Origin of the sequence: Natroniella acetigena (genome assembly GCF_023227745.1) — a bacterium.
GTDB classification, from domain to species: Bacteria; Bacillota; Halanaerobiia; order Halobacteroidales; family Halobacteroidaceae; genus Natroniella; species Natroniella acetigena.
On sequence record NZ_JALKBX010000020.1, the window covers coordinates 1 to 42,324 of the forward strand.

A 42,324-nucleotide genomic window follows, 5' to 3' on the forward strand; every position below is an offset into this window, starting at 1 on the left:
CGTCCCTACAGGTCTTTGTCAAGACCTTTCGTGAAAACCATAGAAACCATATCAACTGTAAACTGTACATTGATATATAGTGGCAAAGTGCCACTATATATCAATATTATGTAAATTAATTGAAGTTTGGCTAATGGTTAATTATAATAGTTAAAGAAAGCAGGAAAATAAGGTTGTTGACTTGAAGTAAATAGAGGGTACAAATTTAAATGGAGGAAAGGGTTGATATTATAATGGAATTAGAGAAGCAATTAGTAATAGCAATTGACGGGCCAGCAGGAGCAGGTAAGAGTACGGTTGCCAAATTGGTAGCTAAACGTTTAGGATATATTTACATAGATACGGGAGCTATGTATCGGGCATTGACGCTTAAGGCATTAGAGGAAGGTATTGATTTAGAATCTGAAGCTGATTTAGCTGAGTTAGCTCAGAATACCGAAATTAAATTTATTAAAGCAGGAGCAGAAGATAGAGTAGTAATTGATGGACTAGATAAGACTGAAGAGATCAGGGCCAACAAGGTAAGCAATAATGTTTCAATAGTTGCTAAGGTGGCAGCAGTAAGAAAAGAGTTGGTGAGAATTCAGCGGGGATTAGCTCAAGCTGGTGGAGTTGTAATGGATGGGCGTGATATTGGAACGGTTGTCTTGCCTGAAGCTGCTCTTAAGATTTTCTTGAATGCTACTGTAGAGGAGAGAACGAAACGTCGTTATCAGGACTTGCAGCAAAAGGGAGAAAATGTTGATTTTGAACAGTTAAAAGAAGAGATTATTAGACGGGATGAGCTTGATCGTAATCGAGATGTTGCTCCATTAAAGAAAGCAGATGATGCTATCGAAATCGATACAACTGCTCTTGAAATTGAAGAAGTCGTGAATAGAATACTAGAATTTTGTAAATCATAAATTATTATTTTAATAGAGGAAGATGAAAATGAATGAAACAATTTTTGAACTTTTATTTATCTTGATTAAAGGTATGTCAGTAGTAGCAGTTTTTGCTTATTTGTTAGGAATGCAAACAGATCTTTTTAAGCGATTAATTTCTCGACGAGCAAAAATTAAAACTAAGTTGATTTTAGGAATCTTTTTTGGGTTGTTGTCATTAATAGGAACATATTTAGGTGTTCATATTTTAGATGCTTATGCTAATATTAGAGCTATTGGTGCTATTGTTGGAGGGGTGATAGGCGGGCCAACTGTTGGAATTGTAGCTGGCTTTATAGGCGGGTTGCATCGTTATTTATTAGGAGGTTTTACTGCTTTTGCTTGTGGATTAGCTACTTTTCTTTATGGAATTATTGGAGGGGTTATTTATTACTATCGTCCACTAAATAAAATTACTTTAAAGGAAAGTTTTATATTAGGAATTTTAGTAATAATTTTTGAAATGATTTTAGTTTTATTATTTAGCCGTCCTTATTCTTTAGCTTATGAATTGGTAACAATCATCACTATTCCAATGGCTTTGAGTAATGCTTTAGGAATTGTTTTGTTTGTTAGTATTTTGCATAATAGTATAAAAAAAGAAGAACAGTTAAAAGCAATTCAATCCTATAAAGCATTAAAAATAGCTAATAAGACGTTAACTTATTTACAGCATGGATTAGATTATGATTCAGCTCAAGAAACTGCTAAGATTATTTTAGCAGAAACAGAAGTAGCTGCAGTTTCCATTACAGATCAAGAGATGGTGTTGGCCCATTGTGGATTAAGTGAAGATCATCATCAAAGTGGTCAAAAAATTTTAACTACAGCTACTAAGGAAGCACTAATTAATAAAAAGTTGGTAATAGTAACTGAGCAAGATGAGATTGGTTGTCCAGTAGAAAGTTGTAGTTTACAATCAGCAGTGATTGCTCCTTTAAATAGAGGCGAAGAAGTGATTGGAGCCTTAAAGCTATATAAGGCAGCTCCAGAAAAAATCAGTAATTTAGATATTGAATTGGCTAGAGGGATTGCTGAGTTATTATCAAATCAGTTACACATCTCCTCTTTAGAAAAAGAAGCTCAATTGACTACTGAAGCTGAACTTAAAGCCTTACAAGCTCAAATTCACCCTCATTTTTTATTTAATACTTTGAATACAATTATTTCTTTTTGCCGGACAGATCCTGAGCAAGCAAAGGAGTTATTATTAAAGCTATCTAATTTTTTTCGGAAGACATTAAAGCAAAGTAGTAAATTAGTTACATTAAAACAAGAATTAGAAGATACATTGGATTATATTACGATTGAAAAGGCGAGATTTGGTTCTAGATTAAAGATATTAACCAATATTTCCGATGAACTTTTCTGCTATAAATTACCAAGTTTTACGTTGCAGCCAATTGTGGAAAACGCCTTAAAGCATGGTATTTCATCACAGGCTGGAATTGGTAAGATTAAGATTGAAGCACTAAAGGATAAAGAAGAATTGATAATTAAGGTTAGTGATAATGGAGTAGGAATTTCTGAAGCAAAGCTAGAGCAACTTCTGCAGATGAATCAACAGAATATTGATTCTGGAATTGGTTTAAATAATGTAAATCAGAGGTTGAAAAAGATCTATGGTTCAGAATATGGACTTGCTATTGAGAGTGAAGTAGATGAAGGAACTACTGTGAGTATTAAACTGCCGCTTTGTAAAGGAAAGGGGCTATTGAACGATGAAATTAAGAACAGTAATTGTTGAAGATGAATTTCCAGCACGAAATGAATTAGCTTATCTATTAGAGGGGATTAAAGAGGTTGAGTTAATAGGAGAGGCAATAGATGGAGAGGAAGCACTGAAGTTAATTAAAGGTAAAAAGCCTGATTTAGTCTTATTAGATATTCAATTACCGAGTAAAAGTGGTTTAGAAGTGGCTCAAGAGATTCAAAACTGGTCAATTAAGCCAATCATTATTTTTATAACCGCTTATGATCAGTATGCAATTGATGCTTTTAAAGTTAATGCAATTGATTATTTATTGAAGCCTTATGATCAAGAACGGTTATTAGAAACTATTAAACGGGCTAAAAATAATTATTTGACTTCTGATTATGAAGAAGTAGAAAATAAATTGGAAACATTTCTTACTAAATTAGAAATGGATGACCAATTTGACTTAGAACCTAAAATCAAGAAGTTACCAGTAGAAACTGGTCGAGAGAGAATTAAGTTAATTCCTTATCAGGAATTGATAGTTTTATATACTAAAGGTGGAGATGTTTATGCTAAGACTTATGATCGAGAGTATAAGGTTAGATTGAATTTGAGTCAACTGGAGGAAAAATTAAAAGATGATAACTTTTTGCGAATTCATCGTAGTTATCTAATTAACTTAGAAGAGATTAAAGAGATTATTCCTTGGTTTAAAGGAAAATATCAAGTGGTAATGTCTGATCAAGGAGCAATGAAGGTTCCAGTCAGTCGTTCTAAGGTTAAGATTTTAAAGAAAATATTTGATCTCTAGTAATTAAGAGTTTTTAATAAAAATGGCCTAACGGCCATTTTTTCTTTTGAATAAGTTTTAAATGAAGTTCAGACTTAAATAATGTAATTGGAGTTTTATTTTCTACAGTCTAGACTTAATATCTTACTTTTATGAGTCTCTAATATATAATTAAATTACAAAATAACAATGAGATTATAAGATTATAAAAGATGTTAATGATATTACAAATATTTTAAGGAGGCTGTAAAATGATATCTTTCTTTGGTTCTTTAATGGCATTAATTATCGGTTATATTATTTATGGTACGATTGTAGATCGAATATTTGGAGTAGATGAGGAGCAAGAAACTCCAGCTATTAGATTAGAAGATGGTGTAGATTATATTAAATTACCCTGGGGTCGGATTTTTTTGATTCAATTTTTAAATATTGCTGGATTAGGGCCAATCTTTGGTGCAATAGCAGGAGCTTTATGGGGGCCAGTAGCATTTTTGTGGATTGTGCTAGGTTCTATCTTTGCAGGAGGAGTTCATGATTATTTAGCAGGAATGTTATCTGTTCGTAATGATGGAGCCAGCATTTCTGAGATTGTCGGAGAATATTTAGGTGAAGGTGCTCGAAAATTCATGAGAGTATTCTCGATTGTCTTATTAGTATTGGTAGGAACAGTATTTATGACTGGTCCAGCTGCTTTATTGGTTGAAATGACTGGTTTAAGTCTTAATGTTTTAGTGATTATTATTTTAGCATATTACTTCTTAGCTACTATCTTACCAGTTGATAAGATTATTGCTAAATTTTATCCAGTATTGGGTGCTTCATTATTAATTATGGCTGCTGGAGTTGGTGGGGGACTAGTTTTTGGGGATTATCAGATTCCAGAAATAACTTTAACTAATTTACATCCAGAGTCAGCATCATTGTGGCCATTATTATTTGTAACAATAGCTTGTGGGGCAATTAGTGGATTTCATGCTACCCAATCACCATTGATGGCTCGTTGTTTAGGGAATGAGAAGCAAGGACGAAAGGTGTTCTATGGTTCCATGATTGCTGAAGGTGTAGTTGCTTTAATCTGGGCTGCAGCAGCAATGACCTTTTTTGGTGGTACTGGAGAGTTAAGTTCTGCTTTAGCAAATTTAGGAGGTCCAGCTGGAGTTGTAAAGGAGATCAGTGATAGTATGCTAGGAGTAACTGGTGGTATTTTGGCTATGTTAGGTGTTGTAGCGTTACCAATTAGTTCTGGTGATACTGCTTTTCGTAGTGCACGATTAATATTAGCAGATTCTTTAGAGTTAGAACAATCAGATGCTAAAAATAGATATAAGTTAGCTATTCCGCTATTTACAGTAGGTGCTGTCTTATCACAAATGGATTTTGCTATTATTTGGAGATATTTTGCGTGGTCAAATCAAACATTAGCAATGGTTGCATTATGGGCTGGAGCAGCATATTTGATTCAGCATGATCGTTTTCACTGGATAGCTACTATTCCAGCAACATTTATGACAGCTGTCTCTGTCTCATATATTTTAGTAGCTCCAGAAGGATTCAGTTTGTCTAGTTCTATTGGAACAATCGGTGGAGTTTTAGCAGCAATTATAGCGTTATTTGTATTCTTTACAAAACAAAATTCTAGTAATAGATTAGAAGCTGAAGTTAAAATTTAAGAAAATAGAAATTTTGTTTGAGAAAAAAGAGAACCCTAGGGTTCTCTTTTTAGTTATTTTTAGAAAGAAGAGACATAAATTTAATATTAAAGAGATAAATTAGCAAAGGTTTTATTAGGGGGGGAGCTAATGGTAAAAAGAAAGTTTATCTTATTAATAGTAGGTTTATTGTCTATTATATTATTAACAGGATGTATGAAGTTAAGGAGTAATGTTCTGCTTAATAAGGATGGCAGTGGGCAAATCGAATATATTTTGGGAGTGGAATCAAGCTTTTATGCACTTGGTGGTCAGGAAGTGAGTAACCTTTTTATTGAACTAGAAGATCTAGCTTTAGAGAAGGGGTATGGGGTGGACACCTTCGATGATGGAGAGTATATGGGGTTAATTGTTAGTAGAGAGGTAGCCGATTTAGCAAGTTATGAAAGAGAGTTAGGACTATTTGGTGAGATTGAAGAGAAATCTGAAGCAGGATTGATAGAGATAGATGATGTCTTATCACTAGTGGGTATTGAAGAAGAAAGTTCATTTCTAACAACTACTTATAAATATGATAAGCTACTTGATTTAGAAGAATTAGCATGGGAAGAAGATACACCGGTTAATCATTTTTTTAGTGCTGCTATGTTACAAGAGATGGATTTAGGTTTAGAATTGAATTTACCAGTGAAAGTGTCAAAGAGCAATGCAACGGAAATAAAAGAGGATGGAAAGAGATTAATTTGGGAATTAGTCTTAGGGGAAGAGAATCAGATTTATTTTGAGTTAAGAATCTTAAAGTTACATAGGTTAGTAATTGTTTTATTAGTGGTTGTTGGTGTTGGATTGATAGCAACTGTATTTAGGAAGAATCTAATTTCTTTAATCAGGGGTTAATTAATAGAGAAGGGGTTGATTATTTAGTTAAGTTAGGGAAGAGGTTATATTTAATAGGAGGGATTATAGTTAGAGAAAAAGAACATAAAGAGATTCCATTTCTGATCACTATTTCTTATTTGCTTTCATTTTTGGCGATCAGGGTGATGGTATTGATAGCAGGTTCGGCGGAAAGTGAATTTGCTGAGGTAGCAAAGCAGGGAGGAGTACCTGAAGTTGATTTTTATATTGGCCGTAATATAATCCTTTTTGGCCATCATATTCATCACTTTTATTTTGGTATTTTTTTAATTGCCTTTGCTGGTTGGGTATCTCTAGTAGGTTTTTCATTTTTAACTAGAAAACAGACAGCATTATTATATGGAACAGGTTTAGGATTATTTATGGATGAGATTGGTTTGTTATTGACTTGGGGGGATTATTACTCCAGCTTGACTTACTTATTGAGTCTCTTTTTGATCGGTGTCTTCTTAAATATTATCTTTTTTCCTTATTTTTGGAAAGAGGTTAGAAATAATATCTTGCAGTCTAATGCTCATTCACTTACTTGGAATACATTATTAAATTATACTAATTTTGTAAAGGTGGCTGATACTTTGAGTGAAAAAACTGGTAAGACTGAACGAGCCAGTTTGATTTTTACTGGGATTGTTTATTTATTTGTTGGAGGATTAATCTTATTATACCCTCAGTTTGTCTATTATTGGGTTGCTGCTGTTTTTTTCATCCAAGGGGTTTCATCATTAGTAGGAGCTTGGCAGAAAGATTAGTTCAGGTTTATTAAAGAAGTTGGTATGTTCTTAATTGGATATATCAATTTCTTTTTTTGTTCGAGTAAACTCGAAGTAGTTTTTCTTGACAAGAGATGTAATAAAATATATAATATATCTAACATAATGCTTACATGAGAGAGGAATAATATGATTTTTTTCGTGGGATAGGGGTGATGTTATGGAAAGGTTTGGATTAGGCTTGCAGATTAGCTTAACTGGGGTTTTAATTGTCAGTTTGGCTTTGGCCAGTATTCCTTTGCTTGTCAAGATAATAGAGTTTGTTGTAGTCAAGCTAGGATTAAATGGAAGGGCTGCAACAAAGCAAGTTAAGAAGTTAGAAAATGATCAAACCTGTTCAAATCATGAATTAACGGAAGGTGAGCTTGTCGCTATTTGTGCGGCAATCCATACTTATTTAAGTGATGAGGAGCAGGAATATGAGATCAGATCGATAACTGAAATATAATAATTAAGTTTAGGGCTAAGGTGAGGCTAAGTCAATTATTTATAATACAAGAACTTGGTTTCTGCTTAAACTCAAACTTAAACTTAGCTGGAGGTATCAGATGCGTAAATTCAAAGTTAAGGTTAATAATAAAGAATATTTGGTAGAGGTAGAAGAAGTTGATCGGAAAGAAGCTGAAACTTTTGGGGGAGAAGAAGTTAGAGGTGACGACCCGAAGAAGAGTAGTGGTCGAGCTGAAATAATAAGCCCCTTGGCTGGAGTGGTCAATCAGATCTTGCTGACTGAAGGTCAAGCAGTTGAGAGTAATCAGTTGATTATAATCTTAGAAGCGATGAAGATGGAGCATGAGATTAGGGTTGATAGTGCAGGAACTATTAGGGCTATTAATGTTGCAGAAGGTGAGACAGTAGAAGCAGGAGATACGTTAATGGTAGTTGAGTAGAGCAATTTCAGTTATAAGAAAATATGATGAGTGGTCAATTGAAATGAGGGGTGGATAGATTGAATTCTTTACTAGTTGATTTTTTGTTTTCAACAGGATATGTAGAGTTAGATTATCGTTATTTAATTATGATCGGGATTGCTTTGGTTTTGTTTTATTTAGCAATTGTAAAAGAGTATGAACCTTTATTATTAGTTCCAATGTCCTTTGGTTTGTTATTAGCTAATTTGCCAGTAGCAGGTCTAATGGAAGAAGGGGGACTGTTATATTACTTATATTATGGGATAAAATTAGGGGTTTATCCACCTTTGATATTTTTAGGAGTAGGAGCGTTGACTGATTTTGGCCCTTTAATTGCCAACCCTAAGACTGCATTATTGGGAGCGGCTGCTCAATTTGGGATCTTTGGTACAATGTTAGGGGCTATTGCGTTAGGGTTTTCAATGCCAGAGGCCAGCTCGATTGGAATTATTGGAGGGGCAGACGGGCCAACAGCTATCTTTATGGCGTCTAGGTTGGCCCCTCATTTGTTAGGTTCGATTGCTATTGCAGCTTATTCTTATATGGCATTGGTGCCGATTATTCAGCCGCCGATTATGAAGCTGTTGACTACTAAAGAGGAACGTCAGATTGAGATGAAGCAGTTAAGGGAGGTTTCTAAGGCTGAAAAGATATTATTTCCTATAGTGATTATTATAGTTATGGGATTATTATTACCTGCAGCTACTCCGCTATTAGGGATGTTGATGTTTGGTAATTTAATGAGAGAGTGTGGGGTTGTAGAGCGGCTCTTAAAGACGAGCCAAAATGAATTACTTAATATAGTGACTATTTTATTGGGGTTGACGGTAGGGGCGACAGCTAGTGCTGATCAATTTTTAACGGTTGATACGATTCAAATTATTCTGTTGGGATTAGTTGCGTTTGCAATTGGAACAGCAACTGGGACTTTATTTGGAAAGTTAATGGCTAAATTGACTGCTGGAGAGATCAATCCATTGATCGGTTCAGCTGGAGTGTCAGCGGTGCCCATGTCAGCTAGAGTTGTACAAGCTGTCGGCCAAGAAGAGAATCCTCAAAATTATCTGTTGATGCACGCCATGGGGCCAAATGTAGCGGGAGTGATTGGTTCGGCTGTTGCAGCAGGGGTTCTGTTAGCGTTGGTTTAAATAATGTGGCACTTTTGTGCCACATTATAGTTGATAGTTTACGGTTTACAGTTTACAGTTAAGATCAAAATTCAAAATTTTAAAACCCATGAAAAGACTTAGAATTATAGGTTTAAAGTGGTTTTGATTTTAAGGTTTTCCTTCGGGTTCTTTGAACCCTTCGTGATGAAAAAATCTGCTCTTAGATTTTTTCTATCTACTGTCAACCGTCCCTACAGGTCTTTGTCAAGACCTTTCGTGAAAACCATAGAAACCATATCAACTGTAAACTGTACACTGATATAAAGTGGCAAAGTGCCACTTTATATCAATTGAGTATTACTTTGATTTTAAGGAGTTGATCTTTAACTATTAATTATCAATTGTACATTGTCAATTGCTTTTAACAGGGGGTTATATAAATGTGTCGAGTTGATCTGAATAGTGATATTGGTGAAAGTTTTGGTAATTATAAGTTGGGTCTGGACGAAGAAGTAGCTAAGTATATCACCTCAGCTAATATTGCCTGTGGCTGGCATGCTGGTGACCCAGTGGTGATGGAGCAGACGGTCAAAATTGCTAAAGAAAATGGGGTGCAGATAGGAGCACACCCTGGTTTACCAGATTTGATTGGTTTTGGTAGACGAAAGATGGATCTTACTCCTACAGAAGCAAAGGCTTATATCAAGTATCAGTTGGGGGCATTGGTAGCATTTGCTCAAGGGAGAGATGTTAAGGTGGAACATCTTAAGCCACATGGCGCTCTGTATAATATGGCTGCTGGAGATAAGGAGTTGGCCGAGGCAATTGCAGAAGCAGTTTATGAGGTCGATCAAAACATTATTTTGGTGGGATTAGCTAATAGTCAATTAGTCGAGGCTGGTCTGGTTAAAGGGTTAAAGGTTGCTAATGAAGTTTTTGCTGATAGGGCTTATAATTGTGATGGAACTTTGGTCTCTCGGAGAAAGGAAGGAGCAGTTATCCATGATCCACAGTTAGCAGTTAAGAGAATAATCAAAATGGTTAAAGAGCAGAAAGTAACTACGATTACAGGAGAGGAAATAGAGATTAAAGCGGATACAATCTGTCTGCATGGTGATAATCCGCAAGCAGTTGAGTTGGCCCGTGAAATTAAAGAAGGATTGGAAGAAGAAGGTGTTGAAGTTACAGCAATGTCTCAATTTTTATAATCGAAGGAGGAGAATAGTTTGAAAGGATCAAACCAGTTGTTACCACAAGAGTTTCGAGAAGAGATTAGAAAGGGTAGTTTTAAAAAGCATACATCTGGATTCTGTTCTGGATTTGCTCAAGCTAACTTAGTGGTATTGCCTCACAAGCTAGCTTTTGATTTTATGTTGTTTGCCCAGCGGAATCCTAAGCCTTGTCCGATTTTAGATGTGACGGATGTAGGTGATTATGAACCACGATTGGTTGCCCCGGGAGCAGATATCAGATCTGATCTACCTAAGTATAAGGTCTATGAAGATGGAAAAGTGGTAACTGAGGTATCTAATATAGAAAGCTATTGGCGTGATGATTTTGTAGCTTTCTTATTAGGGTGTAGCTTTAGCTTTGAATCTGCATTATTAGAAGCTGATATTCCAATTAGGCATATTGAAGCGGGTACTAATGTTCCAATGTATATTACTAATTTGCAGTGTGAAGAAGCTGGAGCTTTCAGTGGACCAATGGTTGTCAGTATGCGTCCTATACCACGCCGGTTGATAGTTAAAGCAGTGCAGGTTACTTCAAGGTTTCCTGCTGTTCATGGTGCTCCAGTTCAAATAGGAAATCCAGTAGGGATTGGAATTAATGAGCTTGAGCAACCTGATTTTGGTGATCCACCTGAGATTAAAGAAGGAGATGTACCTGTTTTTTGGGCTTGTGGTGTTACTCCTCAAGTTGCGGCAAGGGAAGCTAAACCAGAAATTATGATTACACATTCGCCTGGATGTATGTTTATAACAGATGTTAAGGATGAAGAGTTAGCAGGTTTATAATAAATTTCAAAAATACTAGGAGGAATAAGATGAATTTAGTAGATAAGATCAAAAATATTGGACCTGGGGCATTGGTCGCAGCTGCGTTTATTGGTCCAGGGACTGTAACTACTGCAACAGTAACAGGTGCAGATTATGGTTATGTATTACTATGGGCTATGGTATTCTCTATTTTTTCCACTATAGTATTACAAGAGATGTCAATGCGATTAGGAGTTATTTCAAATGAAGGACTGGGTGAAGCCCTAAGAGGTGAGTTTGAAAATCCACTCATGAAAGGATTAAGTATCTTTTTAGTAGTAGCAGCTATCGGTATTGGTAGTGCTGCCTTTGAAACAGGTAATATCTTAGGTGGGGCAATGGGTTTAGAAACCATAACTAATATAAGTGCTAATATCTGGGGACCAATAATTGGTCTAGTAGCACTTGTTATCTTATGGTTAGGAAGTTACAAAGTAGTTGAGAGAATTTTAGTAGGGTTAGTAATTGTCATGAGTATCTCTTTTATAGCAACAGCTATTATTATAAGACCTAATATAGGGGCGATTATTACTGGAATGTTCATTCCGAGCATACCAGAAGATGGAGGATTGACTATGGCTGTAGCATTGATTGGTACTACAGTAGTCCCTTATAATCTATTCTTACATGCTTCATCAGTTCAGGAACGATGGGATAAACCTGAAGATTTAAAAGAAGCTAGATTTGATACTATCTTTTCGATCATCCTTGGTGGGGCTATTTCTATGTCAATTATTGTCACTGCTGCGGCTACCTTCCATAGTACAGGGGTTCAGATTCAGGATGCTGGGGAGATGGCATTACAGCTCGAACCATTATTTGGTACATGGGCTAGATGGTTCTTCTCAATTGGACTCTTTGCTGCTGGTTTTTCATCTGCAGTAACGGCTCCTTTGGCAGCAGCCTATGCAACATCAGGAGCTTTAGGTTGGGAAAAGGATATGGATTCTAAGAAGTTTAGAGCAATCTGGTTGTTAGTCTTATTAGTTGGAATAATCGGTTCTAGCCTTGGTACCTCACCGATTCAGGTAATTGTCTTTGCTCAGGCGGCTAATGGTATCTTATTGCCGATCTCAGCTATCTATTTAGTATGGGTGATGAATAATAAAGATAGGTTAGGAGAGTATGTTAATACAAAGTTTAATAATCTATTAGGAACTATTGTAATTCTAGTAGCAATAATGTTAGGTGCACGGTCTTTATTATCTGTGTTTGAGGCTTTACTAGGTTAGTGATTAAAAAATAAGTGCCCTCTTGAGGGCACTTATTTTTGTTGGGGAATCAAGGAAATTGATAATTTGATCTTTAATGGATTCACTTTGTACTTAATTATATCATAATTGACAATTGACAGAATGTACAATGGACAATTAAAGTTTTTTATGCCCTTGGTTTTAAGGATTTGAAGCCTTTAACTGTTTGAGTCTTCTCAGCTAAAAGAAAATATTAGAAGACAAAAAATTATTAGTAGGATACTTTGCAAATATTGATGGGTTTAGTGTTTTGAATGTGTGATTTTGAATTTCCTACGGGTCTTAAAAAAATAAGACCCTTTGTGAAAACCATATCCACTGTCAATTGTACATTGTAAATTGTATACTAAGACGGGGGTGTAGAGAAATTTAGTTATCTGCGAAGCATTGTATTAACAGGCTTTAATTTAGCTGAGAGCATTGTATGTTTGTTTAGGGGGAGGAGAATAATGTATAATCAAGTTAGATACTTAGATGCAGGAGATAGAGGATTGGTAGTTGAGCTAGGTAATCAAATTTCTGAAGAGATAAATAGAAAAATAAGAAATCTTACTTTAGCAATTGATACGAAGGAGATAGAAGGAGTTGAGGAGGTAATACCTACTTACAGGTCATTGTTGGTAAATTATGATCCTTTAACAATAAGGCGTGAGCTATTGATAGAAAAGTTAAAGAAGTTGGAAGAGAATATAGAAGAGGTTGAATTACCTCAACCGAAGTTAGTCAAGATTCCAACATTGTATGGTGGAGAAGAGGGAGCAGATTTAGAGCATGTAGCTCAAGTTAATAAATTGACAGAAGAAGAGGTAATTGAGCTTCATTCTAAACCGAAATATTTAATTTATATGTTAGGCTTTACGCCTGGCTTTGTCTATCTAGGAGGTTTAGCGAAGAAGATAGCTACTCCTCGCTTGCAAGAACCAAGAACTAAAATTCCAGCTGGAAGTGTGGGGATTGCTGATAATCAGACAGGGGTTTATCCGATTGAAAGCCCTGGTGGATGGCAGTTGATAGGTAGGACACCTGTCAAATTATTTGCTCCTTATCGTGAGCGACCGATCTTACAGGGGATAGAGAGTGGTAATTATATCAAGTTTGAACCGATAGATAAGCAAGAATATCAAAGGATAGTTATTGCAGTGGATAATGGTAATTATCAGGTTGAGATTGAGGAGATTAATGTTTAAGGGGGATTACAAAATAGTGTCAGTGTCTGTCGTGTCAGTAAAAAAACAAGTTCAAAGTCTTTATGATTTAAAGGGGTTAGCGGGTTTGAATTTTACTGACACAGACACGAACCACTGACACATAATATCAATAAAGTGTTAGATTAGGAGGTTGGAGTAAATGGGGAAGTTAAAGACTTTAGAGGCCGGGCCAATGACAACGATTCAGGATCTAGGAAGATTTGGCTATATGAAGTATGGAATGCCTATTGCAGGAGCTGTCGATCGGTATGCTTTCAGGATTGCTAATATATTAGTAGGTAATCCAGAAGATGAAGCAGCGATTGAAGCGACATTCTTAGGGCCAACAATTCAGTTTAAAGCGGAAGCAGTTATTGCGATTACTGGAGGAGAGATGAAGCCTGAGCTTGATGGTAAAGAGATTCCTATGTGGCAAGCAGTGAAGGTAAGTAAGGATAGTAGGTTATCCCTTAATAGAGTAGAAAAAGGTTTGAGAAGCTATATTGCAATTCGAGGTGGGATAGATCTTCCAGAGGTAATGGGCAGTAAGTCGACTTATTTGCGAGGAAAGTTGGGTGGTTTTAAAGGAAGGAAATTGCAGCAGGGAGATGAACTTAGCTTTCCTGAGGTTAAGGAAGGGGAGAATTTCTGTTTAAATAGAAAGATTCCAGAAGATTTATTGGAAGATTATCTAGATGATCGGGAAGTTAGGGTGATTGTTGGCCCGCAGGATGATTACTTTACTGAAGAGAGCTTAAAGACTTTTTTTGCTAGTGAATATCAACTGACCAATCAATCAGATCGGATGGGGTGTAGATTAGCTGGGCCAACTTTAGAACATACTACTGGAGCTGATATTATTTCAGACGGAATAGTATTAGGAGCGATTCAGGTGCCTGGTGATGGTCAGCCGATTATTATGTTGGCTGATCGCCAAACAACTGGAGGTTATGCTAAACTAGCAAATGTAATCAGTGTTGATCTACCTAAAGTGGCCCAAGCTAAACCAGGGGATAAACTGAACTTTAAGCAGATAGGAGTTGTAGAGGCTCAGCAGGAATTGAAGAAACAGGAAGAGAGAATAGCCCAGCTTAAAGAATGGCTTACTGGTACAGCTAACAAGAAGATTAAATACTTTAAGATTAGGGTTGATGGCAATTCATTTGAGGTAGAGGTGGAGGAGATATAAAAGAGCAGTGAATAATGAATAGTTGGAAAAGCATTGAATATTTTATTTAATAGTTAATATTGAATAATGTGAAAACCTAAAATCAAATGTACAATGTACAATTTACAATATACAGTTAAAAACCAGGGATAGAGAGTAATAAAAAAATCTAAGAGTGGATTTTTCCATCACGAGGGTTCGAAGAACCCGGAGGGAGAAGTAAAGAATAAATGTATAATGTAGAATGTAGAATTGACAATTTACAATTAAAGAATTAAGTGATTAAAGCGATAGAAAAACCGTTAATAGGAAATTGCAATTTTAAAGCAACAGTTATCAGTGGCTCACTCCGTAAGATAGTATTTTTAGTATTGGATAATTATAACAAGAAGGTAATCAAGATTTAATATTGAATATTTAATAGTGGATGACATAAAGGTAGTTGAGATGTAATAATTAATACTAAACAACTAAAAACCAGGAAATCAACTATTGAAAGGAGCAAATAATGATGAAAAAAGATTTTTTGATCTTGTTATTAGTAGGCTGTCTAATTACTTTTTCACAGACTGCATGGGCTTTAAGCGGGCCAACTGTAAGAGCAGAGCAAGGTTCAATGACTGCAATGTTAATCAGTGACAATGGTTTCAGTTTGGGTGGGGAGTATGGTTTGAACTCTGAGTTAGGATTGACAGCAAAGGTAGGAACATCCTTTGATCGGTTAGGAATTAAGTATCAGCTTGATAATAACCTTGCACTTTTAGCAGGTGTGGCTGGTAGTGATCCTTTCGTTGGAATTAATGGTCAGCGGGGGTTGAGTAATGAGGTGCTAGGAATTTATGAATTGAACCTAACTACACGACGGGGTGATTTATCAGTGCTCTATGATGTAGGAGTTAGCACCAGTTTAAATCACAATCTTGATTTACGGGCTGGTTTTATCGGTCGTTTAGATGAGCGCAGTTCGATTAATCTACAGTTAGGAGTGGGACACCGGTTTTAGTTCAATTAATATTGAATATTTAATAGTGAATAGTTAAAAACTAAAAATTAAAAGCTGGAACCACTAATCTACACTAATTAAAAAAAGTGTCAGTGTTTGTAATCTGTGTTAGTAAAAAATCTGACTTCAAAATCTATGCTAATGGGCTAAAGGTATTGATCTTAACAGGCACAGGCACAGGCACAGACTACTGACACTAAACAACATGTGTAAGTTGTTTCAAAGGGAGGTAGAGGAATGGAGACTAAAGAAGTATTACAAGATCTATCTGAAGCAACCGGTGTCTCAGGCTACGAAAAAGAGTTGGGCCAACAGGTAGCTCAGCTATTTGAATCTTATGTTGATCAGATTGAATTTGATAAATTAGGTAATCTGCTGGCTTATAAAGCAGGAGAGGGCCAACAGGAATACAAGGTGCTGTTAGCAGCTCATTTAGATGAGATAGGATTGATGGTTACTGAAGTTGAAGAAGGAGGTTTTTTACGTTTTACGACGGTTGGTGGGGTCGATCAAAGAACGTTAGTAGGCCAAGAGGTGACTGTTCATGGTCGAGAAGAGCTCCAAGGAATAATTGGAGCTAAACCACCTCATTTGCAAGATGAAGAGGAACAGAAAAAGTCTTTTGAGATAGAAAAGATGTATATTGATTTAGGTTTAACTGAAGCTGATGTTAAGGACAAGATTAGAGTCGGTGATATTATTTCGCTGCAACGGAATCTTTTAAGTTTAGAAAATGATCGAGTAGCAGGTAAGGCCTTGGATGATCGGGCAGGTGTCTTGCTTTTATTAGAGACAGTAAAAGAGTTAGATAAGATGACTCATCAAGTCGATCTTTATGCAGTGGCGACAGTCCAAGAAGAAGTAGGAGTCAGGGGAGCGACGACGAGTACCTATGGTGTTGTACCCGATATTGGGATTGCAGTTGATGTCTGTCATGGATTGATGCCTGGAGTTAATAAGGATGAAGCAGTTGAGTTGGGAGCAGGGCCAGCACTCAGTTTTGGCCCCCATATTCATCCCCAATTAGTCAAGAAGTTGAAGGAAGTAGCAGATGAAATAGAGCTTGATTATCAATTTGATGCTTCTCCATCACCACGAGGGACTGATGCTTATGCAATTCAAGTTACTCGAAGTGGGATTCCAACTGCTGTCTTATCTATTCCATTGCGGTATATGCATACTTCAGTAGAGACGATCAGCTTAAATGATATTAAGCGAGGAGCTAGATTGTTGGCCCAGTTGCTTAGAGAGCTAGAAGGAGAATTTGTGGAGGGATTAAGATGTTTTTAAAGCAGTTATCAGAGGCAGTTGGAGTTTCAGGGCGTGAAGCTGAAGTACGAGATTTAATTAGGGAAGAGATCAAGGATGATGTTGATCGGATTGAGACTGATGCTTTAGGGAACTTAATTGCCTTTAAAGAAGGTAAGCCAGAGCAACCAACGGTATTGTTAGCAGCTCATATGGATGAGATTGGGTTGATGATTACAGATATTACAGATGATGGTCTCTTAAAATTCAAGCCGATTGGTGGGATTGATAAAAGGATCTTAGTCTCGAAAGAGGTTGTTGTTGGCCCGGATCAGATTCCAGGGGTAATTGGAGCGAAAGCAATTCATTTACAAGAGTCTGATGAACGAAAGAAACCGCTTGATTATGGAGAGTTGTACATAGATATTGGAACTAAAGAAAAAGAGGAGTCTGAAAAGCTGGTTGAGTTAGGAATGATGGCTACTTTTGCTACAGAGTTTGAGCAATTGGGTACTGCTACGGTTAAAGGTAAGGCCTTTGATGATCGGGTTGGATGTGCAGCATTGATTGAACTCTTACAACAAGAGCACCAACTTTCCATTATAGCTGCTTTTACTGTTCAAGAGGAGATAGGTCTGCGGGGAGCAAGTGTAGTTGCTTATGATCTTGATCCGGATCTTGCCTTGGTAGTAGAGGGAACTTCAGCTTCTGATGTGCCTGATACTAAGGAAGCAGGTTATTCTACTCAATTAGGAGCTGGGCCAGCCCTGACAATTCAGGATAGTTCGTTGATTCCTAGTCAACCTGTAGTTAACAAACTGATTGAGGTAGCTGACCAGAATGATATTCCTTATCAATTTAGAAAGCTGACTAGAGCTGGAACTGATGCAGGTGCACTGCATTTAACTAAGGAAGGGATTCGGACAGCAGTTATTTCAATGCCCTGTCGTTATATTCACTCACCAGCTTCACTGCTCAATCTAAATGATTATCAAGCAACAGTTGAATTGCTGACTAAATTTTGTCAAGATATGGAAGAGGGAGGTCTGGCAGATGAAGGAGTTAATTAAGAGGTTAGTAGAGACTTTTGGCCCGTCAGGGGATGAGCTTGCAGTAAGAGAGTTAATTCGCGGGGAGATAGAAGATCAAGTAGATCAGATTGAGGTTGACACAATGGGTAATCTGATTGCTCTTAAAAAGGGACAAGATGATTCTAACAAGGTGATGTTAGCAGCTCATATGGATGAGATCGGATTGATTGCTACTCATATTGAGGAGGAGGGATTTATTCGTTTTTCTAATGTAGGAGGAGTCTCTCCGTATAATTTATTGGGAGAACGGGTACTGTTTAATGGAGAAACGATAGGCGTGATCGATAAAGAGGGTAAATTGGATGACATCAGTAAGTTAAAGCATGATAAGATGTATGTCGATATCGGAGCTACTACCCAGGAGGAAGCAGAAGAGAAGATCAAGATTGGTGATACTGCTACTTATTATCGCCAGCTCGATCTGGTAGGAAACAGACTTGTTGCTAAAGGATTGGATGATCGGGCAGGTTGTGCTGTCTTGATTGAGACGATCAAGCAATTAACAGAGCAGCCGACTTTTGATACTTACTTTGTCTTTACTGTCCAGGAAGAGGTCGGTACGCGAGGTGCCATCACTTCATCTTATGGAATCAATCCCGATGTAGGGATTGCAGTCGATCTGACCTTAACTGGTGATACTCCTGAAGCTAAGCGGATGGCAGTTTCATTGGGTGAAGGGCCAGCGATCAAGGTCAAGGATAGATCGGTGTTGGTCAATCCCCAACTGAAGAATTTAATGATTGATCTAGCTGAGGAGAATGAGATACCTTATCAGCTTGAGGTGTTAGATAGAGGTGGAACCGATACAGGTAGAATGCAGTTGTCTAGAGAAGGAGCAATTGCAGGAGCAATTTCAATACCTGGACGTTATGTCCATTCGCCATCGGAGATGATTGACTTAACAGATTTAGAAAATAGTATTAAGTTATTGAGTGAAATTTTACAATCTGATTATCAAGGATTATTCTAATTTGAGCTCAGGGCCAACGTTGGCCCTGGGTTTTTTGTATAATTAAGTTTAAGGTTAAGTCTCAGTTTAAGTAAGACCTACTTAAACTAAAATAAAGTTCTCAGCAAAGACTTTGTTTTACCGAGTATCAGATTACTCCTTAATGTAAATAATATTAAAAGCTTCTTTTAGAAAGGGGTTGTAGTTATGCCCATAATACTTAGAGCATTTCTTTTTTATATTGGTTCTGTATTAATACTTCGCTTATTAGGAAAAGGACTTATCTTTCAACAAAAGCCCTATGATTTGGTGGTAATGATGATTATGGGTTCTGCTTCAGGTGCATTGATAGTCAACCGTGAGGTTCCTATTTTGAATGGATTAATAGCTTTAGTAATCCTTGCCTTACTTCATACTTTAATCAGTGTCAGCACCTTGAGCAATTCTTTGAAGGGTATTGTGGGTGGACAGCCTGATCTATTGGTACGGAATGGTCGTATTGTTAAGGAGAACTTAATCAAAAATCAAGTTAATTTAAATCAATTACTGGCTGGATTGCGTAATCAAGGCTATCGACGGTTACATGATATTGAATTTGCAATCTTAGAACCAAATGGTCAATTATCTGTAATTCCTAAATCAAAAGCTCGACCTGTCACTCCGACTGATCTAGAGTTGAAGACTGATTATGAGGGAATTCCTGTACCACTGATTATTGATGGTGAAATTAATACAGGCAAGTTAGAAGCTGTAGGATTAGATATGGAGTGGTTGGAAACTGAAATTTCAAAAAGGGAGTTAGAGATAGGTGAGGTCTTATTAGCTTTACTCGATACCGACGGAAGCCTTTATATCTCTGAACAGCCACCAATTGATTACCTTAAAGCATTTTTCTTAGGTGAAGGAAGGGATCAAGCACAGGGTAAAAATGACTAAAGTTATTTAAGTTAAGGCTATCTAAAAGGGTGGTTTCAGTATAATTACTTACTATTAGATTTATAATTGACATTTCACGGGGCAAGCTTTTGTAGTTTTACGTATGAATTCTATAATTAAACTCCAGGAGGGGAAAAATGTTAATAGAAGAAGATAACCAAGAACTAGCAACTATAGGTCAAGAGGATATCAATTTTTTTTGGAAGCGAATTCTGGCTATAATAATTGATATTTTTATCTTAGGGTTAACTGGTTCAATAGTAGGTCAATTTTTTATAGAGCAATTTGTAAAATTAGGTTCTTGGGCACAAGGAATTGGATTTATGATGTCGTTGTTATACTTCGGAATTTTAAATAGTTATTTAGGTGGAGGGCAAACACTAGGTAAGAGATTGACTAAGATTAAAGTTGTTAATCACCAAGGAGAATACCTTACAGTTAACAAGTCTTGTTTGCGTTTTTCAATCTTTGGTTTAGCTTTTTTAGTTAATATTTTGCCAGAAATTAATTTTTTCTGGATAACTTTTAATTTGATCTTGTTTGGGATAGCAGGTGGAATAGTTTATTTTTATCTTTTTAATACTGATACACGACAGGCTTTACATGACATTATCTGTAATAGTTATGTAGTTCAATCTCAAGCAGTAGGAAAAGTTAGATTACCTAGGATTGCTAAGAGGCATTTTGTGATCTTTAGTGTGATATTTTTTGCAACACTTATTCTGGGAGGAAGTATCTTTCAGTTATTTAGTTCAGGTGTTATTCCTTCTGAATTAAAAGAAGTAAGAGAAGAGTTATATCAAGTAGATAATTATCTTACTGTTCAATTAAATATAGATAATAATTATCAAGAAGAATTAGATGAAATGATAAGAACAATTCAGGTCTTAGTCAATGTTAAAGAGCAAGTTAGAGATGAAGCTGCAGCAAAAGAGATAAAAGAAGATGTTATTGAAAAGATTATTAATGAGTATCATGAAGCTTCAGAGATGGATTATATCGAAGTAACAGTGGCAAGAGGATATGATCTCGGTATTTTTTCCGATTGGGAGAGATATAATCAAAAATTATCAACTCAAGAATGGTTGGTTCGTTTAGAGTGAGATTGATTCCATTAACTAATCTTAAAGATAGCTTTGTTCTGTGGTGTGATTATAGTAAAAAATAAATATAGTAAAAGAGATAGGAGTTCCGATTTGAATCTAGAATTAAATTAAAGTCGGATGATAGTGACAGTGATTAGAATAGAGGTAGAAATGGAGGCTTTGTAATGGAGAAGAAGATTTATGTTGGCCCGGGTGGAACGGGCAAGACTACTAAATTATTTGAGAAATACTGTGAACTGGGGCAGGAAGATAAGACGAGCAACTGCTTGGTGTTGCTTAAAAATGGTAGCAGTGTAACAGAGTGGCGTTCAGAAATTGAAGTTGATTATATCGATTCTTTAGAGATATTTACATACTTCGGATTTGTCAATCGGGAGGTTAGAGTCTATTGGGATTTGATTCAGCAGAAGTTAACTGGAAAAAAGAAAGTCATTGAACCAACCTTTATGACTATCGAACCTGCTCAATATATAATGGGCCAATTTGTAAATAAATTTCGTGAAAGAGGTTTTTTTGCTGCAGTCAATGCTACAGCTCAACAGATTGCTATTCAGCTACTTGATAACTTAAATCAAGCAGCTTTAAATAATCTTTCTTTAGCAGAGTTGCAGGATAGATTGAGTAGCTCCGCAGCTGGAGATGAAGATAAGGTTATTTCATATACAGAAAGTATTGAAGTAATTAAAGAGTTTAGGAAGCTTTGTTTACAACAGCGTTGTTTTGATTATTCCTTAGTGGTAGACTTATATAATGAATATCTACTACAGGATGAGAATTATCGGCAGCGATTGAGTGCAGAATATGATTACCTAATTGTAGATAACTTAGAGTTAATGGCGCCGGTAGGGCAAGATCTGATTTTAAAGTTGTTCGATCAGCTTACAGGATCATATCTGGCATTTGATCCCGAAGGAAGCTTTGGGAGCTTCTTTGGAGCTGCTCCTGGGTTGGTTATGGAAAAGCTCTTTCCTGAGTGTGAATTAGTCCAATTGGAGCAATCATATACATCAACGCCAGAGGCTCGTCAATTAGCTGAAGATATTTCAGAAAGGATTATCTCAGGTAAGCCTTTTGCTGAGCATGACTTCATCAGTGATCAGATTATCAAAGAGGACTTTCGAGGGACTATGTTGACTAAATTAACCCAGCAAGTGGAGCAATTAATTAGGGAGGGGGTCAATCCTGAAGAGATTGCCTTAATCTCACCTCAAATTGATGAGGTCTTAGAATTCACTTTGGATAGATACTTTGCTGAACAGGATTATGCTGTAGTTAATTTGACTCAGAATAAGAGATTGATTGATAATCGATTTGCTCAAGCCTTGCTGGTCTTAGCATTATTAGTCAATCCAACTTTAGGTGTCGAATTGAAGTTTTCTGCTTTGGTACAGACATTAGGGCTGTTGTTAGATTTTGATCCAGTAAGGAGCTCTTTTTTAGCAGAACAGATCATTGCTGATGATGAGCTTAAGCTGCCTGACTTAGAGGAGGAAGGCTTAATAGCTAAGATAGGCTTTAATAATTCAGAAAAGTATACTCTCTTACGGGAATGGATAGAAGAGAAACGAAGTATAATGGAAGAAAGAGAGCTTGAGTTGGATTATCTCTTTCAAACCGCTTTTGGAGAGTTATTATCTCCTCTATCATTGACCGAGGAAGATATCTTTGCTTGTCGGCAGATGATTGAATCGATCGTTAAATTTAGAAAGGTAATCAATAGTTTACAGGGTTTAGATCAAAAGAGTTTAGCTTATCATTTTATAAATATGGTCAATCGGGGTACTCTGGCTGCAGAAGTCTTATTTAAACCAGATGATTTTAGTGAGCAAGTAATCTTAGCGACCCCTTATACTTTTTTGACTGTTCCCCAAGTAAAGAAGGTCAAATATCTCTTCTTACTTGATATATCTAATGATTTCTGGTTGCAAAGTGGGAGTAAGGAGTTGAGTAATCCCCATATTTCATCCAAAGATCGTAACCAAGTCGAATGGAATGACAAAGCAGAAGAAGCGATTAAGAAAGAACAATTGACTGATTATCTAAAAAGCTTACTGAGTAAGGTTACCGATGGAGTCTTTTTAGCAGATAGTTATTTAAGTAGTAGAGGGTGGGAGCAGAGTGGTAGATTGGCTGAATGGTTAGAAGAGGATTATGCAGGGGTGATAAGTAATGATTAATTTAGCAGATGTTGATTTACGGGAGGGCCAAGATCGGGTAGCAGAATATGAAGAAGGACTGTTAGCGGTACCTGCCATTCCAGGTGCAGGTAAGACCTTTACTCTTGCCTATTTGACAGCTGAGTTGATCGCTAGGGATGATCTTGTGCTTCCAGGGAAGGTATTGATTGTCACCTATATGAACTCTGCTGTTTCAAACTTTAGATCTAGAATTGGAAGTTTTTTAAAACAGAAAGGCTTGCCCCAAAACAAAGGATATGAAGTCAAAACCCTTCATTCTTTAGCGATGAATATCTTAAAGGAAAGACCTGATCAATTATTGATTAATCAGGAATTTCAAGTACTTGATCAACGAAAAAAAGGAGAGCTGATTGAAGATTTAACCAATCAGTGGCTAGATAATAATAAGTCCCAACTAAGAAATTTGATCGAAATCAATCAACAACGAGGGCTTGATCATAATATAAGAGCTAATTTTTGTGGGTTTGTAAACCGAATGATTGCTCATCTGAAGATGAAGCGTGTTAGTACAGCTCAGATTTCTTCTTTAAAAGAAGAGTTAGATCATAACTCATATCTCAATCTAGCTTGTGATGTATTTATTGAATACTCTATGAGGTTACATGACAATGCCTGGCTTGACTTTAATGATTTAATTGTTAATGCTTTGACCTTATTAGAAGAAGATCAAGAACTTTTGGCTAGATTACGGAAGAAATGGACATATATCTTTGAAGATGAAGCTCAGGATTCAAATCCGATTCAAGAAGAGATTTTGACCTTGCTGACTGGAGATGGGGGTAATTTAATTAGGGTTGGTGATTCTAATCAAGCGATTATGGGTACCTTCACCTCAGCAGATCCCGATAACTTTAGAAGTTTTTGTCGGCGTCTGAAAGAGAGTGATTCCCAAAATGCTAGGAAGATAGATATTTTATCTGCCAGTAGAAGTACGGAGCAGATTATAGACTTAGCCAATAAATTGGTTGAATGGAGTTGTAAAGAGCATCCTCAAGTAGAATGTAAAACCGCTTTGGAAAGGCAGTTGATCAAGCCGGTTGCAGGAGAAAACCCTGAAACTGACCGTTATACGATAGCATCTCATGTTTTTAAAAGTTTTGAGGATGAAGCAAGAAGGATAGCAAAATTTGCTACGGAGCATGCTGACCAGAATCCGGACAATACAATTGCAATTATTGCCCCTACCAATAAGATCAAATCTAGCTTTGCTCAAGAGCTTGAAAAGTTAGGAGCAGCTTATGAAGAGGTAGGGCATATAAGTAATAGCCATAAGAATACTATCTCTGTATTGCAGAAAGTAGTCCGTTATTTAGTCAAACCTCATAAGTTAGAGCGATTGCAAAGATTAATGGAAGATGTTTTTTTGGTTGACTTTACTGCTTCAGAATTACAGGTGATCAAGCAGGTGTTTCAGGAAAAGTCTATAGGAGAATTAATCTATCCGCTGGGTGAAGAGTTATCAGTAATAGATTTTCCTGACGAGTTAATCGGTAATCCTAAGCTCTATACTGCTTTTACTCAAGCATTAGACCAGATTAAATTGTGGTTGGATGCTAGCTTAGAGTTTCCGCCTGATAAGTTGGTCTTATTTTTAGCAGAGCAGCTAGAGTTAGCAGAGGATAATCTGGCGTTGGCCCAAGGGATTGCTCTGATTATCAGGGAGCAGTTAACAGAAAATCCAGAGTGGAAGTTATCTGATGTTGCTGAGCAGATCTATAGTTTAGAGTCTTCTTTTGAAAATGTTGCTAGTAAATTAAGACAAGTTAATGGGTTTGAACCTAAGCCAGGAGTGATTACAGTCTTGACTGCCCATAAGTCTAAAGGGTTGGAGTGGGATACTGTTTATTTGACCTATCTTACCTCATCAAAGTTTCCAGCTACAGTAAATGATTGGTTCAGAAGTGATATGAATAAGCATTTACCGAAGGATAAACGTAATCTAGTAGCTGTTGGTAAGGCTGAATTAGAAATGTTAATCTCTTCAGAAAAAGAAGATGATATCTCTCCTTTGGAACAGGCTAGGATTGATTTAATCAGTGAGCGATTGCGATTATTATATGTAGCTATTACAAGGGCCAAGCAGAATTTATTCTTGAGTTGTAGTCAGAAAGGATACTTAAAACCGAGCAACTACTTTGAGATGTTGGCCCAATTTATTATAGAGGAGCGAAAGAATTATGAACAGAGCTAAGTTAAAGGAGTTATATTTCAGTAAATCAGCATTAGCTACCTATGAACAATGCCCGTTGAGGTTTAGACGTCGTTATCTTGATGGGCTCTATTGGGGTAGGGATTGGGGCATGGAGCAAGAAGAGAGGACAGTTATTGAACAAGGAATCTTATTCCATGACTTAGCTAATAGGTATTATCGGCAGGGCAAGATGCTTGTTGATAAAGAGTTGCTGACAGATCAAATGGTAGAGTGGTTAGAAAGTTTGATTAATTACAGACCTTATTTGGAGGGGGGAACTTTTCTACCTGAGCAAGAATTTAGAATTAATCAAGCAGGTTTAAGGATCCTGGCAAAATTTGATCTATTATATATTACTCCGGAAGGGAAAGCAATCATTTATGAATGGAAGACTTCGCCCAAGCCCACTAAGCAGCTCTATAGGCGAAAGGCAATCCAGACTAAAGTCTATCGGTATGTATTATGTAAAGCAGGTGGTAGTTATTCTCCAACAGGTTGTTGGAAGCCAGAGGATATTCAGATGATTTATTGGAACCCTCGCTTTAAAAAGGAGCAAGTGATCTCTTATACTGAGGAGCAGTTTAAGGATGATCAAGAGCTTTTAATTAGCAAGATCAAACAGATAGAAGAGACTAAAGAATTTATTGCGACCAGCGATCAAGAGATCTGTGCTCGTTGTGAATATTCCCCAGTCTGTCATGGAGAACCAGCAATTGAATTAGAGGTTGAAGAAGAGGATTTAGATCTTGATTTTGATTGGGAGAGTATTGATCAGTTTCAATTTTAGATAATAAGTTGGATGGTGGTGGAATCGAATGAAGATTACAGTTGATTATAAATCTGAACAGAATATTGAAGTACCTCAATTTTTAGTGGATAGGTTTAATGGTGATCAATTATTGGCTAGAATCTTTTATAATCGAGGATTGACTACACCCCAGAAATCAAAGGAGTTTTTGGATCCTCAATTTTATACGCCGACAGAGCCTGAGCAGTTTCCTAAGATTGAACAAGCTGTAACTATGATTTTAGAGGCTGTTGAAACTGGGCAAAAGATCTCTGTCTATGGTGATTATGATGTTGATGGAGTAACAGCTACTACTATCTTAGTCAGTATGTTGACTGAATTAGAGGCACAGGTTAGCTATCATATTCCTGATCGCTTTACGGAAGGGTATGGGATCAATCAAAGTGTAATCAAAGATTTGGCTGATCGAGGTATTGATCTAATCATTACCTGTGACTGTGGAATTTCTAATCAGCAAGAGATAGCGTTAGCAAAGCAATTGGGGATGCAGGTGATTGTAACTGATCATCATCAATTGCCAGAAGAGTTACCAGCTGCTGATCTGATCTTATCTCCTAAGTTATTACCAGCAGATCATCAAGCGTATTATCTGCCTGGGGCAGGGATGGCTTATTTTTTAGCCTGGGCCGTCTTTGCTGAAGTAGGGCAAGAGGATCAAGCAGAAAGGTTGCTTGATTTAGCTGCCTTGGCTATAGTAGCAGATGTAGTTCCCTTACAGGATGAAAATCGTTACTTGTTACAACAGGGACTTAATTCAGTGGCTACTACTGACTGGGTAGGGATAGAAGAGCTGTGTCAGTTATGTAATTTAGAGCCTTTTAATTTATCGGCAGAGGATATTGGATTTCAAATTGCTCCTAGAATCAATGCTACTGGTAGGATTCGGAATGCTAGAGAGGCAGTTGAGTTATTTTTGAGCTCTGAACCTGAAAGGGCCAAGCAACTGGCTGCTAAGTTGGATCAAATTAATGAGCAACGCAAAGAGATAAGTGCTGAGATGGAAGAGGAAGCCTTAAGTCTATTACCAGCAGAAGAAGCTTTAGAACCGATCATTTTATATCAAGAGGATTGGCATCAGGGAATATTAGGGATAGTAGCAGGTAGATTATCTGAAAAGTTTGGGGTTCCTGCTTTATTAATGACCCTTAAAGAAGGGCAGGAGATAATCACTGGCTCGGCTCGTTCGATTCCCGGGCTTCATATCTATCACGCCTTACAAGAATGTGCTCATCTGTTAGAAGGTTTTGGAGGGCATGCAGGAGCGGCAGGTTTTTCCTTAACTAAGGATAAATTAGCTGATTTTAAGAAAGAATTGAGAGCAGTATTGAAGAAAAAAATAGCTACTGTAGGAGAGGTCAGAAAGATAGAGGTTGATGGTCAGTTATCATTTGATAGGATAGATTTAGATTTTTATAAGCAGTTACAGGAGTTGGCCCCTTTTGGAGAGCAGAATCCTAAGCCCCTTTTTTATAGTTCACAAGTTGAAGTTGTTTCAGCTAGACCATTTACAAGTGGGAGCAAGCATTTAAACTTATTATTGGATGATAGGACTGAGCGTATTTCAGCTGTTTGGTGGCGAGCTGATGAAGAGCTGTTAGGGGATAAAATAAATCTAGTCTATTCCTTGGATTTAGATACCTGGCGTGGAAGACGGGAGGTTCAATTGGTAATTAAGGAGGTTGTGGGTCAGCAAGGAGAGTTGAATCGAGAAGAGAAGAGGATCGATTATCAGATTAAAGATTATCGCAACCATCCTGACCTTAAACAGCATGCTGTAAAGTTCAATGATCCAATTTATTATTATGAAGGATTAGAAGATTTAAATCTTACTAAATTAATTAATCGCTATCAAACTGGAGAAGCAAGTACTTTAGTCTTACTTTCTTGTCCGCCTGAACTCAATATTTTAGAGGAGTTAATTATTAAATTTAAGCCCCAACAATTAATTCTGGGTTATTCTAACTCAGAATTAAGAACAGGGAAAGAGTTTTTGAATCTGCTCAGCAAATTGATAAAGTATATAATTGAAGAGAAATCAGGTAGGACTTCTATCTTTGAGCTAGCTGCTTTAACTAGCGAACGGGAAAGAACCGTGTTTTTGGCTCTAAAGCAGTTGAGGAATTTAGGTTATATAGATTTTGAGTTGATCAATCCTAATAATATTTTGTTGAAGTATGCTGTTAAGGAGCAAAAGTTAGCTAAAGATAAGAAGAATGAAGCAAGATTAAAGGAGCTATTAAAAGAGACTAGGGCTTTTAAAAGGTATCTATTAGAGAAGGATGTGGAGCAATTGTATCAGTTGTTGAATTGATTAAGTGTCTGTGTCTGTAGATATAGTCTCTATGGTTTTCACGGAGAGTCTTGGTTTGTAAGACTCGTAGGATCCGTGTCAGTGAAAGTATTAAAAGTATGGAGTTTTTTATGTGAAAGAGAAACTTAATTACAATATAGCTATATAATAATCTATTCAGTCATCGATTAGCTTGTGTTTAGAGATAACTAATTTGATAGAAAATAATTTTTATCTAAATATCTTCAAATATCTAAGATAATGTGATATACTAATTGTAGTACAAGGTTAGAAAATAGTAATGTCAACTCATCCCTTCGTGTAAACCACAGTGGGTTTGACCCCTTGTAGTGAAACATTGACAGGCTTTGCCTGTCAATTAACGCACAAGTGAATATTTGGGGTTACACTAACTAGTCCTTTAGTGTGTAAAATATTCAAGGTAAAGGATTAATCTATTCTTGAACCTATTTAGGCTAGGGATAATGGTGCTGTGGACTCACCATTGCGAATAAGGTCTGCCTGTTTTCAGGTGCAAATACTTAATTGACACACTTCGCATAAACTCACCTAGTAGCATACCCATTTCGGAGTATGTGAAGTAGTGAGAAGCTCCATCTAAATTTTTAATTTAAGTGGAGAGGTTCACTTAGCTGATTATTTTTTTAAAAAATTTATATATTTTTTGAAGGTATTATCAGAACTTTATCTAATAACGTATATGGGACAAGAATTATTTGAGTGGATTATAGATTTTGGACGTAGAAACTGATGGGCTTGCCCCCAGGATGTAAGTGCTGTTTTAAAAATAATTCGACATTATTATCAAAACATGATATACTAAAAACAGTTAAGGTAAATCTTTTTACACACACGCAAAGTCTGACGTGATAAATCCACCAATTACTAGTTTGTGTTTAGAGATAATTAATTTGCTGCAAAAAGAAAAAAGAATAAGAAGTTCATAAATTATGTTATATAGAGTTGCACTTGCTAAAAAATATGATTTAATTATCAATTATTGCTTACTAAGTTGTAATTTATTGCAGGGAGGATTTCTTCCGTATATTGTGAAAATAATTACTAAGAAATTTATAATAATTCAAGGGAAGTATTATTTTTAGTAGACATCTAAATTTATCATATTTTAAAATTTATATATTTTTTTGAAGGTATTACCATGATTTTATCTAATAACGTATATGAGGTAAGAATTATTTGAGTGGATTATAAAAAAAAAATTTAGTTATATTTGGATTTGTTTTATATTGAAAGAGGGGGGGGCAAAGTAGATGAAAATAGCTATTTCAGGAAAAGGTGGAGTAGGAAAAACAACAATTACAGCAACTCTAAGTAAGATGTTCTCTCAAAATGATTATCATATTTTTGCTGTAGATGCTGATCCAGATGCTAACTTAGCTACTACTTTAGGAATTCCAGAAGAAGAAGTAGAGAAATTAAAACCACTAGCGGAGTTAGAAGAGGTGATTGAAGAGAAGAATGCTGGTGGAGGTGCTTTTATTAGTTTAACCCCTGATGTTGATGATATATTAGATGATTATGCATATAATTTAAATAACATTAAATTTTTGAGGATGGGTGAGATTAAACAAGGTGGTGCCGGTTGTTACTGTAAGGAAAATTCATTTTTGCGTTCTATAGTTGAATCATTATTAACTAATAAAGAAGAAGTTGTAATTTTGGATATGGGAGCAGGTATTGAGCATTTAAGTAGAGGAACAGCTCAAGCTGTTGACCTGTTAATAATTGTGATTGAGGGCAGTCAGGTCAGTATTGAGACTGCTCAAACCGTCAAGAAGATGGCAGTTGAGTTAGGAATTCCTGCGGTTAAGATTATAGCTAATAAAGTTTTTGGTCAAGAAGCTGAAGAGTTAATTAGAGATAATTTTTCTGCTGAGGAGCTCTTGGGTTTTATTCCTTTTAGTCAAGATGTAGTTGCTTCTGCGATGACAAAAGGAGATAGTGAAAAGTTATATCAGGCTTTAAAGCCTGATATGGAAACTATCTATAAGAATCTTGGATATTCTCAACTAAAAGAAAATATTTAGTCGTAGGATGCTTTGCAACTATTAATGGGTCTATTGTACACCAATCTTTTGAAGGGGGGTGGCAGATAAATAGAAGTAGCTAGTTCAGTTATCTTCTAGAAATAATGTAAAAGTAAGATTTTCATTCTTCTAAGACATTTCACAAATTAAATGGTGAGGTTGAAAAGAAGAGTTTTGAGGATAGGATTATTGATCCAACGAGTGAAGAGATACTGTAAGTAGCAGATAAATAGAGAGAGCTAGTCAGTTATCTTCTAGAAATAATGTAAAAGTAAGATTTTCATTCTTCTAAGACATTTCACAAATTAAATGAGGGGGTTGAAAAGATGAGTTTTGAGGATAGAGTTATTGATCCAGCAAGTGAAGAGATGCTGCAAATAGCAGAAGAAAAGGGGCATGAAAGTTGTTTTTCTCGCTATGAAGATATGACACCACAATGTGGTTTTGGTGCTGCTGGAGTCTGTTGTACTATATGTTTACAAGGTCCTTGTCGAGTTAATCCATCTGACAATGGAAAAGGTAATCAAGAAGCAATCTGTGGAGCTAGGGATTATACAATAGTAGCACGTAATTTAGTGCGAACAATTGCTGGTGGTGCCGCTAATCACTCAGGTCACGCGCGACATGTTGCAGAGGTATTAAGAGAGGTGGCTTCAGGTAAGGCAGAGGATTATGAAATTAAAGATGAAGCCAAGTTAAAGAATATGGCTACTGCACTCGGAATAGAGATTGAAGGAAGAGAGACTAATGAGATAGTTAAAGAGGTAGCTGAGGAAGCAATTAGTAACTTTATCGGTTATCATGGAGAAGAAGTTAGCTGGCTAAAGACAGCGATACCTGAAAGCCGTTACAATCTTTTAAATGACTGTGATGTTATTCCACAAGGTATTAATGATGTTATCGCTGATTCAATGCATAGAACTGCTATGGGAGTAGATAGTGATCCATTAAATTTAATCTTTGGTGGTTTGGAAACAGCATTGAGTGACTTTACAGGTTGTGCAATGGGAACTGATTTATCAGATATCTTATTTGGTACTCCAGAGTTGGTCGAATCTGAAGCTAATCTAGGTGTACTCGAGGAAGATGCAGTCAACCTAGTAGTGCATGGTCACGATCCATTATTAAGTGAAAAGGTAGTAGAAGCAGCTAAACGTTTAGAAGATGAAGCTAAAGCTGCTGGAGCTGAGAAAGGAATCAAGATTTCAGGAATCTGTTGTACTGGAAATGAGCTTTTAATGAGACAAGGTGTTTCGTTAGCAGCTAACTATACTAGTCAGGAGTTAGCAATTATGACCGGTGCTGTAGATGCTATGGTAGTTGATGTTCAGTGTCTAATGCCTTCTTTACAAGAGATATCAAGATGTTATCATACTGAAATCATTACAACTATGGAGATATCTAAAATTACAGGAGCTAAGCATATTCAATTTAATGATGCAACTGCCGGTGCTGATGCAGATACCATTGTTAAAACAGCAATTGAAGCTTTCAAGAAGAGGAATGCAGAGGTTAATATTCCAGACTATAAAAGTAAGCTAATGGCTGGATTTAGTGTGGAGCAAATTGTAGCAGTTTTAGAGAAGGTTAATGCTGATGACCCATTAAGTGTAGTTACGGATGCTTTAGCAAGTGGAGATATTAGAGGAATTGCTTTATTTGCTGGTTGTAATAATGTAAAGACTAAACAAGATCAAAACCATCTTAAAATAGCTAAAGAGTTAGTTAAGAATGATGTATTATGTGTAGCCACTGGTTGTGCAGCTAACTCTCTTGGTAAGCATGGGCTTATGATTCCAGAAGCTGTAGAAGAATATGCAGGAGAAGGGCTTAAGAAGTTTATTGGTCAACTTAGTGATGCTGCAGGAGTAGAGTTACCATTAGTATGGCATATGGGTTCTTGTGTTGATAACTCTAGAGCAGTTAAGTTGGCAACAGCATTAGCTGATTATACAGGTTTGGATCTTGGTGAATTACCGGTAGTTGCTACTGCACCAGAGGCAATGCATGAAAAGGCTGTATCAATCGGTTCATGGGCAGTGACATTAGGATTACCGACTCACGTAGGAGTAGTACCTCCAGTAACTGGTAGTACTTTGGTAACGGATGTAGCTACCAATATAGCAGAGGATGTATTTGGAGGTCATTTTATAGTCGAAACAGATCCAGAAGCTGCTGCTGAAAAATTAATAGATAAGATTGATCAAAGAAACTGGATGTTAGAGATGAAAGCTAAGGCGAAAGAAAAAGTAGAAGGTTAAATTAGATAAAATAAAACAAGAAAAGAATGATTTATCATTGAGGGTATAGGTAACTAAGGTGTGTTGATTAATTAAATGTAAGGTTATATAATTACGAATACGAAATTTACGAGATTATTAAGGTTAAGATAAGGAGGGTTAAAAATGACAATAAAGTTATGTAAAGCAGCTATTGAAGGAGCGATGGTTGCTACTAGTTTTGCAGAGACTAGACTTAATAAGGTTCTTATAGAATGTGGACCAGATACAGAAGTAGCATACCCTGATACAGGCTATGAGTTACCTCTAATTTCAGGATTAGAAGGTACGAAGGTAGAGAAAGCAGGAGATTTAACTAGAATTTTAAATAAATTCAAGAGTAACTTAACCCATGAGTATGATTTTGAAAATGCTAAGAAGGCTGGAGAATTAACAGCAATTGCAGCAGAAATAATTGAGGCATTAAAATATATAGGTGATGAGGACCCTTATGAGGATGAAATTTACACTGGATTTATAGAAGATGGTGTTTTAAGGGAATTAGGAGTATCACTAGTAGATGGAACAATTCCTGGTATTGCTTTAATTATTGGTAAGGGAAGAAGCAGTAAAGAAGTAGCAGATATGGTTACTGATTTACAAGGAAAAGGTATTTTGACTATGTTGTGTGATGAAGTAATAGAACAATTAATAGAAGAGGATGTAAAAGTAGGATTGGATTATTTAACAGTTCCGTTAGGTCACTTTACCCAGGTAATTCATATTGTGAATTTTGCAGTAAGAGCAGCATTGGCTTTTGGAGGCGAAGAACGAGGAGATTATGAAAAAATCTTGAGTTATATTCGAGAAAAGATTAATGCATTTGTAATTGCTCTAGGAGAGCCAGATGAAGTTAGAGTTTCTGCTCATTTAGCGGCAAATCATTTAGGTTTACCAGTAATTACAGATTATGAAGGCATTGAAGAAGAGATAGATGAATGGTATATAGTAGAACAAGATTATGAAGAAATGATACAGTTAGGATTAGAACTAAAAGGTATTCATATTGAGATTGTAGATATTCCTGTACCGATTACTGTAGGTGCTGCCTTTGAGGGTGAACAGATCAGAAGAGATGATATGTATGTTGAATTTGGTGGTCAGAGAACCCCAGCTTTTGAGCTAGTGAAGACGGTAGATAAAGATGAGGTAGAAGATGGAAAAGTAGAATTGATTGGTCCTGATTTAGATGAAGTAGAGCCTGGGGGACAATTACCACTAGGTATTATGGTAGATGTTTATGGTCGAGATATGCAGGAAGACTTTGAGGGAGTAATTGAGAGAAGAGTTCACTACTTCTGTAACTATGGTGAAGGATTATGGCATATGGGCCAACGAGATATAAACTGGGTGAGAATTAGTAAAGAAGCTCAGGAAAAAGGATTTACCATTAAGGGTATAGGTGAAATTTTATATGCTAAGTTTAAATCAGAGTATCCATCAATTATAGATAGAATGCAGGTAACATTAATTACTGAAGAAGGCGAAGTCTATGATGAGTCTTATCAAGAGGCTAAGGATCGCTATAAGAAGCGTGATGATAGAATGAAAGAGTTGAGTGATGAGTCTGTTGATGAGTTCTATGATTGTCTATTATGTCAATCATTTGCTCCTGACCATGTCTGTATTATAACTCCAGATCGAGTTGGGCTTTGTGGAGCTATTAGTTGGTTAGATGCTAAAGCAGCTTATGAGATTGATCCAACAGGGGCCAACCAGCCAATTGAATTGGATGGAGTAATAGATGAGCATAAAGGTCAATGGGAAGCAGTAAATGAAAGACAGGGTAAAGAATCAGGTGGAAAGATAGAAGAAGTAAATATTTATTCACTGATGGAAGCACCAATGACTTCTTGTGGTTGTTTTGAGGCAATTATGGCGATGGTACCTGAAGCCAATGGGATTATGATTGTTAACAGAGAACATGGTGGTGAAACACCTGTTGGAATGACCTTCTCTACTTTAGCTGGTACAGTAGGGGGAGGTAACCAAACTCCAGGATTTATGGGAATTGGTAAGACTTATATTGGTAGTGATAAATTCATTAGAGCTGATGGTGGATTAGGTAGAGTAATCTGGATGCCTAAAGAGCTTAAAGAAGAGTTAGAAGATGACATAAAGAAACGAGCTGAAGAATTAGGTTTAGATAACTTCTATGACAAGATTGCTGATGAGACAGTAGGAACTGATTCTGAAGAGATTCTGACCTTCTTACAAGAAAAAGGTCATCCAGCATTAGAGATGGATCCATTATTATAAAGTGACCTGATGGTTAAACTCAAAAAGGTCTAATTAATTATAAAATTACAAAAGACGTACCATATATAGTAGGTAATCACTCTAAATTATACTGTATATAGTATAGAGAAATATTTTGATGTTTTTTATGGTTGAATCACTTGATAATTTAGTTTACAATAGAAGGCTGGTTGTAAATTGTTTTATAATCGGCCTTCATTCCTAATCTTTATTAATAAAGATTAGTAATACATTAACGAAAGGGGATTTTAAAAGATGGGATTAACAGGATTAGAGATTTATAAGAAGTTGCCTCAAACAAACTGTGGAGAGTGTGGGTCTCCTACGTGTTTAGCATTTGCGATGCAGCTGGCTGAAGGGAAAGCTGAATTAAGTGAATGTCCAGATGTATCTGATGAGGCTAAAGCTGCATTAGATGCTGCATCTAAGCCTCCAATTGCTACTGTGACTGTTGGTGCAGGAAATTATGAGCGAGAAATTGGTGGAGAAACAGAGTTATTTAGACACGATAAGACATTTTTTAATGAAACAGGAGTTGCAGTTGCAGTTAGCGATGAAGAGGATGTAGCAGCTAAAGTAGAGCAGATCAATGCTTTAAGTTTTGAGAGAGTAGGTCAAGATATAGAAGTTGACATGATTGCTGTTACAAATGATTCTGGAGATGCGGATACTTTTGTTGAAGCTGTTCAAACAGTAGCAGATAATAGTGAGCGAAGCCTAATTTTGGTTACTGAGGATTCAGCTACAATGGAAGCCGCTTTAGATATAGTAGCTGATCAGAATCCATTGCTTTATGCAGCGACTGCAGATAATTATGAAGCAATGACGGAGCTAGCTAAAGATAATGAATGTCCATTAGCAGTTAAGGGTGAAGACTTAGATAGTTTAGCAGAATTGACCAAGAAGGTTGATTATGAAGACTTAGTAATTGATAGTGGAGCTCGTGGAACATCTGAAGTGTTAAGAGATCAGACGGTGATTAGAAGATTATGTATTAAGAAGAAGTTTAGACCTGTAGGTTTTCCAACAATTACGTTCACGACTAAAGAAGATCCTCAAGAAGAGGTTATGCAGGCAAGCACTTATATAACTAAATATGCTGGAATTGTAGTTTTAAGTAATACAGTAGAGTTAGCCGAAATGTTATCATTATTAACAGTAAGACAGAATATTTATACAGATCCAAGAGTACCGGTTACTGTTGAACCAAATAAAGTCTATGAAGTGGGAGAGCCTGATGAGAATTCTCCAATCTTTATTACGACTAACTTCTCATTAAGTTACTACAGTGTAGAAGGTGATGTATCAGCAAGTAAGGAACCTGCTTATATTATCCCAATTGATACAGATGGAACTTCTGTCTTGACAGCTTGGGCAGCCGATAAGTTTGGTGGAGCTAAGATCGGTGAGATCTTAACTGAAGAGATGGATATTGAGGATATGGTTGATCATAGAAAATTAATTATTTCAGGTTATGTGGCAGTAATCAGTGGTAAGTTAGAAGAGGCTTCTGGTTGGGACGTTATTGTAGGACCACGTGAATCTTCTGGAATTCCAAACTTTATTTCTAATCGTTGGGAAAGCGAGTTGAATGAATAACTGATCTAGTTTTGGAAGGGGGAAATGTATGCCATTAGTTAAATTTGTACCTGATCAAAGAGAAATAGAAGTAGATTTAGGAGCTAATCTGTTAGAAGTAGCAGTAGAGGCTGGAATTGATTTGAAAGCAGTCTGTGGTGGCAGTGGAAGCTGTGGTAAATGCCAGCTGGTTATTAAAGAAGGAGAAGCTGAAATACTTGATCAGGGGAACCTTTCCCCTGACAAATTAGAACGGGGTTATGTATTGGCTTGTAAGGCAGAGGTAAAAGATGATTTAATAGTTGAGATCCCACCAGAATCACGGTTGAGCAAGCATCAGGTTTTTATAGAAGAAGAGGTTGAAGAAAGGGAAGATGTATTAACAGAAGAGGAGTTAACAGCTGCTCAAGAATTGACCCTTAACCCTATTTATAGAAAGGTAGAGGTAGAACTAAGTCAACCTTCGTTAACAGATAATGTTAGTGATCTAGAAAGATTAGAGACTGAACTTAATCGTGAGCAAGAGCTTTCATCATTACAAGCTTCATTACCTGCATTAAAGGATTTGGCTGTCCATTTGCGAGAAAATGACTGGAAGACTCAAGTTTCATTAGCAAAAGTGGGTGATCATTATGAAATTGCTGAGTTGAAGTCATTAGATGACCAAAAGGTTGATTATGGATTGGCAGTAGATATCGGAACGACTACTGTAGTAGTGGAATTGGTAGATTTAGCAACTGGTAAGGTTATTGCTCGAGAAGGTAGCTATAATAAGCAGGCCAACTATGGTGATGATGTAATCAGTAGGATTAATTTTGCTAAAGAGAATGAAGGTGGCTTAGCAAAGCTTAATCAAGCTGTAATTGGTACTATGAATTCCTTAATTGATGAGATTGTTAGTCAACAAGGAATAGAGCAGGGTCAGATCAAGACAGCAGTTTTAGCTGGAAATACGACTATGATCCATCTGTTGTTAGAGATAGATCCGAATAATATTCGATTAGAGCCTTATATTCCAACTGTCAGCTTCGTTCCACCATTAAGGGCTAAAGAGTTAAACCTTAAGATTAAAGAGGATGGTTTAATTCATTGCTTGCCTGGAGTAAGCAGTTTTGTTGGTGGAGATATAAGCTCAGGAACTTTAGCTGCCGAGATTGCTGAGCAAGATGAGATAACACTCTTTATTGATATTGGTACTAATGGTGAATTAGTATTAGGGAATAAAGAATGGTTAATGACTTGTTCCTGTTCAGCTGGTCCAGCTTTTGAGGGTGGAGGAATTACCTATGGAATGAGAGCAATGTCAGGAGCAATTGAGATGTTTGACATAGATCCAAAGACCTATGAGGTCAAATATAGTACAATTGGTGATGTTCCACCAATCGGTATCTGTGGATCAGGTCTGATTAACTTACTAGCCTTATTAAAAGATCTAGGAATCATCGGTCGCTCTGGAAAGTTCGATGAAGAACTGGAGCATGAGAGGCTAAGAGATGGAGAGTATGATAAGGAATTCGTCCTAGTCTGGGCCAATGAAGCAGGAATAGAAGAGGATATAGTGATTTCAGAAAATGATATCAAAAATTTACTCAGATCTAAAGGAGCAGTTTATGCTGGGATTAGAATGATGTTAAATAGTATGGCTTTAACTGAGGAATTTATAGACCAGGTATTAATTGCCGGAGGTTTTGGTAATTATATCAAACTTGATGATGCTTTGAAGATAGGTCTATTACCTGACTTGCCATTAGATAGATTTAAGTTTATAGGAAATACATCATTAAAGGGAGCAAGGATGAGTCTTTTATCAGAAGATAAGTTTGAAGAACTACAGGAGATTGCTAGGAAGATGACTTATCTTGAATTGAGTGCTGAAAATTATAGCCAAGATTTCATGGATGAGTTTGTATCAGCTCAATTTATTCCTCATACTGATTTGAGTCTCTTTCCTTCAGTAACAGGAGAATAAGTTAAATATAAAAGAGGAGTTGACAGATATGAATTTAGCAGTAGCAGGAAAAGGTGGAACAGGTAAAACAACATTTTCTTCTCTTTTAATTAGAACATTGATTAAAAATGAAGAAACGCCAATTTTAGCAGTTGATGCTGATGCTAATGCAAACTTAGATGAAGCTTTGGGGCTGGATGTACGTACTACCATAACAGAGCTGCTAAGAGAGTTTAAGGAAATGAAGGGTAGACCACCTGCTGGAATGGATAAGTTAAGTTATATTGAGTATAGGCTTAATGCTTCATTGGTTGAAGATGATGATGTAGATTTATTAGTGATGGGTGGGCCAACTGGACCTGGTTGCTATTGCTATCCTAATGATTTATTGAAGAAGTTTATTGAGAAGTTGAATGCTAATTATCCTTATTTTGTAATGGATAATGAAGCAGGTTTGGAGCATTTGAGTAGAAGGACTACTCAAGATATAGATGTTTTATTTGTGGTCAGTGATGCTAGTGCACGTAGTATTCGTTCTGCAGGTAGAGTTAAGAAGATAGTAAATGAACTAGAATTAGATGTAGAGCAAATATATTTAGTAGTTAATAGAGTAAAAGAGGGAACTATTGAAATATTACAAGAGGAGATAGATAAGACAGGTTTAGAGTTGATCGGAACTTTACCTGATGATTCACAAGTGATGGAATATGATTTACATGGGAAGTCACTGGTTGATTTGCCAGACGATGCTTTGGTGGTTCAAGCAGTGGAAGAGATTGTTGAAAAGACTGTCTTATAAAGATGAGATGTATCTGTGATAAAATTATAGAAAGGGGAGAATAAAATGGCAGTAGAAATGCTTAAAGAAAAATGGAAGGGTCAAGTAACAGAGGTTGTTATTGGAGCTACAGAGGAAGATGGAGGTACTCGTACTTCTACAGTGACTGTAGGAGGGGAAGCTGCTTTACCTTTCTTGGATTTTGAGGGGGAGATTCCTAACAAACCAGTAGTAGCTTATGAGGTGTTTGATGAAGAGCCAGAAGGATGGGCTGAGCCATTGGTAGAAGCATGGGAAGATGTTTATTCTGACCCAGTTGCTTGGGCTAAGAAGTGTGAAGATGAAGGAGCAGAGTTAATTGCTTTAAGATTAGTAAGTGCTGATCCTGCTGGGCAAGATCGTTCTCCAGAAGAAGTTGCTCAGACTGTTAAAGATGTTTTAGAAGCAGTAGGAGTACCTTTGATGGTGCTTGGCTGTGAAGATGCAGAAAAGGATAATGAAGTATTAAAAGCAGTAGCTGAGGTAGCAGAAGGTGAAAATCTCTTAATTGGTGTTGCTGAAGAAGATAATTATAAAACGATTGCTGGGGCGTGTATGATTCATAATCATACTCTAATTGCTCAGTCACCAGTAGATATGAATATTGCTAAGCAGTTGAATATCTTATTGACTGATTTAGGAGTTAAAGAGGATAGGATAGTTATTGACCCGTTATTGAGTAGTTTAGGGTATGGGTTAGAGTATTCTTATTCTGTAATGGAAAGAATTAGATTGAGTGCTCTAAGAGGTGATAAGATGTTATCAATGCCGATGATTGCTTTTGCTGGAAAAGAAGCTTGGAGAGTAAAAGAGCCTAATACTTCTGTTGAAGAGAACCCACAGTGGGGAGAACAAGAAAATAGAGGTGTGATGTGGGAAACTTTTACTGCAAGTACAGTATTACAATCTGGTGCTAATATTTTAGTGATGCGTCATCCACAAGCTGCTAAAAATGTACAAAGTTTAAGTGATGATTTAATGGCAGATAACTCATAGAGTTATCTGGAAGTGAAGTTTTATTAATTAAGTACTTTTTATAAAATGAGGAGGTAAAAAAATGATTATTATTGGTGAAAGAATTAATGGAATGTTTAATGATATTGGTGAGGCAATTAAGAATCAAGATCCTACAGCAATTCAAGAGTGGGCTGTAAAACAATTAGAAGCTGGTGCTAATTACTTAGATGCTAACGTTGGTCCAGCAGTTGAAGATTCACCAGAGGTTATGAAGTGGTTAGTAGAAGTTATTCAAGATGAAGTAGATGCTCCGGTTTGTATAGATACAACAAATGTTGATGCTATGGAAGCAGCATTAGAAGTACACAAAGGAACAGCAATGATTAACTCTGTTACAGCTGAACCTTCTAAGTTAGAAGCTATCTTACCATTAGTTAAAGAGTATGAGGCGGAAGTAATCGGTTTGGCTATGGATAAGACAGGGGTGCCTAAAGATTCAGCTACTAGAACAGCTAAAGCAATGGAAATTGTAGCTAATGTTGATGCTCACGGTATTCCAATGGAAGACTTATATGTTGATCCATTGATTTTACCGGTTAATGTAGCTCAAGATCACGCTCCAGAAGTATTGGAGACTATTAAACAGGTTAAGTTATTAGCAGATCCTGCTCCTAAGACTGTTTTAGGATTAAGTAATGTTTCTCAGAACTGTACTAATATGGGACTAATTAATAGAACCTTTTTAGTAATGGCTATGGCAGCTGGATTGGATGCAGCTATCATGGAAGCTAATGATCAAGAAATGTTAGATTCAATAGCTACTGCAGAGATTATTCTTAACAATGATATATATTGTGATTCTTTCTTGAAGCAATTTAGAAAGTAATTGAAATTAATTCAAGAGAAGAAAGTTCAGGATGTTTAATGTAAGTATGAATTTTATTACTGAAGTTAATCAAGAAAACCTCGCCTTAATTTGGGCGGGGTTTTTTGTTTATGTGGCACTTTTGTGCCACATAGCTATCAGCTAAACCATTAAGAAAATAAAAATTATTTTGTAGTGTAGACCTATGTGGATATGGTCTTTATGGTTTTCACGGAGAGTTTTGGTTTTTAGATTTGTAGGGTGCCCTTTATGGGTACCCTACAAATCAAGGGCAATCACAAGGATTGCCCTTACAAAAGCCTTAACTTCAGTCTTAAACTTAGACTTATACTTAACATATAGTTGCCGTCAGGCAACTATATTCTACCTCATAGTTCTTAACTTTTGAATTCTTTCTTCTGTCGGTGGATGGCTGCTAAATAACTTGCTTATTCCCCCTCGACCAGAGAAAGGATTTAAGATGAACATATGAGATGTGGCTTGATTGACCTTCATTTGTCTGCCGTGGACATGACGTTGCATCTTCTGTAAAGCATTAGCTAGACCATCAGGTTTACCTGCTATCCGTGCTCCTTCTTGATCTGCTAAATATTCTCGTGAACGGGAGATAGCCATTCTAATGATGATTCCTGCCAAGGGGGCCAAAATCATAGCTGCAATCTGTAAGAGAGCACCTCCATTCTTACTATTACGGCGGCGTCCGCCAAAGATCATGCGATACCTTCCCATCCGGGCTAAGAATGCTAAGGCCCCAGCCATTACTGCAGCGATGGTACTGATTAAGGTATCACGATTCTTGATATGGGCCAACTCATGGGCAATTACGCCTTCTAATTCATCTCTATCCAATAGATTGACAATTCCTCTAGTTACTGCTACCACGCCATGTGTTGGATTCCGTCCTGTAGCGAAAGCATTGGGTTGACTAGACGGAGTGATATAGACTCTAGGCATTGGGATTCGAGCCTTATTGCTCAGCCGTCGTACCATATCATGGATCTCTGGTGCTTCTTGTTCACTCAAAGGTTTGGCCTTGGTCATCTTGATAGCAATCTTGTCGCTATGCCAATAACTTAAGACATTGATTCCTAGTGCAAAGATAAAGGCCATGATCATTCCATCTTCTCCGGCGATAGCTCCCCCGAGAAAGATAAATAAGATAAATAATGTAAACATCAGCATAAAGGTCTTCATTTTATGCATAAATTAGTACCTGGTTATAAAAAACTGTTCAAAACTATATAAAATTAATTATAACCAGGTTTCACCTCCCTACCTTTTATTTTTTA

33 protein-coding genes are annotated in these 42,324 nt (G+C 36.7%); 32 read left to right on the forward strand and 1 reads right to left on the reverse strand.

What is annotated here, in order from left to right; genetic code table 11:
• Positions 1–209: 209 nt before the first annotated feature.
• From cmk to MWH25_RS06400, 32 genes are all read left to right on the forward strand, one after another.
• Entirely contained in the window at positions 210–905 is a 696-nt protein-coding gene (cmk, locus tag MWH25_RS06245) for a (d)CMP kinase (protein WP_248626788.1), read from the forward strand.
• 28 nt (positions 906–933) lie between these two features.
• Positions 934–2,673, forward strand: a complete 1,740-nt coding sequence (locus MWH25_RS06250) for a sensor histidine kinase (protein WP_248626789.1) — start codon at positions 934–936, stop codon at positions 2,671–2,673.
• Positions 2,648–3,436: a LytR/AlgR family response regulator transcription factor gene (locus tag MWH25_RS06255; RefSeq protein WP_248626790.1), complete on the forward strand. Its 789-nt coding sequence runs from the start codon at positions 2,648–2,650 to the stop codon at positions 3,434–3,436. The genes MWH25_RS06250 and MWH25_RS06255 overlap by 26 nt, the downstream gene beginning before the upstream one ends.
• 230 nt (positions 3,437–3,666) lie before the next feature.
• The gene (locus MWH25_RS06260) at positions 3,667–5,088 is read left to right on the forward strand and encodes a carbon starvation CstA family protein (RefSeq protein WP_248626791.1); all 1,422 of its coding nucleotides are present in this window, start codon (positions 3,667–3,669) and stop codon (positions 5,086–5,088) included.
• A gap of 129 nt (positions 5,089–5,217) precedes the next feature.
• Positions 5,218–5,964 (forward strand): DUF3153 domain-containing protein, encoded by a 747-nt coding sequence (locus tag MWH25_RS06265; protein WP_248626792.1) that lies wholly within the window; start codon positions 5,218–5,220, stop codon positions 5,962–5,964.
• A gap of 146 nt (positions 5,965–6,110) precedes the next feature.
• Complete coding sequence (locus MWH25_RS06270) at positions 6,111–6,734, forward strand: hypothetical protein (RefSeq protein WP_248626820.1); 624 nt, start codon at positions 6,111–6,113, stop codon at positions 6,732–6,734.
• Positions 6,735–6,915: 181 nt separating this feature from the next.
• Positions 6,916–7,203, forward strand: coding sequence for an OadG family protein (locus tag MWH25_RS06275; protein WP_248626793.1), 288 nt, complete (start codon positions 6,916–6,918; stop codon positions 7,201–7,203).
• A gap of 100 nt (positions 7,204–7,303) precedes the next feature.
• Positions 7,304–7,645 (forward strand): biotin/lipoyl-containing protein, encoded by a 342-nt coding sequence (locus MWH25_RS06280; RefSeq protein ID WP_248626794.1) that lies wholly within the window; start codon positions 7,304–7,306, stop codon positions 7,643–7,645.
• 59 nt (positions 7,646–7,704) lie between these two features.
• A complete protein-coding gene (locus tag MWH25_RS06285) occupies positions 7,705–8,814 on the forward strand; it encodes a sodium ion-translocating decarboxylase subunit beta (protein WP_248626795.1) in 1,110 nt (369 codons plus the stop codon).
• A gap of 401 nt (positions 8,815–9,215) precedes the next feature.
• Positions 9,216–9,983, forward strand: a complete 768-nt coding sequence (locus MWH25_RS06290; RefSeq protein ID WP_248626796.1) for a LamB/YcsF family protein — start codon at positions 9,216–9,218, stop codon at positions 9,981–9,983.
• Positions 9,984–10,001: 18 nt separating this feature from the next.
• Positions 10,002–10,793 (forward strand): putative hydro-lyase, encoded by a 792-nt coding sequence (locus tag MWH25_RS06295; protein WP_248626797.1) that lies wholly within the window; start codon positions 10,002–10,004, stop codon positions 10,791–10,793.
• Between the two features lie 29 nt (positions 10,794–10,822).
• Positions 10,823–12,046, forward strand: coding sequence for an Nramp family divalent metal transporter (locus MWH25_RS06300; RefSeq protein WP_248626798.1), 1,224 nt, complete (start codon positions 10,823–10,825; stop codon positions 12,044–12,046).
• A gap of 470 nt (positions 12,047–12,516) precedes the next feature.
• Positions 12,517–13,254 (forward strand): 5-oxoprolinase subunit PxpB, encoded by a 738-nt coding sequence (gene pxpB / locus MWH25_RS06305; RefSeq protein WP_248626799.1) that lies wholly within the window; start codon positions 12,517–12,519, stop codon positions 13,252–13,254.
• Between the two features lie 160 nt (positions 13,255–13,414).
• Complete coding sequence (locus MWH25_RS06310; protein ID WP_248626800.1) at positions 13,415–14,443, forward strand: 5-oxoprolinase subunit C family protein; 1,029 nt, start codon at positions 13,415–13,417, stop codon at positions 14,441–14,443.
• Between the two features lie 490 nt (positions 14,444–14,933).
• Positions 14,934–15,425: a hypothetical protein gene (locus tag MWH25_RS06315; protein WP_248626801.1), complete on the forward strand. Its 492-nt coding sequence runs from the start codon at positions 14,934–14,936 to the stop codon at positions 15,423–15,425.
• 237 nt (positions 15,426–15,662) lie between these two features.
• On the forward strand, positions 15,663–16,715 hold the full coding sequence (locus MWH25_RS06320; RefSeq protein ID WP_248626802.1) for a M42 family metallopeptidase: 1,053 nt from the start codon (positions 15,663–15,665) through the stop codon (positions 16,713–16,715).
• Positions 16,706–17,743 carry a M42 family metallopeptidase gene (locus tag MWH25_RS06325; protein ID WP_248626803.1) on the forward strand — a complete coding sequence of 346 codons (1,038 nt, stop codon included), beginning with the start codon at positions 16,706–16,708 and terminating at the stop codon, positions 17,741–17,743. The genes MWH25_RS06320 and MWH25_RS06325 overlap by 10 nt, the downstream gene beginning before the upstream one ends.
• A complete protein-coding gene (locus tag MWH25_RS06330; RefSeq protein ID WP_248626804.1) occupies positions 17,727–18,734 on the forward strand; it encodes a M42 family metallopeptidase in 1,008 nt (335 codons plus the stop codon). Before MWH25_RS06325 ends, MWH25_RS06330 begins: the two co-directional genes overlap by 17 nt.
• A 186-nt stretch (positions 18,735–18,920) precedes the next feature.
• Positions 18,921–19,649 carry a DUF421 domain-containing protein gene (locus MWH25_RS06335; RefSeq protein ID WP_248626805.1) on the forward strand — a complete coding sequence of 243 codons (729 nt, stop codon included), beginning with the start codon at positions 18,921–18,923 and terminating at the stop codon, positions 19,647–19,649.
• Between the two features lie 137 nt (positions 19,650–19,786).
• On the forward strand, positions 19,787–20,752 hold the full coding sequence (locus tag MWH25_RS06340) for an RDD family protein (protein WP_248626806.1): 966 nt from the start codon (positions 19,787–19,789) through the stop codon (positions 20,750–20,752).
• Between the two features lie 167 nt (positions 20,753–20,919).
• Positions 20,920–22,932 carry a UvrD-helicase domain-containing protein gene (locus tag MWH25_RS06345; protein ID WP_248626807.1) on the forward strand — a complete coding sequence of 671 codons (2,013 nt, stop codon included), beginning with the start codon at positions 20,920–20,922 and terminating at the stop codon, positions 22,930–22,932.
• On the forward strand, positions 22,925–25,144 hold the full coding sequence (locus MWH25_RS06350) for an ATP-dependent helicase (RefSeq protein WP_248626808.1): 2,220 nt from the start codon (positions 22,925–22,927) through the stop codon (positions 25,142–25,144). Before MWH25_RS06345 ends, MWH25_RS06350 begins: the two co-directional genes overlap by 8 nt.
• Positions 25,131–25,931: a PD-(D/E)XK nuclease family protein gene (locus tag MWH25_RS06355; RefSeq protein WP_248626809.1), complete on the forward strand. Its 801-nt coding sequence runs from the start codon at positions 25,131–25,133 to the stop codon at positions 25,929–25,931. Before MWH25_RS06350 ends, MWH25_RS06355 begins: the two co-directional genes overlap by 14 nt.
• 28 nt (positions 25,932–25,959) lie before the next feature.
• Complete coding sequence (gene recJ / locus MWH25_RS06360; protein WP_248626810.1) at positions 25,960–28,263, forward strand: single-stranded-DNA-specific exonuclease RecJ; 2,304 nt, start codon at positions 25,960–25,962, stop codon at positions 28,261–28,263.
• Between the two features lie 1,271 nt (positions 28,264–29,534).
• The gene (locus MWH25_RS06365) at positions 29,535–30,311 is read left to right on the forward strand and encodes an ATP-binding protein (protein WP_248626811.1); all 777 of its coding nucleotides are present in this window, start codon (positions 29,535–29,537) and stop codon (positions 30,309–30,311) included.
• Positions 30,312–30,637: 326 nt separating this feature from the next.
• Positions 30,638–32,572, forward strand: a complete 1,935-nt coding sequence (gene cooS / locus MWH25_RS06370) for an anaerobic carbon-monoxide dehydrogenase catalytic subunit (protein WP_248626812.1) — start codon at positions 30,638–30,640, stop codon at positions 32,570–32,572.
• Positions 32,573–32,716: 144 nt separating this feature from the next.
• Positions 32,717–34,849: an acetyl-CoA decarbonylase/synthase complex subunit alpha/beta gene (gene acsB, locus MWH25_RS06375; protein ID WP_248626813.1), complete on the forward strand. Its 2,133-nt coding sequence runs from the start codon at positions 32,717–32,719 to the stop codon at positions 34,847–34,849.
• Between the two features lie 255 nt (positions 34,850–35,104).
• Positions 35,105–36,448 carry an acetyl-CoA decarbonylase/synthase complex subunit gamma gene (acsC, locus tag MWH25_RS06380; RefSeq protein ID WP_248626814.1) on the forward strand — a complete coding sequence of 448 codons (1,344 nt, stop codon included), beginning with the start codon at positions 35,105–35,107 and terminating at the stop codon, positions 36,446–36,448.
• A 28-nt stretch (positions 36,449–36,476) separates the two neighbouring features.
• Positions 36,477–38,396 (forward strand): ASKHA domain-containing protein, encoded by a 1,920-nt coding sequence (locus MWH25_RS06385; protein ID WP_248626815.1) that lies wholly within the window; start codon positions 36,477–36,479, stop codon positions 38,394–38,396.
• 28 nt (positions 38,397–38,424) lie between these two features.
• Complete coding sequence (locus MWH25_RS06390) at positions 38,425–39,174, forward strand: ATP-binding protein (protein ID WP_248626816.1); 750 nt, start codon at positions 38,425–38,427, stop codon at positions 39,172–39,174.
• Positions 39,175–39,219: 45 nt separating this feature from the next.
• Positions 39,220–40,188 (forward strand): CO dehydrogenase/acetyl-CoA synthase subunit delta, encoded by a 969-nt coding sequence (cdhD, locus tag MWH25_RS06395; RefSeq protein ID WP_248626817.1) that lies wholly within the window; start codon positions 39,220–39,222, stop codon positions 40,186–40,188.
• A gap of 61 nt (positions 40,189–40,249) precedes the next feature.
• Positions 40,250–41,035, forward strand: coding sequence for a methyltetrahydrofolate cobalamin methyltransferase (locus tag MWH25_RS06400; protein WP_248626818.1), 786 nt, complete (start codon positions 40,250–40,252; stop codon positions 41,033–41,035).
• A gap of 363 nt (positions 41,036–41,398) precedes the next feature.
• Here the strand turns inward: MWH25_RS06400 and MWH25_RS06405 are convergent, their stop codons facing one another.
• Positions 41,399–42,238, reverse strand: coding sequence for a zinc metalloprotease HtpX (locus MWH25_RS06405; protein ID WP_345947231.1), 840 nt, complete (start codon positions 42,236–42,238; stop codon positions 41,399–41,401).
• Positions 42,239–42,324: the final 86 nt, after the last annotated feature.

Excerpts from the sequence above, each read along its gene's own strand:
- cmk (WP_248626788.1), top strand. The coding sequence starts at position 210 with ATGGAGGAAAGGGTTGATATTATAATGGAATTAGAGAAGCAATTAGTA.
- MWH25_RS06250 (WP_248626789.1), top strand. The coding sequence starts at position 934 with ATGAATGAAACAATTTTTGAACTTTTATTTATCTTGATTAAAGGTATG.
- MWH25_RS06255 (WP_248626790.1), top strand. The coding sequence starts at position 2,648 with ATGAAATTAAGAACAGTAATTGTTGAAGATGAATTTCCAGCACGAAAT.
- MWH25_RS06260 (WP_248626791.1), top strand. The coding sequence starts at position 3,667 with ATGATATCTTTCTTTGGTTCTTTAATGGCATTAATTATCGGTTATATT.
- MWH25_RS06265 (WP_248626792.1), top strand. The coding sequence starts at position 5,218 with ATGGTAAAAAGAAAGTTTATCTTATTAATAGTAGGTTTATTGTCTATT.
- MWH25_RS06270 (WP_248626820.1), top strand. The coding sequence starts at position 6,111 with ATGGTATTGATAGCAGGTTCGGCGGAAAGTGAATTTGCTGAGGTAGCA.
- MWH25_RS06275 (WP_248626793.1), top strand. The coding sequence starts at position 6,916 with ATGGAAAGGTTTGGATTAGGCTTGCAGATTAGCTTAACTGGGGTTTTA.
- MWH25_RS06280 (WP_248626794.1), top strand. The coding sequence starts at position 7,304 with ATGCGTAAATTCAAAGTTAAGGTTAATAATAAAGAATATTTGGTAGAG.
- MWH25_RS06290 (WP_248626796.1), top strand. The coding sequence starts at position 9,216 with ATGTGTCGAGTTGATCTGAATAGTGATATTGGTGAAAGTTTTGGTAAT.
- MWH25_RS06300 (WP_248626798.1), top strand. The coding sequence starts at position 10,823 with ATGAATTTAGTAGATAAGATCAAAAATATTGGACCTGGGGCATTGGTC.
- pxpB (WP_248626799.1), top strand. The coding sequence starts at position 12,517 with ATGTATAATCAAGTTAGATACTTAGATGCAGGAGATAGAGGATTGGTA.
- MWH25_RS06310 (WP_248626800.1), top strand. The coding sequence starts at position 13,415 with ATGGGGAAGTTAAAGACTTTAGAGGCCGGGCCAATGACAACGATTCAG.
- MWH25_RS06315 (WP_248626801.1), top strand. The coding sequence starts at position 14,934 with ATGAAAAAAGATTTTTTGATCTTGTTATTAGTAGGCTGTCTAATTACT.
- MWH25_RS06320 (WP_248626802.1), top strand. The coding sequence starts at position 15,663 with ATGGAGACTAAAGAAGTATTACAAGATCTATCTGAAGCAACCGGTGTC.
- MWH25_RS06325 (WP_248626803.1), top strand. The coding sequence starts at position 16,706 with ATGTTTTTAAAGCAGTTATCAGAGGCAGTTGGAGTTTCAGGGCGTGAA.
- MWH25_RS06330 (WP_248626804.1), top strand. The coding sequence starts at position 17,727 with ATGAAGGAGTTAATTAAGAGGTTAGTAGAGACTTTTGGCCCGTCAGGG.
- MWH25_RS06335 (WP_248626805.1), top strand. The coding sequence starts at position 18,921 with ATGCCCATAATACTTAGAGCATTTCTTTTTTATATTGGTTCTGTATTA.
- MWH25_RS06340 (WP_248626806.1), top strand. The coding sequence starts at position 19,787 with ATGTTAATAGAAGAAGATAACCAAGAACTAGCAACTATAGGTCAAGAG.
- MWH25_RS06345 (WP_248626807.1), top strand. The coding sequence starts at position 20,920 with ATGGAGAAGAAGATTTATGTTGGCCCGGGTGGAACGGGCAAGACTACT.
- MWH25_RS06350 (WP_248626808.1), top strand. The coding sequence starts at position 22,925 with ATGATTAATTTAGCAGATGTTGATTTACGGGAGGGCCAAGATCGGGTA.
- MWH25_RS06355 (WP_248626809.1), top strand. The coding sequence starts at position 25,131 with ATGAACAGAGCTAAGTTAAAGGAGTTATATTTCAGTAAATCAGCATTA.
- recJ (WP_248626810.1), top strand. The coding sequence starts at position 25,960 with ATGAAGATTACAGTTGATTATAAATCTGAACAGAATATTGAAGTACCT.
- MWH25_RS06365 (WP_248626811.1), top strand. The coding sequence starts at position 29,535 with ATGAAAATAGCTATTTCAGGAAAAGGTGGAGTAGGAAAAACAACAATT.
- cooS (WP_248626812.1), top strand. The coding sequence starts at position 30,638 with ATGAGTTTTGAGGATAGAGTTATTGATCCAGCAAGTGAAGAGATGCTG.
- acsB (WP_248626813.1), top strand. The coding sequence starts at position 32,717 with ATGACAATAAAGTTATGTAAAGCAGCTATTGAAGGAGCGATGGTTGCT.
- acsC (WP_248626814.1), top strand. The coding sequence starts at position 35,105 with ATGGGATTAACAGGATTAGAGATTTATAAGAAGTTGCCTCAAACAAAC.
- MWH25_RS06385 (WP_248626815.1), top strand. The coding sequence starts at position 36,477 with ATGCCATTAGTTAAATTTGTACCTGATCAAAGAGAAATAGAAGTAGAT.
- MWH25_RS06390 (WP_248626816.1), top strand. The coding sequence starts at position 38,425 with ATGAATTTAGCAGTAGCAGGAAAAGGTGGAACAGGTAAAACAACATTT.
- cdhD (WP_248626817.1), top strand. The coding sequence starts at position 39,220 with ATGGCAGTAGAAATGCTTAAAGAAAAATGGAAGGGTCAAGTAACAGAG.
- MWH25_RS06400 (WP_248626818.1), top strand. The coding sequence starts at position 40,250 with ATGATTATTATTGGTGAAAGAATTAATGGAATGTTTAATGATATTGGT.
- MWH25_RS06405 (WP_345947231.1), bottom strand. The coding sequence starts at position 42,238 with ATGCATAAAATGAAGACCTTTATGCTGATGTTTACATTATTTATCTTA.